At 28.0% G+C, this 57,671-nt stretch carries 44 protein-coding genes, 7 tRNA genes and 1 pseudogene (1 of these 52 cut by a window edge); 17 read left to right on the forward strand and 35 right to left on the reverse strand.

The annotated features are described in order from the left end of the window. The 4 genes from corA to dapF form a co-directional block, all read right to left on the reverse strand. On the reverse strand, window positions 1–528 hold the 5' portion of the coding sequence (gene corA, locus M9400_RS00455; protein ID WP_250232486.1) for a magnesium/cobalt transporter CorA. The gene continues 417 nt to the left of window position 1, outside the view; the window shows 528 of its 945 coding nt (coding positions 1–528); its start codon is at window positions 526–528; its stop codon lies beyond the left edge, outside the window. Between the two features lie 481 nt (window positions 529–1,009). Then, complete coding sequence (locus M9400_RS00460) at window positions 1,010–2,959, reverse strand: UvrD-helicase domain-containing protein (RefSeq protein WP_250232487.1); 1,950 nt, start codon at window positions 2,957–2,959, stop codon at window positions 1,010–1,012. A gap of 64 nt (window positions 2,960–3,023) precedes the next feature. Continuing rightward, window positions 3,024–3,740 (reverse strand): 5-amino-6-(5-phospho-D-ribitylamino)uracil phosphatase YigB, encoded by a 717-nt coding sequence (gene yigB / locus M9400_RS00465; protein WP_250232488.1) that lies wholly within the window; start codon window positions 3,738–3,740, stop codon window positions 3,024–3,026. Between the two features lie 118 nt (window positions 3,741–3,858). After that, window positions 3,859–4,683: a diaminopimelate epimerase gene (gene dapF / locus M9400_RS00470; protein ID WP_250232489.1), complete on the reverse strand. Its 825-nt coding sequence runs from the start codon at window positions 4,681–4,683 to the stop codon at window positions 3,859–3,861. A 731-nt stretch (window positions 4,684–5,414) separates the two neighbouring features. Here dapF and hemC point away from each other — a divergent pair. Then, window positions 5,415–6,320, forward strand: coding sequence for a hydroxymethylbilane synthase (hemC, locus tag M9400_RS00475; RefSeq protein ID WP_420022271.1), 906 nt, complete (start codon window positions 5,415–5,417; stop codon window positions 6,318–6,320). Window positions 6,321–6,367: 47 nt separating this feature from the next. Further along, window positions 6,368–7,117, forward strand: coding sequence for a uroporphyrinogen-III synthase (hemD, locus tag M9400_RS00480; RefSeq protein WP_250232490.1), 750 nt, complete (start codon window positions 6,368–6,370; stop codon window positions 7,115–7,117). Window positions 7,118–7,235: 118 nt separating this feature from the next. Here hemD and M9400_RS00485 read toward each other — a convergent pair. The 19 genes from M9400_RS00485 to rpmE form a co-directional block, all read right to left on the reverse strand. Further along, a tRNA-Pro gene (locus M9400_RS00485) sits at window positions 7,236–7,309 on the reverse strand. 106 nt (window positions 7,310–7,415) lie between these two features. Beyond that, window positions 7,416–7,501, reverse strand: a tRNA-Leu gene (locus M9400_RS00490). Window positions 7,502–7,532: 31 nt separating this feature from the next. Beyond that, window positions 7,533–7,605, reverse strand: a tRNA-His gene (locus tag M9400_RS00495). 44 nt (window positions 7,606–7,649) lie between these two features. Further along, a tRNA-Arg gene (locus M9400_RS00500) sits at window positions 7,650–7,723 on the reverse strand. A gap of 555 nt (window positions 7,724–8,278) precedes the next feature. Next, on the reverse strand, window positions 8,279–9,538 hold the full coding sequence (gene rho, locus M9400_RS00505; RefSeq protein WP_250232491.1) for a transcription termination factor Rho: 1,260 nt from the start codon (window positions 9,536–9,538) through the stop codon (window positions 8,279–8,281). Window positions 9,539–9,989: 451 nt separating this feature from the next. Then, complete coding sequence (gene trxA / locus M9400_RS00510; protein ID WP_250232492.1) at window positions 9,990–10,325, reverse strand: thioredoxin; 336 nt, start codon at window positions 10,323–10,325, stop codon at window positions 9,990–9,992. A gap of 241 nt (window positions 10,326–10,566) precedes the next feature. Continuing rightward, a complete protein-coding gene (gene ilvC, locus M9400_RS00515; protein WP_250232493.1) occupies window positions 10,567–12,048 on the reverse strand; it encodes a ketol-acid reductoisomerase in 1,482 nt (493 codons plus the stop codon). A gap of 59 nt (window positions 12,049–12,107) precedes the next feature. Beyond that, window positions 12,108–13,655 carry a threonine ammonia-lyase, biosynthetic gene (ilvA, locus tag M9400_RS00520; protein WP_250232494.1) on the reverse strand — a complete coding sequence of 516 codons (1,548 nt, stop codon included), beginning with the start codon at window positions 13,653–13,655 and terminating at the stop codon, window positions 12,108–12,110. A gap of 8 nt (window positions 13,656–13,663) precedes the next feature. Then, on the reverse strand, window positions 13,664–15,514 hold the full coding sequence (gene ilvD, locus M9400_RS00525; RefSeq protein ID WP_250232495.1) for a dihydroxy-acid dehydratase: 1,851 nt from the start codon (window positions 15,512–15,514) through the stop codon (window positions 13,664–13,666). A gap of 47 nt (window positions 15,515–15,561) precedes the next feature. After that, a complete protein-coding gene (locus M9400_RS00530; RefSeq protein WP_250232496.1) occupies window positions 15,562–16,482 on the reverse strand; it encodes a branched-chain amino acid transaminase in 921 nt (306 codons plus the stop codon). A 57-nt stretch (window positions 16,483–16,539) separates the two neighbouring features. Next, a complete protein-coding gene (ilvM, locus tag M9400_RS00535; protein ID WP_420022272.1) occupies window positions 16,540–16,800 on the reverse strand; it encodes an acetolactate synthase 2 small subunit in 261 nt (86 codons plus the stop codon). Beyond that, a complete protein-coding gene (ilvG, locus tag M9400_RS00540; RefSeq protein ID WP_250232497.1) occupies window positions 16,778–18,421 on the reverse strand; it encodes an acetolactate synthase 2 catalytic subunit in 1,644 nt (547 codons plus the stop codon). The genes ilvM and ilvG overlap by 23 nt, the downstream gene beginning before the upstream one ends. Window positions 18,422–19,523: 1,102 nt before the next feature. Beyond that, a tRNA-Trp gene (locus M9400_RS00545) sits at window positions 19,524–19,597 on the reverse strand. Window positions 19,598–19,625: 28 nt separating this feature from the next. Beyond that, window positions 19,626–19,699 (reverse strand) — tRNA-Asp (locus M9400_RS00550). 157 nt (window positions 19,700–19,856) lie between these two features. After that, a tRNA-Ala gene (locus tag M9400_RS00555) sits at window positions 19,857–19,929 on the reverse strand. A 484-nt stretch (window positions 19,930–20,413) separates the two neighbouring features. Beyond that, a complete protein-coding gene (gene murI, locus M9400_RS00560) occupies window positions 20,414–21,268 on the reverse strand; it encodes a glutamate racemase (protein ID WP_250232498.1) in 855 nt (284 codons plus the stop codon). A 428-nt stretch (window positions 21,269–21,696) separates the two neighbouring features. Then, a complete protein-coding gene (metF, locus tag M9400_RS00565) occupies window positions 21,697–22,587 on the reverse strand; it encodes a methylenetetrahydrofolate reductase (protein ID WP_250232499.1) in 891 nt (296 codons plus the stop codon). Between the two features lie 445 nt (window positions 22,588–23,032). Continuing rightward, complete coding sequence (gene metB / locus M9400_RS00570; RefSeq protein ID WP_250232500.1) at window positions 23,033–24,181, reverse strand: cystathionine gamma-synthase; 1,149 nt, start codon at window positions 24,179–24,181, stop codon at window positions 23,033–23,035. A 260-nt stretch (window positions 24,182–24,441) separates the two neighbouring features. After that, complete coding sequence (rpmE, locus tag M9400_RS00575) at window positions 24,442–24,690, reverse strand: 50S ribosomal protein L31 (protein ID WP_250232501.1); 249 nt, start codon at window positions 24,688–24,690, stop codon at window positions 24,442–24,444. A 1,455-nt stretch (window positions 24,691–26,145) separates the two neighbouring features. Between rpmE and M9400_RS00580 the strand changes: the two genes are divergently transcribed. Both M9400_RS00580 and tpiA read left to right on the forward strand, forming a co-directional pair. Beyond that, window positions 26,146–26,895, forward strand: coding sequence for a ferredoxin--NADP(+) reductase (locus tag M9400_RS00580; protein WP_250232502.1), 750 nt, complete (start codon window positions 26,146–26,148; stop codon window positions 26,893–26,895). Between the two features lie 249 nt (window positions 26,896–27,144). Further along, window positions 27,145–27,927 (forward strand): triose-phosphate isomerase, encoded by a 783-nt coding sequence (gene tpiA, locus M9400_RS00585; RefSeq protein ID WP_250232503.1) that lies wholly within the window; start codon window positions 27,145–27,147, stop codon window positions 27,925–27,927. A 185-nt stretch (window positions 27,928–28,112) separates the two neighbouring features. On the opposite strand, the gene pfkA is transcribed toward tpiA, so the two are convergent. From pfkA to M9400_RS00615, 6 genes are all read right to left on the reverse strand, one after another. Next, on the reverse strand, window positions 28,113–29,075 hold the full coding sequence (gene pfkA, locus M9400_RS00590) for a 6-phosphofructokinase (protein WP_250232504.1): 963 nt from the start codon (window positions 29,073–29,075) through the stop codon (window positions 28,113–28,115). Window positions 29,076–29,674: 599 nt separating this feature from the next. Continuing rightward, on the reverse strand, window positions 29,675–30,457 hold the full coding sequence (cysE, locus tag M9400_RS00595) for a serine O-acetyltransferase (protein WP_250232505.1): 783 nt from the start codon (window positions 30,455–30,457) through the stop codon (window positions 29,675–29,677). Window positions 30,458–30,523: 66 nt separating this feature from the next. Beyond that, a complete protein-coding gene (gene gpsA, locus M9400_RS00600; RefSeq protein ID WP_250232506.1) occupies window positions 30,524–31,540 on the reverse strand; it encodes an NAD(P)H-dependent glycerol-3-phosphate dehydrogenase in 1,017 nt (338 codons plus the stop codon). Between the two features lie 36 nt (window positions 31,541–31,576). Continuing rightward, window positions 31,577–32,023 carry a protein-export chaperone SecB gene (gene secB / locus M9400_RS00605; protein WP_250232507.1) on the reverse strand — a complete coding sequence of 149 codons (447 nt, stop codon included), beginning with the start codon at window positions 32,021–32,023 and terminating at the stop codon, window positions 31,577–31,579. A gap of 63 nt (window positions 32,024–32,086) precedes the next feature. Further along, window positions 32,087–32,338, reverse strand: a complete 252-nt coding sequence (gene grxC / locus M9400_RS00610) for a glutaredoxin 3 (RefSeq protein ID WP_250232508.1) — start codon at window positions 32,336–32,338, stop codon at window positions 32,087–32,089. 11 nt (window positions 32,339–32,349) lie between these two features. Beyond that, window positions 32,350–32,799: a rhodanese-like domain-containing protein gene (locus tag M9400_RS00615; RefSeq protein WP_250232509.1), complete on the reverse strand. Its 450-nt coding sequence runs from the start codon at window positions 32,797–32,799 to the stop codon at window positions 32,350–32,352. Between the two features lie 481 nt (window positions 32,800–33,280). On the opposite strand from M9400_RS00615, the gene rfaD reads away from it, so the two are divergent. The 5 genes from rfaD (at window position 33,281) to coaD (ending at window position 39,626) form a co-directional block, all read left to right on the forward strand. Then, window positions 33,281–34,246: an ADP-glyceromanno-heptose 6-epimerase gene (rfaD, locus tag M9400_RS00620; RefSeq protein ID WP_250232510.1), complete on the forward strand. Its 966-nt coding sequence runs from the start codon at window positions 33,281–33,283 to the stop codon at window positions 34,244–34,246. Between the two features lie 19 nt (window positions 34,247–34,265). Further along, window positions 34,266–35,309 (forward strand): lipopolysaccharide heptosyltransferase II, encoded by a 1,044-nt coding sequence (gene waaF, locus M9400_RS00625; RefSeq protein WP_250232511.1) that lies wholly within the window; start codon window positions 34,266–34,268, stop codon window positions 35,307–35,309. 16 nt (window positions 35,310–35,325) lie between these two features. Next, window positions 35,326–36,300 (forward strand): lipopolysaccharide heptosyltransferase I, encoded by a 975-nt coding sequence (gene waaC, locus M9400_RS00630; protein WP_250232512.1) that lies wholly within the window; start codon window positions 35,326–35,328, stop codon window positions 36,298–36,300. 774 nt (window positions 36,301–37,074) lie between these two features. Continuing rightward, window positions 37,075–38,358 carry a lipid IV(A) 3-deoxy-D-manno-octulosonic acid transferase gene (gene waaA, locus M9400_RS00635; RefSeq protein ID WP_250232513.1) on the forward strand — a complete coding sequence of 428 codons (1,284 nt, stop codon included), beginning with the start codon at window positions 37,075–37,077 and terminating at the stop codon, window positions 38,356–38,358. Window positions 38,359–39,119: 761 nt separating this feature from the next. Further along, window positions 39,120–39,626 carry a pantetheine-phosphate adenylyltransferase gene (coaD, locus tag M9400_RS00640; protein ID WP_250232677.1) on the forward strand — a complete coding sequence of 169 codons (507 nt, stop codon included), beginning with the start codon at window positions 39,120–39,122 and terminating at the stop codon, window positions 39,624–39,626. A 237-nt stretch (window positions 39,627–39,863) separates the two neighbouring features. Here coaD and rpmG read toward each other — a convergent pair whose 3' ends face one another. Further along, window positions 39,864–40,031, reverse strand: a complete 168-nt coding sequence (rpmG, locus tag M9400_RS00645; protein ID WP_250232514.1) for a 50S ribosomal protein L33 — start codon at window positions 40,029–40,031, stop codon at window positions 39,864–39,866. Window positions 40,032–40,045: 14 nt separating this feature from the next. Then, on the reverse strand, window positions 40,046–40,282 hold the full coding sequence (rpmB, locus tag M9400_RS00650) for a 50S ribosomal protein L28 (RefSeq protein WP_250232515.1): 237 nt from the start codon (window positions 40,280–40,282) through the stop codon (window positions 40,046–40,048). Between the two features lie 485 nt (window positions 40,283–40,767). Between rpmB and coaBC the strand changes: the two genes are divergently transcribed. The 8 genes and pseudogenes from coaBC (at window position 40,768) to yihA (ending at window position 49,610) form a co-directional block, all read left to right on the forward strand. Continuing rightward, on the forward strand, window positions 40,768–41,976 hold the full coding sequence (gene coaBC, locus M9400_RS00655) for a bifunctional phosphopantothenoylcysteine decarboxylase/phosphopantothenate--cysteine ligase CoaBC (protein ID WP_250232516.1): 1,209 nt from the start codon (window positions 40,768–40,770) through the stop codon (window positions 41,974–41,976). Further along, on the forward strand, window positions 41,963–42,412 hold the full coding sequence (gene dut / locus M9400_RS00660; protein WP_250232517.1) for a dUTP diphosphatase: 450 nt from the start codon (window positions 41,963–41,965) through the stop codon (window positions 42,410–42,412). The genes coaBC and dut overlap by 14 nt, the downstream gene beginning before the upstream one ends. A gap of 793 nt (window positions 42,413–43,205) precedes the next feature. Further along, the gene (locus tag M9400_RS00665) at window positions 43,206–44,066 is read left to right on the forward strand and encodes a YicC/YloC family endoribonuclease (RefSeq protein WP_250232518.1); all 861 of its coding nucleotides are present in this window, start codon (window positions 43,206–43,208) and stop codon (window positions 44,064–44,066) included. A 986-nt stretch (window positions 44,067–45,052) separates the two neighbouring features. Next, window positions 45,053–45,493 (forward strand): MarR family winged helix-turn-helix transcriptional regulator, encoded by a 441-nt coding sequence (locus M9400_RS00670; RefSeq protein ID WP_250232519.1) that lies wholly within the window; start codon window positions 45,053–45,055, stop codon window positions 45,491–45,493. 314 nt (window positions 45,494–45,807) lie between these two features. Then, window positions 45,808–46,446 carry a guanylate kinase gene (gene gmk / locus M9400_RS00675; protein ID WP_250232520.1) on the forward strand — a complete coding sequence of 213 codons (639 nt, stop codon included), beginning with the start codon at window positions 45,808–45,810 and terminating at the stop codon, window positions 46,444–46,446. 71 nt (window positions 46,447–46,517) lie between these two features. After that, window positions 46,518–46,697 (forward strand): annotated as a pseudogene (rpoZ, locus tag M9400_RS00680) (DNA-directed RNA polymerase subunit omega); the annotation flags it as partial. A 709-nt stretch (window positions 46,698–47,406) separates the two neighbouring features. Beyond that, window positions 47,407–48,831: a type I glutamate--ammonia ligase gene (glnA, locus tag M9400_RS00685; RefSeq protein WP_250232521.1), complete on the forward strand. Its 1,425-nt coding sequence runs from the start codon at window positions 47,407–47,409 to the stop codon at window positions 48,829–48,831. 176 nt (window positions 48,832–49,007) lie between these two features. After that, complete coding sequence (gene yihA / locus M9400_RS00690; protein ID WP_250232522.1) at window positions 49,008–49,610, forward strand: ribosome biogenesis GTP-binding protein YihA/YsxC; 603 nt, start codon at window positions 49,008–49,010, stop codon at window positions 49,608–49,610. Between the two features lie 157 nt (window positions 49,611–49,767). Here yihA and polA read toward each other — a convergent pair whose 3' ends face one another. The 4 genes from polA to ubiB form a co-directional block, all read right to left on the reverse strand. Next, the gene (gene polA, locus M9400_RS00695) at window positions 49,768–52,563 is read right to left on the reverse strand and encodes a DNA polymerase I (RefSeq protein WP_250232523.1); all 2,796 of its coding nucleotides are present in this window, start codon (window positions 52,561–52,563) and stop codon (window positions 49,768–49,770) included. Between the two features lie 184 nt (window positions 52,564–52,747). Further along, window positions 52,748–53,377 carry a thiol:disulfide interchange protein DsbA gene (gene dsbA, locus M9400_RS00700; protein WP_250232524.1) on the reverse strand — a complete coding sequence of 210 codons (630 nt, stop codon included), beginning with the start codon at window positions 53,375–53,377 and terminating at the stop codon, window positions 52,748–52,750. A 542-nt stretch (window positions 53,378–53,919) separates the two neighbouring features. Then, window positions 53,920–55,398 (reverse strand): 4-hydroxy-3-polyprenylbenzoate decarboxylase, encoded by a 1,479-nt coding sequence (gene ubiD / locus M9400_RS00705; protein WP_250232525.1) that lies wholly within the window; start codon window positions 55,396–55,398, stop codon window positions 53,920–53,922. A 307-nt stretch (window positions 55,399–55,705) separates the two neighbouring features. After that, window positions 55,706–57,346, reverse strand: coding sequence for a ubiquinone biosynthesis regulatory protein kinase UbiB (gene ubiB, locus M9400_RS00710; RefSeq protein ID WP_250232526.1), 1,641 nt, complete (start codon window positions 57,344–57,346; stop codon window positions 55,706–55,708). Window positions 57,347–57,671: the final 325 nt, after the last annotated feature.

The raw sequence follows: 57,671 nt of genomic DNA on the forward strand, positions 1-57,671 counted from the left end.
AAGCGCATGATCATATTCATCAATTTGTTGTCCATTCATGATGACAAAACTTAATGTTTCTAAAGTGGAGTAAATATGCTCTATTTTGTTTGCTAGATCATCAATTTTTACTTCAAATAAATTTAATAATAATTCATAGGCATTTCCATCTATTAATAAATGGTTATGCAAATATTGTTGATATGTATAAAATACTGGAAATTCTTCTTTGCGTGAAGTGAATAGACATCCATTATATATGGTAAAGGATACAATAGAGTTATTTATTTGTTCTCTTTCATTATATGAAAAGAAAAAAGAACGGATATGCAGCCCATTTTTATCTTTAAAAAAACGTATAGTTTTGTTGATATCTTTTAGTTTAAAAAAATTTATTTTTTGGTGCAACAATATATTTTGTATATAATTGTATTCATCGTTATTTGGATTTATTATATCTACCCAAATAATATTGTTTAAAAATGATATTTTTTCTTTTTCATTAACACGGAGTAAATGATTATTTTTTAATTGAAATATGTTAAACATATATCATTTTTTCCTTAACGGATATAACACTCGAATACATTAGATCACAATAATTAAAATTAGATAATAAATAGTTATTCTCCCTATATAATTTTTGTAATGATCTATTGCAACATAGAACAATTACAAGAACTGTGGCTAGGTATTAAGTATCAAATATCTATAACGATTCAAATAACTTGTAGGAACTTATCTATTTGATTACATAATATAATTATTATGATAGTGCATTAAATTTTCAGTAAATATTCTTCATAATGAAAGTATTATAAATCAAATTTACAGAGATTGTATGCGTGCACAATCATTCCTAAGTATAAAAGGACTGTCAATATTTTTAGTTTTTAATGAAAATAAAGCGTATAGATATATTTGTATTATATAATAATTCAACAGAATTAGGATATTAACTTTCAGAAAATTTAATACGACAGAAACATAAATTTATAAAAATAGTAACACGTATTTTTAATAAGAAATACTAAGACACTTCTAAACAATCTGTTGGTAATTCGTTAACAAATCTAGATGGTGATTGGATTATTATCTCTTTTCCATAGATATGACGAGTTTCTGAATAACTAATTGTTAATTTATGCATAGCGCGTGTGATACCGACATAAATTAATCTACGTTCTTCTTCTAATAGTTCTTTGTTAGTTAAAGCAATGTAACTTGGGCAAATGCCTTCTTCTAGACCTACAATAAATACTTGAGAAAATTCCAATCCTTTTGAAGCATGTAGCGTCATTAATTGCACTGCATCTACATGTGAATTAGATAAATTTTCTTCAAATTCTAAGGAAATATATGATAAAAATTGTTGTAATGGAGATTCATATGTTGTTGATTCTAATAAAACATCATATTGTTTGCTCATTGTAATTAACTCTTGAATATTGTGTATATTATCATGATACGTTGGTATCAATGTTTTTTCTTCATATGCACTCCATAATCCGACTTGCTTAATAATATAATAGATTTGTTCGTGTAAAGGTGATATGGTTAAAATTTGTTTTTTTAATGAATCTATTAACGTAATAAATTTTTTTAGAGCAATAGCAGATTTTCCTTTGATAATCTCTTTGTGTAAAATAAATAAGCTACTTTCCCATAAACTTAAGTGATTTAAATTAGCGTGTTTATTTATATTTTCTAAAGTACGTGGTCCAATTCCTCTATTAGGTGTATTAATTATTCGCATATAAGCAATATTATTATTTTGATTAGTAACAAATTTTAAATAAGCTATGATGTCTTTAATTTCTTTGCGCTCAAAAAACTTTATTCCTCCATATATTTGATGAGGCACATTTTTTTTCAATAGAATTTCTTCCAGTAAACGAGATTGAAAATTGTTTCGATATAATATAGCGCACTCATTGAGTGAACCATGTTTTTTTTTCCAATTTATTAGATTGTTTGCCACAAATAAAGCTTCATCTGCTGCGTTAAAAGCACAGTAAACAGAAATTGCATCTCCTTTGTTTTCTTGTGTCCATAGTTTTTTTTTTAGACGTGTGTTATTTTTACAAATAAGAGCGTTAGCAGCTTTCAAAATATTATTAGTAGAACGATAATTTTGTTCTAATGTAATAATTCGTACATTTTTAAAATCTTCTAAAAATCTTTGAAAATTTTTTACTTGCGCTCCTCTCCAACCATAAATAGATTGATCATCATCACCAACAATCATTAAATTATTGTTTTCTCCTGATAATAGACATAACCAATCATATTGTATTTTATTAGTATCTTGAAATTCATCTACTAAAATATTAATAAATCGTTGTTGATAATAATGTAAAATATTTGGATAATTTAAACATAGCATATATGCGCGTTCTAATAATTCATTAAAATCTACTAATCCAGAACGGTGACATATATCACGATAAGACCGATAAAGTCGTATCCATGTCATTTTTATTGAATTATTATTGATATTAGTATTTTGAATTTCTGAAATTTTATTTTTTTCTGTATTAATATAATGCATAGCCTGATGCACGTTGTATTTTTTTTCATTTAAATTAAGCGAACGTATTAATTGTTTTAAAAGTCGAATTTGATCATTCTTATCAAGAATTTGAAAATCTTTTGGTAAATTTGCATGTATATAATGAGTTCGTAACAAATGATTTGCTAATCCATGAAAAGTACTGATCCACATATCACTTTTTTTTTGAACACCAATTAAGGATTGAACCCGATTACGCATGACCAAAGCAGATTTATTGGTAAAAGTTACCGCCATTATTGACCATGGTGTGCATTTTTTTACTAATTGCAGCCAGGCAATGCGATTCACTAATACTCGAGTTTTTCCGCTTCCGGCTCCAGATAATACCAATATATTTTTGTCGTTAGAAGTAACTGCTTCTTTTTGTTTATCATTTAGTTGGTTAAGAATATTAGAAATATTCATAAAATATTGAAATATATGCTTATAATAATTATTATAAAATATGTTATTAATACAACTATTAATGTTATAGTAAGTATGTTAATGATATTAACTTGGAAATTTTTAAATGTGGCAACAATTTTATATCTATTGAGTAAAATTGATCTGTGTTGTATTGATTGACCCAACAGGCTTGCATTCCAGAGAGCATCGCTCCTTTTATATCTGTTTGCAAGTCATCTCCTACATGTAGAATATTTTTACAAGGCAATCCAAAATGTTTTGAAGCTAAATAATACATATCTGCATATGGTTTAGCTCGACCATTAATCCCAGCACGTAGTATATATTGAAAATATGGTTGTAACCCACAGGTAATAGGATTTGCATTGCCATTAGTAATTGCAATTAATGGCCACTTAGTATTTAATGCAGATAATGTGTTATGAGTACTAAGAGGTATATTAATTTTATTGCGCCAACGTATAATAATTTCCATAGCATAATCAGCTCCTGCTTGTGCTTCATTTTTATTTAATCCTGCCTGAAGCAAAGTTATTTTTAAAGATTTCCAACGCCAATAATTTACATCATGATAAATGTCTGGTTCTATAATTTTAAGTATTTTACGTGCCCGGCAATAGTCGGTTTTTTTTATTTTAGACAACGCGGGATGATATTGTTGTAAAAATAATACTGATTGTTCTTCAGCTTGATTCATGATCGAATAATTGTTGTACAATGTATTATCTAAATCTAAAGTTATAGCATGAAAAGGGCGTAACACGCGATAAAAATGCATAAATTATACCTTTAATATAAATTAAAGTATTAATTGATATAGTATTTGTATTTTTATCAATTAATAAGTACATATATTTAATTATACAAACAATATAGTTCTGTACATCATTCTGAGTTTATACATCAATATATCCATCATATACGTATGATGTTGATCCAGTCATATATAATGGATTTCCTATACCTGTCCAATTTATTGACAAAGTACCCCCGGGCAATACTACGTTTACTGTTTCACATAACAGCTTTTGTTGAATGCCTATAGCTACAGCTGCACAGGCGGCAGTTCCACAGGCCTGAGTTTCTCCTACCCCTCGTTCGTATACTCGTAATCGGATCTTGTTACGATCAATAATCTGCATAAAACTTACATTGACTTGTTCTGGAAAACAATGATGATTTTTTAATGTTGATCCTAATAAATTAACTTGGACGGTTTCTATGTTTTCAACTAAAATAACACAATGAGGATTGCCCATAGATACTATACCACATAATATTGTTTGTGTAGGCAAAAATAAAATGTAAGTTTTTTGATATTGTGATGCATAAAATGGGACAAGCTTTGGATCAAATATTGGTGGACCCATGTTGACAGATATATGATTGTCATCCATTATAGATAGGACTATATGATGAGTGCGAGTGCTAATGTGAATATTTCGTTTGTTAGTTAATTTTTTTAAGTAAACAAATTGCGCAAAACAACGAATACCGTTTCCGCATTGATTGACTTCTGTTCCATCTGCGTTATAAATTCTGCAATGGAAATCTATTGCTGGATCATAAGGGGGTTCTACTATTAGCAATTGATCAAATCCAATTCCGTAATATCGGTTTGATAGATATTTTATATTTTTAGTAGTGAGATATATATTTTGTGTTATAGCATCTATAATAACAAAATCATTACCCAATCCATTCATTTTTGCAAATCTCATATTTGCCTCATATAATATCAACGAATAAAATTAAATATGTATCGTTAACTTTTCAAAATAAGTTTATTAAACTAAATTGTTTATATATTTTCATAATAGTGAATATATTAATTTAATTTCTATTAAATAAAAATTAAATTAATGTCATTGTATCTTAATAATTGATAAAAATATATGTTTATTAAAAACATTACGATTAATTTATAAAAATATGATGTTTATTTAAAACAGAGTATCTTTTATGTTTTAAAAATAAGACTAATAATATTTTAAATAATTTAAAAAATTAATTTTATTTTTAAAGTAATGCAAATGATACTATCAATTTATATTGATAATTAATGTATTAAAAATATTTAAATGTTATTTTTATTCTTAATTAATAATTAAGGTATTATAATATAAATAGATAAATTAGTTTTGTACTAAATACCATTAATAATGGTATAGCATGCTTTTTTATTATAAATCTTTGTAAAAAGAGATATGAATATAAAATTCATAATGTAAATATAGTAATATTGCAATATTTTAGATAATAATCTGAAGAAAGAATTTGTTTTATACAATTAATTATATTAATTCTTCTAATTCATCTATCTTAAAATATTAAGATTACATAGAATTAAAATTTAAGATTAGCATATTATTTTTGTTATTTAGTTTATAAAATAATTACAAGTATATTAATTAATTAAAAGATTATATGTTTTATTTTTAACATAATTAAAATGATAAATACTAGAGTTTTAAGGATTGCTACGCGAAAAAGTCGATTGGCTATTTGTCAAGCTCAATATGTTTGTAATGAATTGAAGCGCTATCATCCAGATATACAAATAGAGCTAATGCCTATTGTAACAACAGGAGACAAATTTTTAAATAATGTTTCAAAGAAAAAAATTAAAAAAGGTGCATTTATTAAAGAATTAGAATATGCATTAGTAGATTTTCGTGCTGATATTGCCGTGCATTCTATGAAAGATGTTACAGCACCTTTACCAGCTGAGTTAATTCTTCCAATTCTATGTGAACGAAATGATCCGCGTGATGCTTTTGTTAGTTTAAAATATTCTAATATAGATATGTTGCCTATTGGCGGTACAATAGGAACATCAAGTTTACGTAGACAATGTCAAATACGCGCTCAACGTCCAGATTTGATAATAAATAACTTACGAGGCAATATAGATACTAGATTAAAAAAATTACAGTATGATCAATATGATGCAATCATTTTAGCTGTAGCTGGATTGAATCGATTAAAATTAAATGAGTATATTCGTGTTCATATTGATCCATCTGATCTATTGCCAGCTATGGGGCAGGGCACTATAGCTATAGAATGTCGTTCAGATGACACTGATGTTTTATCGTTGTTATTACCTTTATATCATAGGGAAACGTCATTACGTATTAAAGCAGAACGTGCTGTTACTACTTATTTAGAAAGTTATTGTCAATTACCAATTGCTAGTTATGCTGAAATTGAAGGAGATCAAATATGGTTGCGTGCACTTATTGGATTGCCTGATGGAAGTAAAATTACTCGTACTGAAGGGCGAGCGCCTTTAGATCAAGCAGAAAACCTGGGATTCATTCTTGCTGAAGATTTATTAATTCAATTTACAAAGTAATATATTTTACAATTAATGTTTATTAATGAAATTTAATGTAGTTAAGTATGAGCATTTTAATCACTCGACCGTCTCCATATGGGGAGAAGTTAGTAAATAAATTACTTTCTATTGGAAAAATCGCACATCATTTGCCATTAATTTGTTTTTCTACGGGAAGAACGCTGTCTTTTTTGGAACAACGATTAAATCTACTTTCTGCAGGTGATTTATTGTGTATTGTATCGCAGAATGCAATTAAATATGCCCACGATCAGTTACTTAGTATGGGAATACCTTGGCCTACTAAATTAGTATATTATTCTATTGGTCGCGCAACTAGCATAAAGATGTATGAATTGTCAGGAATTACTTCAAAATATCCTAAAGATAAAGAAACAAGTGAAAATTTATTACAATTACCTGAATTAATTTATAGTTATGGAAAACGTGTTCTTATTTTGAGAGGTAATAATGGACGTACTGTTTTAGACGATACTCTTCAGAAAAGAGGAGCGTTAGTTTTATCTTGTGAATGTTATCGTAGACAATCGTTGCAATATAATGGAGAGGAGCAATCATGTAGGTTGTTAGAACTGAATATTAAAACGGTAGTAGTTACTTCTGGAGATATACTAAAACAGTTGTATTATTTAATTCCTAAATTTTATCGCACATCTTGGCTAATACGATGTAGGCTTATAGTGGCAAGTTTGCGTTTGGCTAAATTAGCTAAAAATTTGGGTTGGACAGATATTATTGTTGCATATTCAGCAAACAATGATGTACTGACTCATATTTTAATTAAAAACTCTTAATATTATGGTATGGAATATTAAATTCAGATTAAAATAATATGCTTTAATTAAAAAATATAAATTTTAGGAAATATAACAGAGAAATATTTAAAAATTCTCATATAGTTTATTATGAGAGTCGGCGAGAGAGGATTCGAACCTCCGACTTCCTGGTCCCAAACCAGGAGCGCTACCAAGCTGCGCCACTCGCCGATAATTTATTAAATTTTATGTAGGTTTTTTGTGTATTTTATATTCTGTCTACTAATATCTGAGTCTGATAATTAACTGATTTATTGTGCATAGTGGTAATTATTTTTGCGAAGGAAGGGGTTTGAACCCTCACGTCTCTGTAAAGACACTAACTCCTGAAGTTAATGCGTCTGCCAATTCCGCCACCTTCGCTTAGTGTTGGTTTTATTTTATTTTTTAAATGGGTGATTGATGGGATTCGAACCCACGACTACTGGAACCACAATCCAGAGCTCTACCGACTGAGCTACAATCACCACAGATCAATCCTAATTTTTTTATATAAATTTCAATAGATCAATGCGTCCGACAGGATTTGAACCTGAAACCTTTGTCTTCGGAGGACAATACTCTATCCAATTGAGTTACGGACGCACTGATTCAGCGTATATATATTTTAATTTATCTTTGCGCTAAATAAGATACGTTTAATTAGTTAAATGTAGTTTATTTTATATAAAAAACAATATTTAATTCAATATTACTACTTAAAATAACATAAAAATAAGTATTTTATAAAAACGAAAAGTCTATTTTATAGTTTTGGGTGCTCCTTTAAAATCATTTATGCGATATAGTTAAAATTTTATTTAAAAATCTGAATAGAATAAATTAAAAAACATAACAGTATCCACATATCCTATATTAGTTTAAAAATTAATTAATTATCATTTATATGTAAATATATTATTAATATTATAATTTTTTATATTATTTTTTATGCTACTTTAATACTTTTTTAAAATGAGTGATTGCATAAGATTCATGCATCTACCAATACTATATTCATAGTGTATAATATAAAAACGCAAATAGCTCTTAAATAAGTTTTATAGTTAAATTTGGCCAAACAGATTAACATAAAAATATTGCGGGTAGTCAATTTCTCAAAACGCATTTTAATATAGAAATTACAATTGTTATAATAAATTAACATCGTTTCATCATATCAAAAAACTCATCGTTAGTTTTTGTCATAGATAGTTTGTTCATCATAAATTCCATTGCGTCAATTTCGCTCATTGGATGAATAATTTTACGTAAAATCCATATTTTTTGCAGTTCATCTTGAGTGGTTAACAATTCTTCTTTTCTAGTTCCAGATCGATTATAGTCAATTGCTGGGAAAACACGTTTTTCAGCTATTTTTCTTGATAAATGTAGCTCCATATTTCCAGTTCCTTTAAATTCTTCATAAATTACTTCATCCATTTTTGATCCGGTATCGATTAAAGCAGTGGCTATAATAGTTAAACTCCCTCCTTCTTCCATATTACGAGCAGCTCCAAAAAACCGCTTTGGACGATGCAAAGCATTAGCATCAACTCCTCCTGTTAATACTTTTCCAGATGAAGGTACAATAGTATTATAGGCTCTAGCTAATCGTGTGATGGAATCTAATAAAATAATGACATCTTTTTTATGTTCTACTAATCGTTTAGCTTTTTCAATTACCATTTCGGACACTTGTACATGACGAGAAGCTGGTTCATCAAAAGTAGATGCAATTACTTCTCCATGCACTAAGCGTTGCATTTCAGTTACTTCTTCTGGGCGTTCATCTATCAAAAGCACTATCAGTACACAGTCTGGATAGTTGTGACTAATACTTTGCGCAATATTTTGTAACAGTATGGTTTTACCCGCTTTAGGAGGTGCTACGATTAAACCTCGTTGACCACGTCCAATTGGTGATGCTAAATCTAATACTCTTGCGGTTAGATCTTCTGTAGAACCGTTCCCTCGCTCCATACGTAATCGTGAGTTTGCATGTAATGGGGTGAGATTTTCAAATAAAATTTTATTACGGGCATTTTCTGGTTTGTCATAATTTACATCACTTACCTTAAGTAATGCAAAATAACGTTCACCTTCTTTTGGGGGTCTAATTTTCCCAGAAATAGTATCTCCAGTACGTAAATTAAAACGACGAATTTGGCTAGGAGATACATAAATATCATCTGGACCTGCAAGATAGGAGCTATCACTAGACCTAAGAAACCCAAAACCATCTTGTAAGATCTCTAATACGCCATCCCCAAAAATATCTTCTCCAGTTTTAGCATGTTGTTTAAAAATAGCAAAAATAATATCTTGTTTACGCATACGTGCTAAATTTTCTAGACCCATACTTTCTCCAAGGTGTACTAACTCAGAAACTGGTATATTTTTTAACTTTGTAAGATTCATAATTATGGATTCTTAAATTGGAGGTATACAATACCGTTGGTATTAAAGAGATATGGTTTATTGCACAACACAATATAATTATTCCCTTTATAGTATGATGGTGCTTAAATTATATACCCAATCCCAAATATTATCGAGAACAGGTATATAATTAAATGCTACTTATTTTATTATCGGATTATCATATAGAAATAGATTTTTAAAAATTCACCAATAATCTCATAACTATATTAGAAAACATGTCTACATTTAATTTATCTTATTTATATTATACAATCGTAATCGCTATTATTACAATGGTTATTGTGCGTCTAATCGTTACTGAAAAATTATATATTTATGGTTAATTACGAAGCAACAGGCTGTCATTCTACTATAATCCTAAAGAAACGTCTACTAACATATAAGATAAATTTTTGAAAATTACAAATATTAAAAATAAGCGTGAAATTTATATATATGTTTTTAAAAATTCTTGTAATTTTTGTTTAGACAACAATCCTATTTTAGTAGATAATACTGTTCCATGGTGAATCAACAATAATGTTGGAATACTTCTAATGCCATATTTTTTAGTAGTTATTGGATTGTCATCTATATTTAATTTTGCTATTTTTAGTTTATCATGAAATTCAACAGCTATATCTTCTAAGATAGGTGTCATTGCTTTACAAGGATTACACCACTCAGCCCAAAAATCAATTAAAAATGGTTTATTGTCTTGATTGATAGAGTTTAATACCTTTTCTTTAAAATCAGAATCTGTCAAATGTAGTATATGATTCAATTTATTCTCCTCTTATAACCTGTTTCTGTTAATTGTCATATGCGTATATAACAATTTGTTAATTTCAGTAAATATCGTAAATTAATTAGTGTTTATTGTTATCTACATAATTAGTCATGGATATCAAATTTTTATTAATTTTATTTAAATAAAATATGTAATTTTCACTTATATCATCGGCTAAATGATCCTTCCTGATAACAAGATACCTTAAAATCAGTGTATGATCACAGTTTGGGTTTTAATTATTAATACATGATAAATTTTTCATGTTTTGCATATGATTTCTTAATTTAATTCCAACTTTTTCTATTGCATGATTTCTAATCATTTCATTAGTATTACGTAAAATAATATTATCTATTTTAATTTCTTCGGGCGATATACCTAAATCTCCTTTTTTTAAATCAGGTATTATAGTTTTTTGTAATAAAGGCACTACTGTATTACAAAACAAATAATTTCCGTATTCTGCAGTGTCGGAAATTACCGTATTCATTTCATATAATTTTTTTCGAGCTATAGTATTTGCAATTAAAGGTAATTCATGTAATGATTCATAGTATGCTGATTCTGGCGTTATACCAGCTTTTGTCATTGTGTCGAAAGATAGCTCTACTCCTGCTTTTATTATAGCTACCATTAATATTCCGTGATCAAAATATGTTTGATCCAAAATCTCTTGTTGATAGTTTGGCGCTTGTTCTAACGGAAGTTGACTGGTTTTTTTTCTCCAAATAAGTAATTTAGAATCATTATTCTTCCAATCTGACATCATTTCTTCAGAAAATATCCCGTTAAGTATATTTTCCATATGTCTTTCAAAAATTGGTTTTAATATATTTTTTAATTTTTCAGATAATATAAAAGCGCGTATTTTAGCAACATTAGACAATCGGTCCATCATTAATGTGATACCCCCGTGTTTTAATGCTTCGGTTATGGCTTCCCAACCATATTGAATAAATTTTCCCGAATATCCAGAATCAACACCATTGTTAATCATATAGTCAAAACAAATAATTGATCCTGCTTGCAACATTCCACATAAAATAGTTTGTTCTCCCATAAGATCTGATTTAACTTCTGCCACGAATGAAGATTCTAATACTCCAGCATGATGACTACCGAGTGCAAATGCCCAAGATTTTGCCAATTCTATTCCTATATTATATACATCGTTTTCTTTATGCACAGCAATTAAGGTAGGTACACCAAATCCTCGTTGATACTCTTGACGAACCTCCGTGCCAGGACATTTTGGAGCAACCATTATGACAGTGATATCTTGTCGAATTTTTTCTCCAACTTCCACAATATGAAATCCATGTGAATAGCCTAATACAGATCCATGTTTCATTAAAGGTTCTATTTTTTTTACCACTTCTGTGTGATTTTTATCTGGAGTTAAGTTAATAACAATATCTGATTTTGGAATAATTTCTTCATAAGTTCCTATAGTAAATCCATTCTGTGTCGCCCTTGACCAAGATTCTTGTTTGTTAATAATGGATTCTCGACGCAAGGCATATGAAATATTTACCCCTGAGTCTCTCATATTTAAACCTTGATTTAATCCTTGAGATCCACAACCTATTATAGCTATTTTTTTAGATAGTAAGGCTTGGATTCCTTTAGAAAATTCATCACGACTCATAAATCGGCATTTTTTTAAATGTTTTAATTTTTGCATAAAAGTTAATGTATTAAAATAATTGGTCATAACATACCTTTTTAAATAATGTTAAAATAATTCAATAATTTTGTATAAAAAATAATTTTTTAATTTAAAAATACTCTAAAAACTGGATTAGTTGTGACATCATGCCATTCATATCCTAATTTAGATAGGTATTGTTCAAATTTTTCTTCTTCTTTTTGGTTAGATAATTCAAATCCAGCTAGAACACGCCCGTAATCAGTGCCATGGTTTCTATAATGGAACAGAGAAATATTCCAATTAGCGCCTAAAGTATAAAGAAATTTTAATAATGCTCCTGGAGCTTCTGGAAATTCAAAACTGAAAATTCGTTCCTGTAAAGACTGGAATAAATGCGCCCCTACCATATATCTAACATGCAATTTTGCCATTTCATCATCAGACAAATCTACGACGTGAAAACCATTAGCGAGTATTTCTTGTATTATTACTTTTCTTTCAGAATATCCATTTTTTAAACGTATACCAATAAATATGCAAACTTTTTTGGATCCATTATAACGATAATTAAATTCCGTTACCGATCTGTTTCCCAATATTTTATAAAATTCTAAAAAACTACCTTTCTTTTCTGGAATAGTAATTGCCATTAATGCTTCTCGTTGTTCTCCTAGCTCACAACGTTCTGAAATATAACGTAATTCATGAAAATTTATATTAGCACCTGAAAGAATATGAGCTAATCTTTCACCCCGTATTGCATATTGTTGAATGTATTTTTTCATTCCAGCTAATGCTAAAGCACCTGAAGGCTCAGCTATAGCGCGTACGTCTTCAAATAAATCCTTTATTGCAGCACAAATTGCATCATTATCTACTGTAATTACGTCATCTAGATATTTTTTACATAAACGAAACGTTTCATTTCCAACACATCGTACAGCTACTCCTTCCGCAAATAAACCTACTTTATGTAGCCATACTGGCATTCCAGCTGATAATGCGGCGCATAAAGAAGCTGATTCTGCTGATTCAACTCCTATAACTTTTATCTGGGGCATAAGATGTTTAATTAACACAGAAATACCTGCAGCTAACCCACCTCCTCCTACTGGAACAAAAATACGATCTAAATGAGCATCTTGTTGTAACAATTCCATCGCTAATGTTCCTTGACCTGCTATAACCGTTGGATGGTCGAACGGAGGAATGAAAGTTAATTGGTGTTGATCAGCTAGAGACATAGCTTTAATTTTAGCTTCATCAAAATTAGCTCCACATAATAATGGTTTTCCTCCAAAATTACGTACTGCGTCTATTTTTATATCTGCAGTGTTTGTAGGCATTACAATCAAAGATGTTATACCAAGATGAGCGGCAGACAAAGCTACTCCTTGAGCATGATTGCCTGCTGATGCTGTAACAACTCCAGAAGATTTTTGTGCTTCATTGAGACTGGAAATCATAGCATAAGCGCCTCGTAGCTTAAAGCTATGTACTGGTTGTCTATCTTCACGTTTTACTAATACTATATTTTTGAAACGTTGTGATAATTTGCGCATAATTTGCAATGGTGTTATTTGAGCTACTTCATATACATGAGAACGTAAGGCAGTTCGTAGATATTCTGCGGGACAGGGTGCATTAGGAAAATAATTAAATTTTTTCATGTATAATGTTATCCCAATAACTTGGATTTATCACGAACAGCGCCCTTGTCCGCACTTGTTACTAAATGGGCATACGCTTTTAAAGAAGTGGATATATTTCTATTTCTGTTTATTGGAGTCCATGCTTTAGTGCCTCGAGCAATTTCTAATTTATATCTTGTTGTCAGTATATATTCAGGCACTTCTAAGACAATACTACGTGCACTGATATCAATATTAATTATATCTCCGTCATATACTAAGCCGATTAATCCTTTATTAGCTGCTTCTGGAGATATATGTCCGATAGATAAACCGGATGTTCCACCTGAAAACCTACCATCTGTAATTAAAGCACAGCATAAATCTAAGCTCATAGATTTAAGAAAAGATGTTGGATATAGCATTTCTTGCATACCTGGACCCCCTTTTGGGCCTTCATATCGAATTACAATTACATCTCCAGAATGCACATTTCCTGTTAGAATTGCTTGAACCGCTTCTTCTTGGCTTTCATAGACTTTAGCTGGCCCATAGAATTTTTGAAGCTTTACATGAACTCCAGCTGTTTTTACCAGACAACCATCTGTAGCAAGATTTCCATATAATACTGCTAAACCGCCATCTTGGCTATAAGCATGTTCGCGAGAACGAATACAACCAGAGCAACGATCTATATCTAATGAATCCCATCTGTTTGTTTGAGTGAATGCTTGTGTAGTACGTACTCCTCCTGGCGCTGCAGCGTACATATTTTTTGAATCAATATTATCGCAGGAAACAATATCATATTTTAGTAATGTTTCTGATAAAGATTGATTCAATACATTGCGTGTGTTTTCATGTAATAGACCACAACGATGTAATTCGCCAAGTATACCCATGACTCCTCCAGCTCGATGAAAATCCTCCATATGATATTTTTGAGTGTTTGGAGCTACTCTACACAGATGTGGTACTTTTCGAGATAATCTATCAATATCTGCCATAGTAAAATCTATTTCTCCTTCTTGTGCGGCTGCAAGTAAGTGCAATACGGTATTAGTGGATCCACCCATTGCAATGTCTAACATCATTGCATTTTCAAAAGAAGATTTATTAGCTATATTACGAGGCAAAACAGAATAATTATTCTCTTCATAATAAGATTTTGCTAAGTGGACAATATATTTACCAGCATTCAAAAATAATTTTTTTCGATCAGAATGGGTAGCTAATAATGACCCATTTCCTGGCTGAGCTAATCCTAATGCTTCTGTTAAACAATTCATAGAATTTGCAGTAAACATTCCTGAGCAAGATCCACATGTAGGACACGCTTCTTCTTCGATGTTTTGTTGATCAATATTAGAAATACTAGGATTTGCGGCATAAGTTATTGCATCAATTAAACTAAGTTTAAGATCTTTATTAGATAGAGTTACTGTGCCGGATTCCATTGGACCACCTGATATAAAAATAGCTGGAATATTTAAGCGCAATGCTGCCATTAACATTCCAGGTGTTATTTTATCGCAATTAGAAATACACACCATAGCATCAACACAGTGGGCGTTGATCATATATTCTACTGAATCAGCAATAAGATCTCTAGACGGTAAAGAATATAGCATGCCACTATGTCCCATGGCAATTCCATCATCTATTGCGATAGTATTAAACTCTTTTGCAACTCCTCCATTAATCTTAATTTGTTCAGAAACTAATGTTCCTACATTTCGTAAATGCACGTGACCAGGGACAAATTGGGTAAATGAATTAACTACAGCAATAATTATTTTATCAAAATCTTCGGTGGTCATGCCCGTAGCGCGCCATAGTGCTCGGGCACCAGCCATATTACGACCATACGTAGTAGTAGTAGAGCGATATTGAGGCATATATATTTAAACTCCAGTATTATCTATAAATGTTGAGTGTTCAATGGTTAATTGACTGGATCCAACCAATCCCATAGATCTTCAGTTACTCCAGTAAATAAGTTAAAGAATAAGTCTTGTAATCTTTTAGTAATGGGACCAGGTCTACCAGTACCTACTTGAATTCTATCTACACTACGTACTGGGGTTATTTCTGCAGCAGTACCCGACATAAATATTTCATCAGCTGTATATAAAGATTCACGAGACAACACTTGTTCTTGTACTTCTAAACCGATATTTGTTGCTAATTTAATAATAGAATCTCGCGTAACTCCAGGTAAAATAGAAGAAGCGCGTGGTGGTGTTAAGATAATTTTATTTTTAACTTCGAATAAGTTTTCACCAGCTCCTTCTGAAATATAACCATATATATCTAACCCAATTCCTTCGTGATAACCATTTCTGTAAGCTTCATTACTAATTAACATGGATGATAAGTAATTTCCGCCAGCTTTAGCTGAGCTTGGAAGAGTATTTGCTGGAACTCTGTTCCAAGAAGATATCATCACGTCAATGCCTTGCTCTAAAGAATCTGCTCCTAAATAAGATGACCAGGAGAAAGCTGCTATAGCAACGTCTGTGGTATATTTAGGATCCGGGTTAATTTTTATTCTTACGTCTCCAATGAATACTATAGGACGAATATATGCATTAATTAAATTATTTTTACGAATAATTTTTCTGCATGCTTGCATTAAATTATCGATACTCCAAGAAATGGGTATACGATAAATTTTTGCGGAGTCATGTAATCTTTGTATGTGTTCACGATGACGAAATATAACAGGCCCCTTATATGAATCATAACATCTCATACCTTCAAATACCGATGATCCATAGTGCAGAGAATGAGACATTACATGTATTTTAGCTTCTTGCCATGGTATGATATCTCCATTAAACCAAATAAAATTTGTTCTATTCATTTGATTTCTTCCTCGGTGATATAGTCAAATATAATGTTCATTTAAGAATTATTGAATTTATTGAATTTCAATATGATATATATCTGTCAATTTGTTTAATTGAGCAGATAGTAAGTATATTGCTCTATTACTGGAAACAGTCAAAAAAATATTTATTTTTTTATTATCAAATTTGTTATGTGACGACATATTTAACGTATTTAACTCAAAACCACGATGACGTATGACCCTCAGGATACGTTCAAGTACTTCTGGGCAAAATCTAGCTTTAATGCATAAAGAGTAACATGGCATATTATTGCTCCAACATAGCGTCATTTGAAGCACCAGGTGGAACTAGTGGCCAAACGTTTTCATATTCATTGATTAGTACATGTAACAAAAAAGCCTCTGTGTGCATAAATAATAAATTAATCGCATCTGATATTTGAGATTTATGAGTAATACGTAATCCATGAATGTCAAATGCCTTGGCCAAAATAAGAAAGTTAGGATTATCTGTCAATGTAGTTTCACTATAACGTTTATTAAAAAACAATTGTTGCCACTGACGAACCATTCCTAAACGTTGGTTATCTAATAAAACAATTTTAATGGGTAGACTTTTGCGTTTAATAGTGGCAAGTTCTTGTATATTCATCATGAATGACCCGTCACCAGAAATACATATTACCATATGGTTGGGTCGGCCAATTTGAGCGCCAATAGCTGCTGGTGTTCCAAATCCCATAGTTCCAAGTCCTCCAGAAGTAATAAAATTTTCTGGACGATTAAATTGCATATGCTGGGCAGCCCACATTTGATGTTGTCCAACATCTGTAGTAACGATAGCATCGTAAGGAGCATTTTCACTAATTGCTCGTAATAAAGCTGGCGCACAAATTTTGTCGTCAGTTGATTGATAAGACCAACGGTACTTTAGTTTTAAAGATTTTACTTTTATTCTCCATTCGTCAATAGATAAGGATTGTGTTAATGAAAATAGTAAATCGTTTAAATTCCCTGATAAAGAAACATGAGCTAGACGTAGTTTACCGAATTCTGCAGGATCAATATCTAAATGAATTACTTTTGCTTGTGGAGCAAAAGTATGTAATTGTCCAGTTACTCGATCATCGAAACGAGCTCCAATTGCAATGAGTAAATCACATTTTTGCACTGCTAAATTAGCTGCTTGATTACCGTGCATGCCTAACATTCCTAAATAACAATCTTCTGTATAATCTGGCGCACCAATTCCTTTTAATGTTACTACAGTAGGTATTTTTGTTTTAGAAATGAATGTACGTAGCGATGTTACTGCTTGCGCCATTCCCACGCCTCCACCTATATAAAGTATTGGTTGGTATGATTTAAGCATTAATACACGAGCTTTTTCTATATCACCTTTGATGCTACAAACATGCTTTTTATTATTAATATAGTTTTTAGGTATTATTTTTTCGGTAGATAGTTGAATATCTTTTGGTATATCTATTAATACTGGACCTGGTCTTCCTTTGGAAGCAATATAAAATGCTTCATCAATAATACCAGGTATCATATGTAATGAATGTACTAAAAAACTATGTTTAGTGCAAGCTAAAGATAATCCTAATACATCTACTTCTTGAAATGCGTCAGTACCAATAAATTCTAATCCTACTTGTCCAGTAATTGCTACTATCGGGATAGAGTCTAACAGTGCATCAGCTAGCCCAGTGATAAGATTGGTAGCTCCTGGACCAGAAGTTGCAAAGCATACACCAACTTTTCCAGTGGCTCTAGCATATCCTATAGCAGCTATAATCGCTCCTTGTTCATGTCTACATAATAGATGTTTTACTTCAGAATCAAATAATGCATCGTATATTGGCATGATAGCTCCACCTGGGTAACCAAAAATAATATCTACACCTTTGTCTCTCAGTGCTTTTATTATCCACTGAGCTCCGTTCATATTTATTTCCTCTTGTGATTTGTATGAATTAAATAATAATCAAATTAGATTATTCATAAATAAGTGATCGATTTTTAAAATTAATTGTAAACCATATGGAAATTATATATTTTTATTAGATTTAAATAAATTTGGAATATTTATAAAATATTGTGTATTTTATCAAAAATGGCTTTTTTAGAAAAATCCTCGTAACATTTATATTTACGACATCAATATAAGCTTCCGGTGTATCGACGCAATTGTAAAATATAATAATATTATTAGTTTAAAGCGTAATACTGCTATATATAAATAAAATTTCATTTTTTCTGTATATTTTAAACCAGTAAATAATTATATAAAAATTAATCTTTTGTTACATTAGTGTTGATATTTAATTGTTAAGAATATTATATTCTATAATATGTTTTATTAAAAACTAGCAGTAATTTTTAAAACAGTAATTTCCATGTGCTTTAAATATAATAATTTTTTATGATAAATATAAATTATCATTACGTGAATAAAATATAACGCATTTGATATTCTTAAATATTAATAATGATAAATTTTGTTTTGTTTTAATGCTTTTGTTTTAGTGGATACTTTCAATAAGACACATAATACACATTTGATTATATATGTGTGTTTTATTTATATTTTATATGTTACAGATGCGGTATTTTAAAAAGTGATATTTTTGTAAATAATATGATTTGAATAATCATCAGTATATAGATGATTATTGTAGTTTATTGTTATAAGATTGTATATATTTTAATTATTTTGACAATATAAATAAAAACCATAACCGTTTATTTTTATTAAAAATTTTAATTAGTATCGTTTGTTTATTTTTTGAGAAGAACGATATACGATATTAAGATTTTAACTTTTCTATATTAAATATTTATAGATTTCAGTTAATATAATTAATTTTTATATTAAAAAGTGTATAAAGATCCATAAATATATGGGACGATAGTTATTTTTTAAAAAAATATAAATAACAAACACGTAAAAGATACAATATTATTTGCACATATTAAATATGTGTACTGTGAATTATATAAGAATTAAACAATATATTATTTATTTTAAAATTTTTATAGATAGATCACAGGGGTGAAGAGACTTGAACTCCTAACACTCGGTTTTGGAGACCGACGTTCTACCTATTTGAACTACACCCCTTATATTATTAATAATTAATACGGCGCTGCGGTGCGGACGGGATTTGAACCCGTGACCCTCGGCGTGACAGGCCGATGTTCTAACCATCTGAACTACCGCACCGTTATCAATTAAATAATTATTATAGTTAATGCTTAACTAAAAACATATATAACTTTTATTGATAAATTCTGAGAATTTTGTTCTACTGGATGTATTACTTTTACGGTTTACATGTAAAAATTAATTTAACACAAAATTACTCAATATATTTAATTTATGGAGCTAAGCGGAATCGAACCGCTAACCTTCTGCGTGCAAAACAGATGCTCTCCCAGTTGAGCTATAGCCCCACCAAGCTTATCAAGTGTACTGTAACAAGTTTAAAATAAAGATGCAAATTAAAATAATATAATTATAAATTGTTGCTTTATTAAATGCAAATAATTTCTAACATAATGGTTTTTAATTCTTAATGATATTAATATTAGAGTTAATTAATAATTTAGAATTAGTTTAATTGAGTCAACAATTATTTCTTATAAAAAATCTATTGTAATTTGAGATAAATTAATTTAATAAATCTAGCGGTATTAGATTAAGGTTGATAGATGTTTATAAAAATTTGCATTTTTTGATGTTTTGAGTCTATAAAATATTCATATGCACAGATAAAGTTTGATGTTTAATTTAATAATTAAAAAATAGTTATTACATGTTAAGCTCATATTTGATATATATTTATATCTCTTAATATAATAAGCGCATGTTTATATATGCGATAAAGATTAAATAAATATATGAATTTTATAGTAAGAAGTTCAAATTTTTTATAATTTATATTGATAAGATTTCTGAGGAGAAAAAATTATAATTAGACAATAAAATAGATTTTAGTTTAATAGCTTCTATAGTATCCATAGAGCAATAGATTTTATTTAGTCTGACGGAATAATTAATATTGTTTATAGCCCCTTTAGTTAGGGTCTTATTATGTCGTAGTAAACGTAAACTATATTTAGCGATGGTACGTCTAGAATCTACTAAATAGCTATTTGAAGATAACGTCGTAATTAATTCTTTTTTTAGCAAGGAAAAATGAGTACATCCTAGTACTATAGTATCAGGAGGTTGTTTCAGCTCTAACCAAGGGGCTAGAATACTACGAAGCATTGATAAAGATATTTTTTCACCATATATTTTGGATTCAGCTAAGTTTACCAATTCAGATGTGCCTAATAATAGTACCTTGTATTTATTTGCAAAACGTTTTATAAGATTACAAGTATAGTCATGATTGACAGTACGATGTGTTGCTAATACTCCAATGATGCCGTTTTTAGTTAATTTAGATGCTAACTTGATTGCGGGTATCACTCCAATAATAGGAAATAAAAAATGATTTTGTAATATTTTTAATGAAACTACACTGGCAGTATTACAAGCAATAATTACCAGATCTAATCGATGTTGATTTTGTACAGCTTTAATTATAGAAGTTACGCGATTTGTGATAAATATTTCTGAACGTTCACCATAAGGAAAGGCTTGATTATCAAAAAAATATAAATACCATACGTGTGGTAACAATTTGCGTATTGCAGTGTAAATGGATAAACCACCTACTCCAGAATCTAATATTAAGATTGTTGGTTGTTTGTATTTGTATGTATTTTTACAGAAATATGTCATTTACTTTATTAAATATTTACTTGATATAAGTATCATATAAATTGGTCTGATTAGGTATATATCTATCTACGATTTTATTTATAATTTTTTATCTATTTTGGTGTGAACCTTTTATTGAAAAGTTTTATCTTTTAATCGATGATATTATATTGAATGGTATATCCATAATAGTATTAGTTTTATTAAAATCATATATTTTTTATGATTTTATTTGTAATTGGTTAAATATTATCGGGAATTGGATTGTTATGTATTATGTTGATAATATGTAAGTAAATATGAATATTTTCAATCTTCTAATTAATAATTTTTTTTGCTAGCATAATAAGCATTTTTATGCAGAAACTGAGTTTTAAAATATATGTTTTTGAGTATGTATAGAAAATAAATTTATTAAAAGTTCTTATTTGTATATAAGACATATTATGTTAATTTTTGTTTTTTATTCCTAGACTATGACATATTGCATATGTTAAATCTGATCTATTAAGAGTATAGAAATGAAAATTTCTTACTCCTTCTTTAATAAGAATTCTAATCATATCTATTGCTACAAATGTTCCAATCATTTTTTGTGTTTTTAGATCGTGGTCTAACCCGTTAAAAATTACGTACATCCAATGTGGTATTTTAACTTTAGTAAAAGTAATAAAATTTTGTACTTGACGAAAATTGAAAATAGGTAATATTCCGGGAATAATTTCTATATCAATTCCAACAGATACACAAAGATCTCTAAATCTTAAATATTGTTCTACATCAAAAAAAAATTGAGTGATGGCACGATTAGCACCAGCATCTATTTTTTTTTTCAAATTAATTAAATCTGATTGTGCGTTTTTTGCTTCTGGATGTACTTCTGGGTAAGCGGCTACGGAAATATCAAAATTTCCAACTTTTTTTAATAAATACACCAAATCTGCAGCATACATAGATGATTGATGATTTTTGTTGATTTGATCACCTCTTAGTGCAACAATGTTATGGATACCATTGTTCCAGTATTCTTGAGCAATGATTTGTAATGCTTGGGGGGTTTCATTAATACATGTTAAATGAGGAGCTACTACTAATCTAGTATGTTTTTTTATATCATTAATTGTTTTGTTGGTATAATCTCGTGTTCCGGAATTAACACTATACGTTACAGAAACAAACACAGGATTTAGTTTACTTAATTTTTTTATAGTTTTACATAATATTTTTTTCATTTCATTGGTACGTGGAGGGAAGAATTCAAATGATACATTAATATTGCCGTTTAACTCTGCTAAATGTTGATTTAATATTTTTTGTTGAGCAGCATGGAACATACTCATATTTTCCTCTCGTAAATTTGTAAAATAATATGCATAATATGTTATATATTCCATACTACAAATAAGCATTATTATATTTACTATTTAAAGTTATATTTTTATAAAGAATTTTTTTGTATTTAAGTTATATGAAAGAGTGGTGTCTGCTTATTATAAACAGTATTTTTTAAAGTAATAAGTCAAAACAATGTTATTGTTATTTTGAGTTCTATGTTTATAGCAATTATATGCTCTCTAGTTAGGGCCTACATACCTAAAGTGTGTATTAAATAAATTAATGATGTATATTTTACATCAATTTTTATGTGTTAAATATGTTATTTTTTAAATTTTATAGATGTTTAATTGATTACTAAAGTTTGTAATAATATTTCTATACGTTCATTAATTATTTTGTTTTTATTAATAAGTATACGTATTGATGCGCCATTAATATGGGAATATTTTATCGTATTGATGTAAATGCTTGCGCTAAGTCAGCGATAAGATCATCACTATCTTCTAGTCCTACTGAAACACGAAGCAACATATCATTAATGCCAGCACGTTTTAGAGTGCTTTCCGGCATAGCAGCATGCGTCATAGTAGCTGGATGGGCAATTAGACTTTCTACACCTCCGAAAGATTCTGCTAATGTAAATAATTTTAATGATTGCAAAAACTGTAGCAACATATTTTTAGTTCCTTTTAGTTCGAAACTAAATATCGATCCAAATCCACTTTGTTGTTTACAAGCAATATTATGTCCAGGATGAGTAGATAATCCTGGATAGTATAGCTTATTGATTTGAGATTGTTGTTGACAGAAAGAAATAATGCTTTCAGTATTTTTTTGTTGTTGATAGACTCGAGGCATTAAAGTGCGCATACCACGTAATAATTGATAGCTATCAAAAGCGCTGCTGGTAATTCCAAGTGTGTTGCCCCACCAAGCTAATTTATCGGAAATATATGTATCTTTAGATATTACCGCTCCTGCTATTAAATCTGAATGTCCGTTTAGATATTTACTACAAGAATGTATTACTAAGTCTGCGCCTAGAATTAATGGATTTTGAAAAACTGGAGTCATAAATGTATTGTCTACGACACATAATATATTTTTTTGAAGTTTACAAATATTGTAAATATCTACTATTCGGAGCATAGGATTACTTGGAGTTTCTATAAAAATTAATTTAGGTTTATATACTAACGACTCTAGTAATATTTTTGTGTCATTTTGATCGATAAATAGTACCTTACATATGCCCTTTTTATGTAATGCATCTAATAGTCGGTAAGTTCCTCCATAGCAATCATGAGGCGCTATTAATAAATCATTTGGTTCAAGAAAAGCGGAGCATATCAAATAAATAGCAGACATACCGCTACTTGTCATAATTGTATTTTTTCCATATTCTAAATCTGATAAAGTCTGTTGAGCTACATCTCGAGTAGGATTTTTGCGTCGTGAATAATCATACAGACGTGGCTGATTTAATCCAAAAAAATTATAAGTAGTTGAGAGAGTAATAGGAGGCACAACACATCCATGTTGTTCATCAATATTCAAACCGCTTCTAACACTGATTGTAGATTTTTTAATTTTCATAATAAATAATTAACTTGATCATTTGTACTCCTCAAAATACCATTAATATCATTAATATACTAATGTTATTTATGTATCTGATAATATTTTCTATATATTTATTATTTATGATGACTAAAATAACAAATTTATTTTGATTTTAATTATATGTAGTAGTAATAGTAATGAAATTTGATAATGTATGCTGTTTTTGCTCCGTAATATATTTTGTTAGCTACATACTATGTAGCGTGCAAATTCAGATGTAATAACGTATGTATTTATGTTTTCTTCGTTTTTTTATTAATAGGTAAAAATTTAGAGTTAATAGCAATATTAAAGCGTTTATTAAAAAGATTTACACGGCCTCGTGTATCTACTATACGTTGTGTACCTGTATAAAACGGATGACATAGATTACAAACGTCTAAATTTAAGTTGCGATTTAAAGTTGATTTAGTATTAATAATATTTCCACACGAACAATGTGCAGATATTTCACTATATTTTGGGTGAATATTTTTCTTCATGGTATATTCTCGTATTCAGTAATACTGTATTTTTAATAGTTGATAAAATATTGTAACACATGATAAAAATAATAAATTTTATTCTATGGAATTTAATAAATTCAATGTTAACATGTTCATAGTTAAACAATTAAATCTGTTAATTATGTATGCATGTACATGTGTAAAAATAAATGAAGAAATAAATTAATAACTTTTAAATATCTATTGACAATAGATGTTATTTTTATTTTATATAAAATTTTTATAAAAATTAATAATATTTATGTATTTTTTAGGCGCAATGCATCTAAATTTTAGGAACACTGTTATATACTATAAAAACTATGTTGTACTGTAATAGGATTAAATTAGTTTATAATTTATTATGATTATATTTATCAAATATAATCATATATTTTTGAGTTAAGAATTACTGTTGTTTTGGTTAGAAATAATTACATTTATGTTTAACTAAATATAAAGTTTGTTGTTTGTTTGATGTTGTATATAAATATTTATTTGGTTAATAACTATACTATTATTGAAACAATATTTATACCTACAATTATTCATTAATATTAGGGACATAACCATGTTAGAATATATTATGTATGCAATATTATTGTAATAATTAATAAAACTGTAATTATATTAAACTTTTTAAGTATACTAAAATATCGACTCTTAACAGATAATTATTCGTATAAGTATTTTTATCAGATATATAAAAGCTAATATATAAATTAGAGTAATAATGGTATTCATATTATAGTCTTCTTGATGAAGATTAAATAGACTATTTGTAATTAGGTTATATTAGATATATAAAACTTCAATAAGTTCTAATTTAGTGTGGGTAAAAATATTTATTTCATTTATATTGAAATTTTGTTTCTAATAATTTTTAGAAGTTATTGTGCGCTTTTATTATGTTAGTTTTATTAGGTAAAAATAGTAACGTAAGATCCGTTATGGTCATAATATTTATAAAAAATTATAATTAAATATCTGGGTTTATATTATCGCTAATAGGTTTTTAATGATAATGTCAATCATTAAAAGAACTTTGATTTAATCGTTTAATTTATTACTATAGGTTGTTAACTCGTGAATTTTTGTATATATGATTAGAAATGTCGATACGAATAAATAATGTATATAATTCATTAATTGAATTATGCATAAGCTTATAAACGAGAAAGCTTATGCATGTAGGATATTTACATAATCACAACAACCTTAAAATAATTGCTGGGATGCATAATTTTAGTATAATAAATTGTTGTTGAAGTAAAAAATAAATACTTTTGAAGATGTTATATTGATTTTAGAAAAAGTTTTATATATCAGTACTATATCGTGAATCTTATAAAAATAAGGTAAAAATATATGCATGTTTTAATTTAATATTGATGTTGATCTCTTAATGAATAACTTAAATAAATTTAAATAATTTAAATATAGGTCGACTTTATGTCTACATGGGTTGTTGGAAAAATTATTGAAGTGAAACGCTGGACAGATAAATTATTTAGTCTGATTGTGCAAGCACCAGTGAATACATTTATTGCTGGACAATTTACTAGAATAGGAATATGCGTAAATAGCATGATTATGCAGCGTGCTTATTCATATCTTAATGCTCCTAACAGTCCCAATTTAGAATTTTATATAGCTACTGTCTTAGAAGGTAAATTTACCCCATTGTTGCGTGATTTACGTTCTGGTGATACTATTATGCTTACTAAAGAAGCATATGGACATTTTATACTTGACGAAATTCCAAGTTGTAAAAATTTATGGATGTTGGCTAGTGGGACAGGAATTGGTCCATATCTATCAATACTTGAGGATCATAACGAAAGATTGAATCAATTTTCAAATATTGTGTTGGTACATGCAGTACGGTTTTATAAAAATTTAAACTATTTATCTCGAATGAAAAAATTAAAAAATATTTATTCTAGTAAATTACGTGTGCAAACAATTATAAGTCAAGAAGAATTATCTGGTTCTCTTTTTGGACGTATACCTACTTTAATAGAAAATAATTCTTTAGAAAAAAAAGTGGGATTAAATTTGGATGTTAGCAATAGTCATGTAATGTTATGTGGTAATCCGCAGATGATATCTGATACTAAAGAGGTATTGAAAAAAAAATACGGAATGAAAGATCATATGCGACGCAATCCAGGCCATATTACTCAAGAACGTTATTGGTGATAACAAATAATAATATATACATTATTATATAATGAATATTATGTATTATAACTTATAGCGTATTTTAAATTAATTATTCAAACCATCGCAATTTTTAGCATTAACATGCTGTAATGCATGTCTTATTATGTTTGCAAATATGTGAATTTATCATCGTACAATATATGTTTGATCTATTTTTTGTTTATGTTGTTAATATTGATGTAGATGATTATCATATAGAGGGATTGTAATAATAGGAGAGACGATATGAGACGCCTATTAGTAATAGGAAACTGGAAATTAAATGGTAACAAAAATACCATAACTAATCTAATTGTTAGATTAGTTATGGCGTGCGCTAGTATTTCCAAATGTAGTGTGGCTGTTGCTCCTCCTGTGATGTATTTAGATTTAGTTATGCGTTATTTAACAAATAGTAATATTTGGATGTGTGCGCAAGATGTTGATATTCATATATCTGGAGCATTTACCGGCGATGTTTCTGCAGCAATGTTGCAAGACCTAAATACCCGATATGTTTTGATCGGTCATTCTGAACGAAGAATACATCATAAAGAAAACGATGCATATATTGCTAAAAAGTTTTTTATCTTAAAAAAGATTGGATTAATTCCTATCCTATGTATAGGAGAAAATAAAAGAGAATATGATGCTGGTCAGACTCAATCAGTATGTCTTAATCAGATTAAGTCAGTCATTAAATTACTTGGTGTAGAGGCGTTTAAAGATTCAGTTATTGCGTATGAGCCTATATGGGCAATAGGCAGCGGTATGAGTGCGTCCCCAGAAAGTGTACAAATAGTTCATAAATTAATTCGAAATTATATTGCAAATTATAATGTATCTATAGCCAATAAAATAGTAATCCAATACGGAGGGTCTGTGACACCAGAAAATGTTACTCAATTTCTTAATCAAAAAGACATTGATGGTGTGCTAGTAGGATCTGCTTCTTTAAATGCAGATAGTTTTTCTATGATTGTGCGAGCAGCTGAAAATCATGATAAATCTCATTCATTACTTAAATGATAAATAATATATATTGAAAATAAGTTGATTCTATTTGTACAACAGACGGATTGTATTTTTCAGAAACTAATAAATAACAATAGATACAACTTTGTATATGGGTTTATATAGCATATAAAATTGAAATGTATACTACATTGTAATTTTAATATAGCATAGAGTTGAGTGATAGTGATTATTTAAATTTAAAATAGTTTTTTAGCTGTTTTTAGTAAATCTTGACGAAATGGACGTTGCATATGTTGTATTGCATCGTTAATGTCATGGTGTACTAGTTTTTCGTTTTGTACCCCAATGCAACGTCCTTTATACCCTTGCAATAATAGTTCAATAGAATATGCTCCCATTCTGGATGCTAGAATACGATCGTAAGCTACTGGTTTTCCTCCGCGTTGAATATATCCTAAAACGGTAGCACGAGTTTCTCTACCAGTTTTTTCTTCAATGTATTGTGCTAAGTAAAATATATTACAAATACGTTCGGTAATAGTTACTATTGCATGTTTTTTTCCTTTAGAAATACCAGATTTAATTTCATTTACTAAATCTTGTGCGTTAAATTCTACTTCGGGGACTACAATAAACTCGCAACCTCCAGCGATTGCTGCTGCCATAGTTAAATCGCCACAACAACGCCCCATTACTTCTACAATAGAAATACGTTGATGTGAAGATGATGTGTCACGTAATCTATCAATTGCATCAACAATTGTTTCTAAAGCTGTGAAATAACCAATAGTATAATCTGTTCCAGCGACATCGTTATCGATGGTACCAGGTAATCCTATACAGGGGAATCCTATATCACTTAATCTTTTGGCTCCTAAATAAGATCCGTCTCCTCCAATTATTATGAGGGCATCAAGTTTGCGTTTATATATATTATTAATAATTACTGTTCTAACGGCATCTTTTTTAAATTCAGGAAAACGTGCAGAACCAAGAAAGGTACCCCCCCGGTTTATTATTTCTGAAACGCTGCGACGACTCAATTGTATCATTCGATTTTGAAATAATCCTAAATAACCATCATATACCCCATAAACTTCTAATCCTTCAGAAAGACCTGCTCGTACTACACCTCGAATAGCTGCATTCATTCCTGGAGAGTCACCACCGCTTGTTAGTACTCCTATTTTTTTTATCATATATACAGAACTCTATTATGTTGTTTATTAGCAGAGCAGATCATAACCAAATTCTTATGTAATTTATATAATTAATAATAAAATATACTTGTTATGTGAAATATATAAAAATAAAAACCACATTTAATATATATAATTATATATTAAATTATAAGATATTTGGGTAATAGTATTTTTAGAATTGAATACTGAAATATTATTTTTATATATTTGGTTTATATTGATATTAAATATATTAATTGTATCATATTATATTTATTTGTAATGAAATAGATTAGTGTTATATCTTTATAAGATTTAACTATATACATAGATAATCATATTAGTACAATAATTTCAATTGTGTTAACAATATAATTAAATTGTTTTCAAGACTAAAAATATAAGAAGAAACATATATTTTTTAATTATATAGCTAATATTTTAGCTATATAATTATTTTAATTTCTGATAAATAAAGTATTTAATTTTATTGTATATGTTATGTGGAAATAAATTACGTACAGATTATATCATATCTTTATTTGCAGTGAATATTATTAATTTTTGTTTATCAAAATATTTTTATTGCGCTATGTAGTTAATACTTGCTCAAAAAATTATGTATTTTCATTTTTATGCAGTAAATTATTGTGATTTTTTAATTTTCTTACAAGTCTGGCAGGTTTTCCTGTCACTGTAGCATAAGGTGGTACGGAATGTAGTACAACAGATCCAGCCCCAACTTTAGCTCCGTATCCTATTTCAATATTACCTAAAATAATGGCACTGGCCCCAATCATCACTCTTTGCCTAACTTTAGGATGACGATCGCCATTTATTTTACCAGTTCCTCCTAAAGTAACAGATTGCATTATAGATACATTATTTTCTATAATTGATGTTTCTCCTATTACTACTCCAGTGGCATGATCTATCATAACACCGCATCCAATACTTGCAGCGGGATGAATATCGACATTAAAAGCAGCGGAGATATGATTATAAAAATACATAGACAATTCTTGACGATTATTATGCCATAACCAATGAGAAATACGATGTGCTTGCAATGCATGAAATCCTTTAAAGTATAGAAAAGGAGTAAAATACTTAGTTACAGATGGATCGTTCAAATGTATTGCATAAATATCTCGTGCTGCAGCAGTAATTATGTTTTCGTCAGAATTATATATGTCTTCTAATATTTTGATTATATCAGTTATAGGTATATCTACATTATTCAATTTTTTAGATAGTATATGAATTAGCGCATTCTTAAAATTTTTATGTTTTAATATAGTAGTATATATAAAATTAGCCAATATAGGTTCGGATTCGGTTAATAATTTCGCTTCAACCTTAATATTATTCCAAACTATTTCTAATATATTTAAAGGCATAAGCTTACCTTATTTTCATAACATGAAGAATAACTAAAATAGATATATTATTAATTATTTTAGTTATTAAATTTTTTTTCTTTTTTGTGTACGTTGTAATAAAGAATAAGCCGCATCATGAACATTTTTATTTTGATATAATATTTGATATATTTGTTCAGTAATGGGCATATCTATTTTATATTTAATAGATAACTCATATACTTCTTTTGTGTTTAAGAATCCTTCTATTATTTGCCCAATATTTTTTTGGGCATGATGTATATTTAAACCCTGTCCCAAAAATATTCCAAATCGACGATTTCGTGATTGATCATCAGTGCAAGTCAATACTAAATCTCCTAACCCGGCCAATCCCATGAAAGTTTCTGGTATTGCTCCAATTGCTGTTCCGAGACGCGACATTTCTGCTAAACCTCGTGTAATTAGTGCTGTTCGTGCGTTGGATCCAAATCCTATTCCATCAGAAATACCTGCTCCAATAGCAATAATATTCTTTACTGCTCCCGCTATTTGAGTACCAATAGTATCAGTATTAACATATATTCTAAAATTTTTGTTGCAATGCAGTATATTTTGTAAATCATAATTTAATATTGCATCGGTGGAAGATAATGTTATTGCAGTAGGCAATCCTATAGCGAGTTCCTTAGCAAAAGTTGGACCAGAAATAATTGCAATAGGCACATTATTTCCTAAAATGTCACGTGTCACGTCTTTTAGAAAACGGCCAGTTTTGGGTTCTAATCCTTTAGATGCTATGATAATACGAGTATTTTTTTTTAACTTTGGTTTTATTTGCATTAACACATGACTAAATATATGACTTGGTACTGCAATTAATAAATTTAAGCAGGTAGCTAAGGTTACTGATAGAGATGTTTCTAAATATAACGATGGCGGAAAGGGTATATTTGGTAAATAGGCTTGATTGCATCGATGAGTTTTAAGCGTTTGAATGTGAGAGGCATTATGGCCCCATAATAATACTATATGACCATTTCTAGATAACGCAATAGCCATGGCCGTACCATAGGATCCAGCCCCAATTATTGTAACAGTAGGATGTACAATAGTAGACATAGTCATGAAAACTCAACTATTTTATAATACTAATTTTTAGGGTGTATTATCATGTTTTTTTAGAGACTTAATAAATAACATATCGAAATTGATTGGGTCTAAATTAAATTGAGGAAAAGTTCCTCTAGACACTTGGCTACTTATGCATTCACTAGCGTAAGGGAACAAAATACCTGGACAATATGCACTGAGACAATGTCTCATTTGTGTTTGATTAAGTCCTAAAATATTAAAAATTCCAGCTTGTTTTACTTGACACAAAAAAGCTGTATTTTCCCCAATTTTTGCAGTAACAGTGATGTATAATACTACTTCATATGCGTTAGTATGGATATTAGCCGAATTGCAAGATAAATCTACCGTAATTTTTGGATTCCAGGTTGTTTGAAAAACTTCAGGAGTATTCGGAGCTTCAAACGAAACATCTTTTGTATATATCCTTTTTATGTGAAACAATGTATTACTTTTATTACTTTCTAGCACATAAACACCTTACAACCTTCGATGTTAATAAGCAATTATTATTTTTTATGTTTTTAGTTTAAATTATTTTAATTTCCCCTGGTTATTTAATGATACCAAATCATCCGACCCTCCAATATGTAAACCATCTATAAAAATCTGTGGTACTGTGGTGCATCCATTAGATCGTTGTTTCATTTCTATATACATATTATTTAGTAAGTTATTATCATCTATGGTAATTTCTTTAAAATCTAATGATTTTTTTATTAATAATGATTTAGCGCGATCACAATAAGGACAGTTTTTTTTTGTGTAAATTTCAATGTAAGCCATTTTTACTCTCATTATTTTAATATTTTGTTTGTTAATAGCAGAGGAAAGTTATCAGATTTCCAACCAACTATACCGCCATGAAGTACATATACCTCTTCGAATTTTAATTTATACAAGTGCTGTTTAATTGAGTGAGCTAGCGAATTATTATCATGTACTACAATTAATGGATATTTTTTAAATCTTTTTAGCTTATAAATATTATTATTTTTAATGTCTTTTATTGGTACATTAATGCTATTTGTTATGTGTCCTGAGCAATAGTCATCTTGACTACGAATATCTATTACTATTGCTTTTTTTTTATTTATTAATAAAATAGCTTGATCACGTAATATTTCGGAAGATTTGAATAAACAACTGCTAATTGTAGTATATAAAGTTGCAATTAACAAGAGCACCCATATGATACTCAGTATTGGATGTTGTTGTAAAAATATTGTTATTTCCTGTATATACATGGATTGTAAACCTTATTAAAACAATACTATATTAATCAATATATTTATGATTGTGAAAAAGTATAATACAGTTTTTATTAAACTAACAGTACTATTAATAATTGTAATAAAATTGTAAGAATATACGTTTTAGTTTTGATAATATTTGTATAAACGAATCAAAATAATATGTAATTAATCGTAATGCATAAGTGTACTAAATTTTATTAATAGCTATATTATATGTAGCATATATTTTGTTTTAACAAAATCTAGCGCATTCTATCATGAATATATTAATAAATGAATATTATTCATGATACATTGTAATTTTCAGTTTTTATTAATCAAATCATAATTGATGATTGTTCTGCATCAGTATTTGTTTTCTATAATAATATAATCATATAACAATATATAATTATATTGTTATATGATTATATTAAAACGAATTTAAGTTGTTGTGTTCATTATACCTAATATGTATTTATGTGAGTAATGTATGATTATAGTTACTGGTGGAGCGGGGTTTATAGGTTGTAATATTATTAAAGCATTAAACAATATTTCATACAAAAATATCTTGGTAGTAGATAATTTAAAGAATGGAATGAAATATAAAAATTTAACAAATGTATATATTTCAGACTATATAGATAAGAGTCGTTTTATTAAAAATATAGTTGACAGTCCTGTTGACTCTTATATTAAAAATATAGATGTAGTGTTTCATGAAGGGGCTTGCTCTTCCACTACTGAATGGGACGGTAAATATATGATGGAAAATAATTATCAATATTCTAAAGATCTATTGTTGTATTGTATTAAAAGTAACATTCCTTTTATATATGCTTCTTCTGCATCAGTGTACGGGAAAGATACTAACATCCTGGTTAACTCTCAGAAATATGAACGACCTATTAATATATATAGTTATTCTAAATTTTTGTTTGATCAATATGTACGTGCTATGTTGCCAAAAGTTACATCTCAAGTTTGTGGATTAAGATATTTTAATGTTTATGGGCCCTATGAAGAACATAAAGGTAGTATGGCGAGTATAATATTGCAATTATATAGACAAATCAAAAGCAAAAAACATCCAACATTATTTGTTGGAAGTAAGGAATTAAAACGAGATTTTATACATGTTGAAGATATAGTTGATATAAATCTTTGGGCTTGGAGTAATAATATGTCTGGAATTTTCGATTGTGGGATTGGTAAGGCTGCATCATTTGAGATCATCGCTAATATTATATTAAGTTTTTTTCGTAAGAATATGACTATTAAATATATTTCGATGCCAAATAAAATCCGTGATCACTATCAGATTTTTACCCAAGCAAATATTTATCAGTTAAGAGAAGCAGGATATAGTAAGAAATTTATTGATATTAATAAAGGTATATACCAGTATTTAAAGTGGTTGTCATATAACGATATTGATCGTTATCATATGAAATAAGTAAAGTGTAGTGTTGGTTATGAAAATATTAGTGGTTAGTCCTTCATGGATCGGTGATACTGTGATGTCACATAGTATGTATCGTTTACTTACTAATCAGTATTGTTCTAATATAAAGATTGATGTTATTACGTCAATATGGTGCAAAGATCTTTTTAATTATATGCCTGAAGTCAATCGCACATTATTTATTCCTTACAGACATGGAGCATTAGAGCTTGCAAAATGTTTTCGTCTGGGAAAAATTTTAAAAAACGAAAAATATCAACAGGCAATAATATTACCTAATTCGTTTAAATCAGCTTTAATACCATTTTTTGCAGATGTTCCAATTCGTACTGGATGGCGTGGGGAGATGAGGTATGGTGTAATAAATGATTTAAGGAGGCTTAAACCCGCATCGCTACCATTAATGGTGCAACGTTATGCTGCTTTAGCATATGACAGCAATGTTATAAAACATTTTTGTGATTTACCTTATCCGCTACCATGGCCTTATTTAAATATAAGCAAAAAAGAAATTGAAGATGTATTATGTAAATTTAATTTAGATAATCATAAAAAACTATTAATTGGATTGTGCCCAGGTTCAGAATTTGGATTAGCCAAGAATTGGCCACACTATCATTATGCAACGTTAGCTATTCAATTAATTTATTGCGGATACCATGTGGTTATATTAGGATCATCTAAAGATCAATTAATTGATAAATTTATTGAATATAGTATTCTAAAAAATTTGAAACAACATTATAACAATCTTATAGGGATTACATCTTTAAGTGAAGCTATTGCAATTATAGCGGCGTGTAAGGGAATTGTTAGTAATGATTCTGGTCTGATGCATATAGCTTGTGCGTTGAAATGTCCTGTAGTAGGATTGTACGGTCCTAGTAATCCTAATTTTACTCCTCCTTTATTTCATCAATCTATTGTAATGCGTTGTATTCAAAGATGTTATACTATGCGCAGAGATAGTACTCTATATGATGGTTATCATAGTAGTTTAGTAAATATTACTCCAGATCAAGTTTTAAAAGCATTAAAGAAATTATTAAATTAATTAATAAAATATATTCATGAAGGTTTTAATTATAAAAGTTTCTTCTATGGGAGATATTATACATACTTTGCCTGCGATTACTGATGCATCGGTTTCTGTGCCAAAAATATCATTTAATTGGGTCGTAGAAGAAACTTTTTCTGAGATTCTTAGATGGCATCCAGCCATACATCAAATTATCCCTATAAATCTTAGATTTTGGATAAAAAATTGGTATGACACTTCTTCATGGAAGAAATATTATGAGTGTATTCAAGAATTAAAAAAAAAAGAATACGATGTAATTATTGATGCACAGGGTCTATTGAAGACATCGTTGTTAATAACATGTAGTTCACGTGGTGAAAAACATGGAATGGATTATATAAGCACACGAGAACCCATTAGTTCTTTGTTTTATCACAAACGACATTACGTAAACAAGAGCCAACATGCTGTAGAACGCATTCGTCAGCTTTTTTCGTTGAGTTTAAAATATCCTGTACCGTCTTGTATAGGAAAATATAATATTGAGCATTTATTTCCACCTCAAAAAAATAACGTTCCTTATTTAATATTTTTTCATGCTACTACTAAAATAAAAAAACATTGGCCAGAACTTAACTGGAGTGTCATTGCGCGATGTGCTATTAATGCAGGTTATCATATTAAATTACCTTTTTGGACAAAAAGTGAAGAATCACGTATTAATCGGTTGGTAAAATTATCTTATAACCAAATAATAGTCTTACCAAAATTAACATTGCAAGAAATTGCCATGCAAATATCTGGAGCAACGGCGATAATATCTGTTGATACTGGACTTAGTCATTTAGCAGCAGCACTTAGTTGTCCTAATTTAACATTATATGGACCAACTAATCCTGAATTAATTGGAACATATGGACAAAATCAAATTATTTTATATTCTTCAACTAAAAAAATGGAACACTTAAATCCTATGTATGTTTGGGAAGTATTTCAAAAGGTTTTAGCTTTGACATCTATTTAAGAATATTTTTTAAATAAACCCATTTATTATTAATGTTATAATGGTGCTATTGTTGCTGAGTATAGATTATTTTAAGTTTAAAAAATATTACTATTATTTATAGTTTTAGTGTTTATATATTTCTAATAATTTTTAGAGTTGTTTTATTTTAAAAATAGTTAATATTTAGAGCGCATATGTTATTTATGTAACATGTGTTACTTTTAAAAATTAAAATTATATAATATTCCGGCACTAACTATTTATAATTAGCGAATCTGGTATATAAATTCCAGACATTTATTTTCAATAAAAGTTATTATGAGTAAATTTAATATTGCTGACTCATACTCTTATATCTATACAATCATAATGATTGTATAGAGTTATGTTGTAATCTTAGAATATTAAATATTTTTGAGCATTATTAATTTTTGCGTATATTCGATTATTTGAATTACTTAATACTATTTAAGTAAAATTAAAAATTTTATGTAATAACATATGTTACTTTTTAAGTAATTAATGATTTTATTTATATAAATATTTAGTAAAATTTCAAATTTAATTATTTTTATTAGCATGAAAAACATCAAAATAAAATGGGTGTTGTTTTTTATTATTGATATTTTATTAGATTTATATGTTTTTAAATAATTTATTTTAATTCACATAAGAATGGATCGTTAAATCGTATCTTATGAAATATATCAGTATTGATATATTATTAAATTTCACATACACTCCTAAAAGTGGTAATTATAAATATATTAACTGATTATTTTGAGATATCATATGTTTGTACTATATATTGGAATATATAGTATTATTATGTATATCGCTCAACCTATAATATGGATACGGTTATTATGGCGTAGTAGGAAATCACCATCATATCGTAAACGTTGGTTAGAGCGTTATGGGTTCTATCATAAACCTATTAAATCTGATGGTATTATTTTGCATGCTGTATCTCTTGGGGAAACATTAGCAGCGATTCCGCTGATACGTGCTTTACAGAAACGTTATCCGAAAATAACTATTACATTAACTGCAATGACCCCAACAGGAATAGAACTAGCGCAGTCTAGGTTTCATGGTAACACACATTGTAGTTACTTGCCATATGATTTACCTGGTTCTATGAAACGATTTATTGATCAAGTTAGACCTAAATTAGTTATTGCTATGGAAACTGAGTTATGGCCGAATCTTATTAATATATTATATCGACGCAATATCCCTTTTGTTATTGTTAATGCTCGTCTTTCATTTCGTTCTTTTATTGGGTATAAGAAGTTTCGTTATTTTATTTCATTAATTATGGAACGTATAACTTTTATTGCTGCCCAAAATAAAGGAGATGCTGTTCGATTCCTTAAGTTAGGATTAAAAAAAAATAAATTATTTGTTACAGGTAATTTAAAGTTTGATATTGAAATATCTCAGGATTTGTTAAATAAAATTTCATTTTTAAAAAAAACCTGGATTAAAGAACGACAGGTATGGATTGCTAGTAGTACTCATGAAGGAGAGGAAACATTATTACTACAAGTACATAAACATCTTTTGACAATATTTCCTGATTTATTGATGATTTTAGCTCCGCGCCATCCAGAACGTTTTATTAATGTTAGAAGTATTACTGAGCAAGCTGGCTTTTCCTGTATTATGAGAAGTGGCGGCGTTGCGCCATCTTCAAAAACGCAGGTAATTATTAACGATACTATAGGAGAGTTGATGTTACTGTATGGTGTTTCGGATATAGCTTTTATTGGAGGTAGTTTAGTAAAACACGGAGGACATAATCCATTAGAGCCAGCAGCACATTCTATTCCGTTGATTATGGGCCCATATACTTTCAATTTTCATGATATTTGTATTAAATTATATAAATCAGGTGGATTAATTACTGTAACTGATACTGAATCTTTAATAACTACTATTGCTATGTTACTTACAAATAAACAGTGTCGTTTAAATTATGGTTATAGAGCTATTAAAGTTCTAAAACATAATCGAGGAGCGTTGCAACAATTATTATATTTATTAGATAATTATTTATTAATTAGAAAATAATTTTTTACAATTAAAAATTATTGATTGTTGACTTAATTATGTAGCACTTAAAAGTTATCGTTGTTTTGTTATTATTTAAAAATATAGTAATACTTATGCGTAATATGAAATATTAAAATCATCTTTATACAATGCAGTTAAATTATAAAATTAAATTAAGAAACACAGTAATTGGAAGATTATAGTATGATTTGATGTTTTTATTTTCATTGTCAATAGACCGTGATTTTAAACAAATAATTTTATGTATTATAATCTAGCATAGACAAAGGGTGTTGTTTTAATTTTTATAGATTCATGTATAACTGTTATATAAATATATGTATAATATTAAAGTTTGTTTGTGTTGGAATTTATAATTATATGTAGATATATATGATATCTGATACAAATGATTATATCTTAAAAAATTTTAATAATATTTTTTAAAGTATATATATGTTTAAATAGTAATTAGGATTAATTAAGATTTGTGGTATAAGAGTGATTATTTTATCTTTGATAAATATTTGTTAAATTTTAATACGAATAGTTTAAATATGTGGAAATATAGGAACTAAAACTATTTTTTAAACATATTTAATAGTTATTACGCGATCCTGTATTTTTTGAGACATATTTATGTTTTAATTAGATATTTAAATCTTTAAATATAGGCAGTATTACAATACTGATAAAAAATCAGTTTAGTTTATTTATATAGATAAATGTGTTTTATAGTTTTTACTTTAATTGTAAAAAAGTATAATTTCTAATATATGATGATAACTCATGCAATGTATCCAGGAACTTTTGATCCATTAACTTATGGGCATTTAGATATAATTGTTAGAGCCCATAAAATTTTTGATGAAGTATTTTTAGCAGTAGCTGAAAATCCACAAAAAAATCCTCTGTTTAGTCTTAAAGAGCGTGTAATATTTGCAGAACAAGCGACTGCAACATTGTCTAATGTAACAGTATTTGGGTTTAATGATTTAACGATAAACGTTATGAAAAAAAAACAAGTAAATATTTTAATTCGGGGTTTAAGAACTAGATCAGATTTTGAATATGAAATACAACTTGCAAAAATTAATAATTATTTTGAAAAAGAGATAGAAACGATATTTATGATATCTACGGGGATTTGGACATATCTTTCTTCTAAATTAGTGAAAGAGATTGCCCAATATGGAGGGAGCATAGACCAATTGATCCCTAATTTTATTGCTGAAAAAGTTATAGAAAAATTAAGAAATACTTCGAAAGATATAAAGACTTTATGATTATAAAAATACCATATATACTTATATTTCAAGCTTATGTATTTAATATTATAAGAAGTTATTATTTATTAGTAGATTATTGGAATAATTAAATATACCCTGGTTAATTCTGCTAATTTTTAATTAAATACATGTTTTTAAAAGTACAATGTATACCACCAGTATATTTAGCTGAAGCTGGATCTCTCAAAGTTATTTTTTAATAAGTTATCGTAGGACGTTTAGTTCTTCGTTTATTTAATTGCTTTTTCTTTCTGTATATATTACATGTTTTTGTATAAAAGGGTCAAACTTTTTTAATTTTATTTTTTCAGGGTTAGTGCGTTTGTTTTTAGTAGTGCTGTAATAATGTCCATTATTAGAAGAGGAAAATAAACGGATTATTTCTCGTATTTCTTTAGCCATTATATAATTCCTTTTTAATATTGTTTATTTTTAGAATGTAAATTAGATAAAAAGTATTCAATGCCTAATTTATCAATCAATCGCATACCTTTTGCAGATATCCGTAACGTAAAGTAGCGTTGTTTACTTTCGATCCAAAAACGATGAGAATGGATATTAGGTATAAACCAACGTTTGGTCGCATTCATCGCGTGAGAACGTTTATTTCCATTCATAGGGCGTTTACCAGTAATTTGGCATACTCGTGCCACAGTTATTCTCCTAATTGTTATTATTATTAATAATAATTTAAAAAATAATAATAATAAAATTATTTTGTTTATATTTCCTGCAAATTTGTGAATATTTTTATTTATTTAGACTCAGTTAAATATCTAACATAAGATATATATATTATATAACAATTATTTATTTATGTCCTTCATATCTTGTTTTTAACTATAATTAATAAAAAATTTTTTAAAAATTTATATAGATATATCTAAATTACAATAGATTCAATATCGTGATATTAGTTTTATTATTGTTTGAACATATATTACACAAATATTCATATTTTATATGGAGTTATCGGGATATATTGTATAGGAATTTGTATGTTGTGCGCAAGATTATTATTTTATTGAAACGTTCAATTAATAAAAATTCATTAATTTTATCTATATTAATAAAAACTATTAATTTTGTGATATAACACATAAAACAAATAATCATTAAAATCATGTGAATATATAATATGACGGGATTAATTGATAAACATATCATATTAGGAGTAAGCGGTGGTATTGCTGCATATAAAACTATAGACTTAGTACGATGTCTAAAAGAAAGAGGTTCAACAGTTAGAGTGATTATGACAAAATCTGCAAAAAAATTCGTTACTCCTTTAAGTTTACAAACAATATCTTGTTATCCAGTTTTGGATAACTTTTTTTCCCCTCAAATAGAAATGACAATGCCTCATATAAAATTAGCTAAATGGGCTGATTTAGTTTTACTTGCTCCAGCTACGGCTAATTTATTAGCTAGATTATCTGTGGGATTATCTAATGATTTATTATGTAGTTTGTGTTTAGCTACAACAGCTCCAATTGCTGTTGCACCCTCCATGAATCAACAAATGTATAAAGCTATCGTAACTCAAGCTAATTTGGATGTTCTACGGAAAAGAGGGGTGTTAGTCTGGGGCCCAGATTATGGATATCAAGCTTGTAATGATATTGGCTATGGACGTATGACGGATCCAAAAATACTTGCTGAGTATGTAGAGCATTATTTTTCTCATGACAGTTCTTTAAGCCATCTTAATATTATGATTACTGCTGGGCCTACCCATGAAGCTTTAGATCCAGTTCGGTTTTTTACTAATTACAGTTCAGGAAAAATGGGCTTTGCTATTGCACAAGCTGCTGCAGATAAAGGAGCAAAAGTTACATTAATTACAGGACCAGTACATTTACATACTCCTACTCGAGTGAGACGAATTAATGTTATCTCTGCATTAGATATGAAAAAAGCGGTGATGCAAGATATTAAAAATCAGCAAATTTTTATTAGTTGTGCAGCGGTATCAGATTATCGTTTTTATCATTCTTCTTCTGAAAAAATTAAAAAGGATGAAGATACTTTAAAAATAGTTATGATTAAAAATCCTGATATTGTATCAGAAGTAGGATCATTAATTGATAACCGTCCTTATGTTGTTGGATTTGCTGCTGAAACTAAGAATATAGAAAAATATGCTCAAGATAAACGTGTTAGTAAACGTTTAGATTTAATTTGTGCTAATAATATTTCTTATGTGAATCAAGGATTTAATAGTGATAATAATTCTTTGTATCTGTTTTGGAATAAAGGTAGCATCATATTGCCTTTAAGAAGAAAAAATTTATTGGCGCAACAACTTATTAATGAAATTATTAAGCGTTACAATGAAAACCATTAATATTAAAATTATTGACAATCGCGTGTCTAACTATTTTTGTTTTCCGAGATATGTTACAGCAGGATCTGCTGGATTAGATTTGCCAGCTTGCTTGAGTAAACCTTTGACTATTTATCCTGGAGAAACTCATCTAATTTATACTGGTATCGCAATACATATTTCTGACGCAAAGATAGCGGGTGTTATTTTACCTCGCTCAGGGTTGGGGCACAAATATGGTATTGTTTTAGGAAATTTGGTTGGACTTATAGATTCAGATTATCAAGGAGAATTAATAGTATCTTTATGGAATCGTGGATCAAAAAAATATGTTGTACGTCCTGGAAAGAGGGTAGCACAGTTGGTTTTTATACCGATCATTCAAGTTAAGTTTTCTGTAGTTAAATCATTTATTCCTACCGAACGTGGGTCTAATGGTTTTGGTCATTCGATGTAAAATATTATCAATGATAATAATGAAAATTAAGTTTTATTTATTAAGATTATAATATATGTATTTTAAATAATTATATAAATAAAATATATTATTAATTTGTTGAAATAAGGTTGTGAAATAAAATAGTATGTTTAATAAATTGTTATATTTGTAAATAATATATAAATATTCTAATCAGAATTTATATATAGCAATGATCTTTATTATTAATAATAATATATTTATATTGATTTTTTGTATTAATTTTGGGCCAAAAAATTATTTACTACAATATATACGTACATATGTGTATGTATATCTATAGTATAGATATACAATGATATTACATAAGGTTTAATAAAATTAAAATCTTTAATATAATTTTGTACTTATTAATTGATTTTATTTGTTACAATAACCTATATAAAAAATACCATTTTTATATAGGTTATTGTATTTAATTTTCGATAAATTTTATGTGATTTATGTATAAATAATATTACATACAGTGGTATTTATATGCGAATCATATAATTTTCTAAACTGGTAGATTATATTTAAAATAAATAAGAGTTTTATAAATTATTATTAGTTATCGTATTAGTGTTTTGTTATTACTGAATTAAATAATATGATTTTTATAAGTACTAAATTAATCCTACAAATTTTTAATGAATTACACTTATATATATAAGTATATGATTAAAATTATGATTTTTATATGAATGATGGAATTAAATTATTTTATTGGTTTAAATTTTAAAATTTATTTTTTATATTTTGACAAAATTTAGGTACTGTTATGGTTTATAGTATGACCGCTTTTTCAAGACATGAAGTGAAGTATACGTGGGGTAATGTTATTTGGGAAATTTGTTCCTTAAATCAACGTTATTTAGATATTCATATTGATTTACCCAAATATCTTTATGATTTATCGTGGATGGTTCGTAAACAAATTAAAGATTCTCTTATTAGAGGAAAAATAGAATGTTTTTTACGAGTTAAAATGAATAATAACTGTGATAATAATACAAATATGCTTATTATCAACAAACAGTTAGTTTACAATCTTATTTCACATGCAAAATGGGTAAAAACATTAATTAACGAAGGTGATATTAATCCGATAGATGTTTTATCTTGGCCAGGAGTAATAACATATGAACAAAATAATATGAATAATGTTAGTACTGAGTTATTAACATGTTTTAAAGAGACATTATATAATTTAGTGCAAAATAGGGAAAGAGAAGGTATTTTTTTAAAAAATAAAATTATTGAACGTTTACGTTTGATGTATAAGGAAGTTAATGAAATACGTCAATATATTCCCAACGTATTAGAGTGGAAGCGAAAAAAACTTTTGGAGCAAATGAAGGATGTTTGTGTTTATGTTAATCCAATACGATTGGAACAAGAGTTATTAATAGTAGCGCAGAAAATTGATATTTCAGAAGAAGTAGATCGGTTAACGGGTCACATAAAAGAAATGCATCGTGTTCTTGATCAAAAAGGATCTATTGGTAGACGATTGGATTTTATAATACAGGAACTGTATAGAGAAGCTAATACATTAACTTCAAAATCTATAAACTCTCATATTACTCAATCAGCAATTTCTTTAAAAATATTCATTGAACAAGTGCGAGAACAAGCTCAAAATATTGAATAAAATATAGTTATTAAGTAAATAATTTTCTATTTAACTTAAATTAGATTATTTGGTTAGAACTATATTTATTTGTCAACAGTCAATTTCGATAGTTTTTTAAATTACACAAAATATTTTCATTAGTTATGTTAGAGCTGAGATTTTAATATTCAAATTCTACATTTGTATATGTAAATATTGTTATTTACTATCTTCAATTGCAATTACATCATTAATTATTAAATACGTTTACTAGCTTAGTAACTCTCTTTAATTAAAACGATATATATATGATAGTATTTATAGATGTAACGTTATCATATATAGAATAAATTATATTACTTAAAAATATATAAATTTGTAAACCAAATATTTTACTATAAATTAAATGATATATATCATTTAATTTCATTATTTTTATAATTTTATATAAACTTAAATGTATTATATATTATTTTTAAAAATATTATTTATTATTAAATGTAAATTTAAATAATATTCTTATAAAAAAATAAATTAGATTTTTATTTTTTATAAGAATATTATTTAAAGATCGTAATTTATATCTGTTTAATTGTATATATATAAATTTAAATTAAAAATAAATCATAAAAAATAAAAAAATTATTTTTCTGAAAATCTATCAGAAATTTTCTTTTTCCTACAGTAATATTTCAAATTTAAAAAAACTCCGATAAAATAAAAACAGTAAACAATATAAAGTTAAATATCAGAATATATGCATTTTAGAGTAACAATGTCTGATTATTTCAAATATAACTGAGAATATTAATTTAGTAGAATTACAATAATTTAGGAGGCATAAACTGAAATAATTGATTAAATAAGTATTGTTAATTGCCAGGTTTAAATAATTATACTGAAAGTTATTATTTTAATAAAAAATATACTGCAGATGATTTATTTTATAATTTAGCCTGATATTAATTGAAACTGTCAAATACAGTCCTATTATCATTATTGATTTAATATAGAGACACATAATTATGAATAGATTAACAGATATTTCAAATATGGTAGAATCTTTATCCCGTATTTATCATCGTTTACGCAAAGAAATAAATGGTCAATTAGTTAATGAAGGACTTTCGATGTCTAAAATGAAAATATTACATCTTATTACTACCGGTAAAACTAGTGCAACAGACATCAAGAATTATATGGGATTTTCTTCAAGAACCGTGGTAACAGTACTTGATGCATTAGAAAAAGATGAAATGTTACGTCGACAACAAAGTTTGACAGATCGTAGAGTAAAGTATGTTCATATTACAGAAAAAGGACGTGATAAATTACGTATTGCTAAAGATACACATAATATTATTTTAGATCGTATGTTTTCTCCTTTGTCTGATATACAACTTAAAAATTTTAGAGAAGTATGTAATTTGCTTGAAATACGACAGAAAAATAATATATTAAACTAATATGATGTTTTGTTATAGTATAATACATTATAGACATTTGGGAACATAAATAAGATCCCCAGTAAGACTTGATAGTTATTAGATAATTTAATAGTAATTATACATGCTTACACACTAAATCTATAAAATATGTCTTACTGGGGATCTTCCATAGAAGACCATTGACAGCTAAATATGTTAATGTAGATAGCAATTTTTAGTATCAACTAGAACTACTTGTAGGTTGTTGCACTTAATTTAATTATGTACGAATAAAAAATATATTTTTATAGATTTGTTTATTTATGTAATCAAAGATTGTATGTTCTTTTGCTATGAAGAATCCAGGGACATTATGTATTATATCTGCTCCAAGTGGCACGGGCAAGTCTACGTTAATTCAAACCTTGATGCAGTATAATGGTTTCATTTATAAAATTAAATTATCTATTTCTTATACTACACGTATTAAAAGATCTGGGGAAATTCATGGAAAAGATTATTATTTTATTTCAAGAAAAAAATTTAAATATATGATTAATAAGAATAAGTTTTTTGAACATGCGAAAGTTTTTAATCATTATTATGGTACTTTGAAAAATGATATTAAAACCATGCTAAATGCCGGCATACATGTTGTGCTCAACATTGACTGGAAAGGAGCGCAACAAATTCGAAATAAAATACCAAATAACGTTTACACTATTTTTATTTTACCTCCATCAAAGAAAGAATTATCACGTCGATTATATCTTAGAGGACAAGATGCAGCAAAAATTATTGCTGAACGTATGAAACATGCAATGGATGAAATTAGTCATTTTAAAGAATATGATTATGTCGTGATAAATGATAATTTTAATATTGCTCTAATACATTTACAATCAATTATATTATCTGAACAATTGCGTATAGCACATCAAAAAATACGCTATGCAGCGTTAATAAATAACTTGTTGTTATCAGATGTATAGCAATAATATGAGATTTACATAATAATGCTTTACTGCAGTAGTAATTTAAAAATTAACAAGGATAAAACAAAATGGCACGTATTACTGTACAGGATGCTGTAGAAAAAGTTGGCAACAGATTTGATTTAATATTAGTTGCTGCACGGCGTGCACGGCAAATGCAAATTGGTGGAAAAGAAACGTTAGTTAAAAAAAATAATAATGACAAATATACTGTGCTTGCTCTTAGAGAAATAGAAGAAGATTTGATTGCTAAGTAAATTTTAATATTTGTGTACAATGAAAATTAATGTTGTTTAAGTTAAAAAATTATTTTTATAAGTTGGAGTTCATGTATATGGTGAATATAAAAAATAGTTGAAATAGAAATACTCGGTTGTTCTATTATGTAAGTTTCAATGTTTCAATAGAATATTGCAATATTTACATTTTTGAGATTAACAATGTAACCATTAATAATAGTTACATTTATTGATACAAAAAATTATTTTTAATTACTAGCATTGATATTTATATGATAAAATTGTGTATATATTACATATTTTGTTAAAGATAGTAAATTTATTACAAAAATTAATTTTTTTAATCGATAAAAAATATACTAATTGTTATACTTTATGGTGTGTATTGTTTGTGACAATAGAATATTGTATTGAGATGTAAGTAATTAAAAAAATAATTATGCGTATAAATATTCATTTCGTTAAATTATATTGCCTTGAAATTACAGTGAGTAACATTATAATTCCAGATTAAGAGCTTTAAAGTTAGGTAAATATCAATAGCATTTGCTAAATATATCAAATACTAATAGTATCAATGATCATTCCAACGTGGATATATTTAAATTAAATAAATTTTTAAAAGGCATTGGTAGCAATAATTTTTATACGTAATGACTTTAAGGTGTTATTTTATGACCTTGCTATCGTAAGATTTACAGTGGCTGAGAGAACAAATATGACAGATATCGAAAAAATTTTTTCTGTTCTTAATGAAAATCAAATAAAATTCGTTGATTTGCGTTTTACCGATACAAAAGGGAAAGAACAACATATTACTATTCCTAAAATGCAAGTTGATGATCATTTATTTAATAATGGCAAGATTTTCGACGGATCTTCTATTAAAGGCTGGAAAAATATTAATGAGTCAGATATGATTTTAATGCCTGATCCCACTAGTTTTGCGATAGATCCATTTTATGAAAATGCCACAATAATTATTCGTTGTGATATATTTGACCCTAGTACTATGAAAAATTATGATAGGGATCCACGATCTATAGCTAAACGGGCAGAAATGTTTTTATATAACTCTGGTATTGCTGATATTGCAATGTTTGGGCCTGAACCAGAATTTTTCTTATTTGATGACATTCGTTTTGAAACGACAAAATCAGGGTCTTATGTAATAGTTGATGACCGAGAATCGGCATGGAATAGCGGCAAAATATATAAAGACGGAAATAAAGGTCATCGCCCTAGAATAAAAAGTGGATACGCCCCAGTACCTCCAATTGATTCCTCGCAGAATTTGCGCTCTATTATGTCTTTAATAATGGAAAAGATGGGGTTAATTATAGAGGCTCATCATCATGAAGTCGCAACATCTGGACAAAATGAAATAGCAACTCGATTCAATACCCTTACTAAAAAAGCTGATGAAATACAAATATATAAGTATGTAGTACACAATGTTGCTCATAATTCTGGTAAAACTGCGACTTTTATGCCAAAACCCATTATAAATGATAACGGATCAGGTATGCACTGTCATATATCTTTACATAGAAAAGATACTAATTTATTTTCAGGCAAACAATATGGATATCTGTCTGATATAGCTTTATTTTATATTGGAGGGATTTTGCGTCATGCTAAAGCATTAAATGCTATAACTAATCCAACTACTAATTCATATAAGCGTTTAGTTCCAAATTACGAGGCTCCAGTAATGTTGACTTATTCTGCTGGTAATCGTTCCAGCGCTATTAGGATTCCATCGATTATTAATAAATCAAAAAACAATGCATCAAGTCGAGTTGAAGTCCGTTTTCCTGATCCAGCCGCTAACCCTTATTTAGCTTTTTCTGCGTTGCTTATGGCGGGATTAGATGGAATTATTAATAAAATCCATCCCGGAGAACCTATAGATAAAAATTTATATACTATTTCTAAAAAAGAAGCATTATCTATACCACGCATGGCCTCATCTTTTGATGAGGCCTTGAATTCTTTGGCAGAAGATCATACATTTTTAATGCGAGGCGATGTCTTTAGTGAAGATTATATCAATACCTATATTCTGTTATGTCAGGAAGAAAGTAGGTTAGTGCATATTACTCCGCATCCTGTGGAATTTGATTTATATTATAGTGTTTAAAATTTTCTATAATTTATAAGATAAAATCATGTAATTAATGACTATAACAGGATAATTATGAAAAAATTATATTAATAAATTAAATAATATTTAATATCTTTATATATCTAAGCAATTAAATATATAAACTTAAGCGTTCGCTTTTATGTTACTATGATTATAAATAATATATATGTATGAAATATAATTATCATGTTACTTATTTCTTAGTAAGTGTGCCTGAAATTTGTAAATTACCTGATGGAAAGATGGGTATGGAGGTAGCTTTTGTTGGTTATTCTAATAGCGGAAAATCTAGTGTTATTAATGCTTTAACTTATCAAAAAAAACTTACTAAAGTTAGTAAAACACCAGGATGTACGAAACTCATTAATTTATTTGAAGTAAAACCGGGTATTCGTCTTATTGATTTTCCTGGTTATGGTTATGCTAAAGGTATCAACATAAGAAAAAATTATTGGCATGATGTAGTATGCGAATACTTGAAGAAAAGAGAAAATTTAAAAGGATTGATTTTAATCATGGATATTAGACATCCTATAAAAGATCTAGATCAAAAAATGGTTGAAAGCGCGATTTCTATGAAAGTTCCGGTTTTTACTCTATTAAGTAAATCAGATAAAATTTCTAGAAATATTTTGAAAGTTACAACTAAAAAAATGATACAGGACATGAATATAAAGTTCGCAACGTGCATACAAGTTGCACCTTTTTCTGCTGTTAAAAAACATGGAATAGAATTGTTAAAAATTACTCTTAATCATTGGTTAAAACATTAAATGAATAAAATCATACATGTTTATAAAATTAAGCATAATATTTCTTCTATATTTATAGGAACTATAAAGATTTGTATCGCAAAAATAAATTATTTGAATTGGTATTTAATAATTTTATGTATATTATTTGTATGACATTTGCATTAAATTAATGGTTTTAATGTGCTTGCTCCCAATTTTTTCCAATACCGATATCTACTTTTAATGGTACATCAATAATAAAGCATGCTTCCATTAATTTTTTAATTTGTTTCACAACTGGATCTATGATTTCATGGTGCACTTCAAATACTAATTCATCATGAACCTGCATGATTATACGTGCTGGAATTTCATTTTTTTGCAACCAATTATCAACAGATATCATTGCTTTTTTAATAATATCAGCAGCACTGCCTTGCATGGGAGCATTGATTGCCGCTCTTTCAGCACTTTTTTTTTGGTAAATATTAGAAGAAAAAATATTTGGCAAATACAATTTTCGACCATCTAATGTAGATACATAGCCATATTTATTGGCATATTCCCGAACATGTTTCATATATCTCATGACTCCAGGATACCGTTTAAAATAACGATCTACATACTTTTGCGCCTCTTTACATGTTACTGATAATTGACGTGCTAATCCAAATGCACTCATTCCATAAATTAATCCAAAATTGATAGTTTTAGCTTGATGTCTTTGTTCATTGGTTACTAAATGTAATGCAGTTACAAATATTTCAGAAGCTGTTGCAGTATGAATATCTTTTTCAGAAAGAAAATCGTTGATTAATGTGATATCTTGAGATAGGTGCGCCATTATTCTTAATTCTATTTGTGAATAATCTGCAGCTACAATTAAAAAATTTGTTGGAGCAATAAAAGCTTGACGTATTTTTCTACCGTCATAATTTCTATTCGGAATATTTTGTAAATTTGGGTTAGTAGAAGAAAGACGTCCCGTAGCAGTTCTAGTTTGATTATACGAGGTATGTACTCGATTTGATTTTTCGTTAATCATAGCGATTAATTTATTGGTATAAGTAGATTTTAATTTAGCTAAACTACGATACTGTAAAATAATTTTTGGCATTGGATATTTTTTTGATAATTTTTTTAATACTTCTTCATTGGTTGAAGGAGCGCCGGTAGGTGTTTTTTTTAAAATTGGCAATTTTTGTTGACTATATAATATTTCCTGTAATTGCTTGGTTGAAGAAAGATTAAAAGAAGTATGTACTAATTGATACGCTTCTAGTTTTAATGCATCAAGTCGAGAATCTAATTCTACTGAATGAGCATTAAGTAGTTTTTTATCTATTAATACGCCATAATTTTCGATACGAGTTAATATGGATATTAAAGGCATTTCTATTTCTTCAAATATTTTTTTTAGCTTATCGTTTGTGTTTATCTTTGGCCATAAAGTATAATGCAGATTGAACAAGGATTTGCTAAATTTAGCAGCATGTAGAGATTGTGATTGTATATTATGTACGTCTGAGACAATATCATTTTTATGATAATTATTTTTGAAATCTATAACAGCTTTGAATGTATCTTGATCTAAAAATTTTTTTATATCTTGATAATCGGAAGTACCATACAATATGTATAATTCTAATATAACGTCAAATGCCATACCAACTAAATTTATATTGTAACGTTTAAATATAGCGTAACTAAACTTTAAATGTTGTCCAATTTTTTTTATTTCTGAATTTTCTAAAATTGGCTGCAGCGTTGATAGTACTTCTTCAAGACATAAAAAATCCTGATGATTATTAATTGAATTAGTTTTTATAGGAATATATGCGCTTTCATTAGGATTTATAGATAAACATATGCTTATGATATTAGCTGTAGCAGCGTTAAATATATCTGTATGTATGTTAAATATAAATAATTTAGATATTTTAATTTTTTCAATCCAATGATACAGCATGCCAATATCATGTATTATTTTGACAACTATTTTTTCTTTGACATAATCTAATAATAAATTATTTTTTTGATATAAAAACGTATTTTTTAAGTGTTGATTTGATAATGGCTTATTTAAATATTGATATTTATGTAACCATTTTTTTGATTTTAAATCTATTAACCAATTTTTGAATTCATATCGTTTAAATAATGACGATAAAGCATCAATATTTGCTTGTTGTATTGATAGTTGATAGACAGATGTGTCCAAAGACACATCTGTTTTGATAGTTGTTAATTTATAAGAAAGAAATGCTATTTCTTTGTTAATCTGTAATATATTTTGTATTGATTTAGCGCCTCGTACCTTCAATAGACTAATTCTGTTCAAATTATTATATAATGTTTTTAAATTTCCTATTTTTTTTAACAATATTTGTGCAGTTTTTTTTCCCACTCCAGGAACTCCAGGAACATTATCAGAGCGATCTCCTATTAACGCTAAATAATCAGCTATCAACGCTGGCGGTATTCCAAATTTTCTTTCTACTTCTTTAGGAGTAAATATAATATTTGACATAGTGTTAATAAGAGTTATCGTAGGTGATACTATTTGGGCCATATCTTTATCTCCTGTACTAATTAATACGGGATTTCCTGATTGCGCGTAAAACATGGCTAGCGTACCTATAACATCGTCTGCTTCTACATTAGGCACCTGAAGCGTTGGCAATCCCATGGCTTGTATTATTTTGCGTAATGGATCTATTTGAGTAGATAGATCTTTAGGGGTTTTGATGCGATTAGCTTTATATTTTTCAAATAAGTTATTACGAAATGTTTTTCCAATTGTATCAAAAACAATTACCATATGAACAGGTTGATATCGCGCTAATAGACTTTTTATCATGTTGATTACTCCATATATTACCCATACTGGTTCTCCATTACTGGTTTTTAATGGTGGTAACGCATGATATGCGCGATGTATATAAAAAGAACCATCCACTAAAATTATTGGATGATTTATAATTGCAATCATAATGATGTTTTATATATGATTTAATCTTATAGAAAAGATTAAAGGACGCTGGATACTTATTTAGTAAATTCATCAAGTAACAATATTATCATAGATAATAAAATAATAAAAATTAAATGAAGTTGCGTTATAATCACTTAGGTGAGAGTATGTATAGTATTATAATTATAAAAATATATGAATTTTATGTTTTATTTATGAGTAAATTTAATAATTCACAAAATTGTCGTATATAGGCATTTACTGATGATATATCCAACTTGTCGTTTTTTATCATATATTTACCATTGATAAATATTGATGGAACCCCTCTCAGATGAAAATTTATTGCTGCCTGTTCTTGATCTAAGACTAAGGATTTTACTAATATACTATCCCAAGTAGTATCAAATTCTTTTGCATTAACGCCAGATTTAATAAATATTGCACGAATATCGTCTATGGTATGGATAGATTGTTGTTTTTGTATTGCTATAAATAATATGGGACTAATTTTATTTTCTATTCCTAATACTATCGCCACAGCCCAAGCGTGCGTTAATTGTTTGCCTAAATTACCTAAAAAATTTACATGATATTTATAAAAATTTACGTTTTTAGGTAGTGTTTGTTTTATATTGTTCGAAATATGATAAATTTGTTCAAACTGATAACAATGTGGACAATAAAAAGAAAAAAACTCTAGTAGTTTAGGAGCATTATGAATAGGTTTATTTAATCGAATATATTGTTTTCCTTCAACAATTGAAGACGAAATGCTTTTGCATGAAAATATTAAAAAAATTATTATCAAAATAAGATGTAATTTTTTCATACAACCTCCTAATAATCCCACAAATATTGATTATTAAAATATAGAATATTATTATTAATTAAAATAAAAATATCATTTTTATTTTAATTAATAATAATATTCTATATGACTTGTTTGATATGTGATTTTAATTATCATACTAATATTATTTGATATGTATGAGAATTTGTGTGTTTATTATAGATTAATAGATTTAATAATTATTATATTAATTAAATGTAATAATAAATAAAAAATATTTTTATAATAATGACTTAATCTTATTAAGACGTTCTCATTATTTATATAGGAACTTTAAAAAGTTGAGATTATTTTAGTATTTATATAAATGGTTATAATAGAATAAATACGGGGATAATTTTTAAGGCAGTAATCATCAATTACAAAGATATTGTCATATAGGCAATAGAAAGATGTCTATTGAGTATAGAGTAATTTATATTTTATGTATATATGCTATCTTTAATTAAAGAACAGAGTAATAGTAATTTTTTGTTATCATAAAGATATGATAGTTCCTACGTTTGTAAAATTATGTTATATTATTGTTTTTTATTAAATATGTTTAATTTATCCCAAATACTATCAATATAATGTCGTACTGTATTGTGCATCTTAATTGGGATGCCCCATTCTCTTTCAGTTTCTCCAGGCCATTTGTTTGTAGCATCCATACCTATTTTAGCGCCTAATCCAGAAATTGGACTAGAAAAATCAAGGTAATCAATTGGAGTATTTTCTACTATTATAGTATCTCGAGCAGGATCCATGCGTGTAGTAATTGCCCATATAACATCATTCCAATCCCGTGCATTAATATCGTCATCACATATAATAATAAATTTAGTATACATAAATTGTTTTAGAAAGGACCATATTCCAAAGATAACACGCTTGGCATGTCCAATATATTGTTTTTTTATAGTTACGACAGCCAGTCTATATGAACAACCTTCAGGAGGTAAATAAAAATCTATAATTTCTGGGAATTGTTTTTGTATGATAGGAATAAATACTTCATTCATTGCCATTCCAAGAATCGCAGGTTCGTCTGGTGGGCGTCCAGTATAAGTAGAGTGATAAATTGGATTATTTCTTTGAGTAATGTGGGTAATAGTACACACTGGAAATTGAGCAGTAGTATTATAGTATCCTGTGTGATCTCCAAAAGGCCCTTCCATTGCTGTTTTACCGCGCTCTAAATATCCTTCCAATATGATTTCAGAATTAGCTGGAACATCCAAGTCACATGAAATACATTTAATTACTTCAGTTTTATAACCTCTTAATAGTCCGGAAAACGCATACTCTGATAATGTATCAGGGATAGGGATTACTGCTCCTAGTAAAGTAGCTGGATCAGCCCCTAGTGCTACAGTGATGGGAAATCTTTTTTCTGAAGTATATTTATTCCATTCCTGAAAATCTAATGCTCCGCCACGATGAGATAGCCATCTTATAAGAATTTTGTTTTTAGATAGCACTTGTTGGCGATAAATTCCAAGATTTTGCCGTTTTTTTTTAGGTCCGCGAGTTATCGTGATCCCCCAAGTAATTATAGGAGATATATCTTTAGGCCAACAACGCATTATTGGCATATGTGTAATATCTACGTCTGTATTACACCAAATATTTTCTTGACATGGAGCTGTACTTACTCGCTTGATAGGCATATGTAAAATATGGCGAAAATGAGGCATTTTAGAAAAAAAATCACGTATTCCTGTTGGAAGCTCAGGTTCTTTTAAAAATGCTAGCAATTTTCCAACATCACGTAATGATAGGAAATTTTCTTTTCCCATACCTAAAGCTATTCTATTAGTAGTACCAAACAAATTACAAAGAACAGGTATTGTGTATCCTTTAGGGTTTTCAAAAAAGAGTGCTGGTCCTCCAGATTTAATGGTACGATCAGCAATTTCTGTTATCTCCAAATCAGGATTAATAGGAAGAGTAATTCTTTTTAAGTCTCCTCTATACTCTAAAATTTTAATAAAATCACGCAAATCTTTGTATTTCATAACATTTGATAGGCATTAAATTTATATTTATTGTTCCTAATTTGCATTACTTTGACAATAATATTCATTATATACAACATATATTATATATTGCAATTAATAGATTATTTTTAAAACAGTTTAAATTTTAATTATGTTGATATCGTTTATATAGTATACACACTATATTAGTTATTTTACTTATATTAAAGTAATTATATTGAATATAAAATATTTTTATTTTTATAATGCAAATATGAAGATATTTCTTTGAATTGTTAAAATAATTCTTTATTAGAAATAAAATTAAACGTGAAGTTAATAATAATTACTGCATGATACGTTTCCAGCCAATTGTCCAAATGAGTATTCCAGTTACAAATAAAAAAATAGAAAAATTTTCAAAATATTTGTCCTGTATACATAAGAAAATACTGCTGGTAATTAATGTTGCTCCAACACCAAATAAAAATAATGCTTGACTTTGTCTAGTTCGTTGCGTTTTTAACTCTGTTATCAAAATTTCTATTTTTTTTTGTAGCATACAAGAACGTTTAAATTCATTAGATAGTAAAGTGGGTAATTCTGGTATTTTATTTATCCAATGAGGTATTTTGTCTTTTAAAACACATATTGTCGTTGAAAATTTTAATTGATCTTGCATCCACTTTTCTAAAAAAGGCCTAGCAGATTTCCAAAGATTTAAATGAGGATACAGTTGTCTCACTATTCCTTCAACGTATAATAAAGTTTTTTGTAAGAGGATTAATTGAGGTTGTATTTCCATATTAAAACATCGTGCAGTATTAAATAAATATAGTAATATTTTACTGAAAGGAATATTTTCTAGAGGTTGTTCAAAAATTGGCTCAAATACTGTTCTCATCGCGCATTCAAAGTCTCCAATGTTAGTATTAAAGGGTATCCAACCTGAGTCAAGATGTAATTCAGCTATCTTACGATAGTCACGATTAAAAAATGCGATAAAATTTGCTGCTAAATAGTATTTATCTTTTTTATTTAAAGATCCAATAATACCACAATCAATACTAATATATTTTGGATTTTCTGGATGTTTATAGCTAATGAATATATTACCAGGATGCATGTCTCCATGAAAAAAACTATCTCGAAATACTTGAGTAAAGAATACTTCTATTCCGCGTTCTGCTAATAATTTCATATTGGTTCTTTGTTTTTTTAATGCAACTACATCGTATACGGGTATACCATAAATACGCTCCATAACCATAACTTTTTCGCTGCAAAAATCTACATATACTTTAGGTATGTATAATATCTGACTTTTTTTAAAATTTCTTCGTAATTGAATAGTATTAGCTGCTTCTTTTAATAGATTAAGTTCGTTAAAAAGGGTTTTTTCATATTCTGAAACCACTTCTGAAAATTTAAATTTCCGTCCTTCTGGTAGAAATTTATAAATCCAATTAGCTAATCTGTGCATTAAACGTATATCTGTTTTAATAATAGGCAGGAGACCTGGACGAATAACTTTGATTACTATAGCTTTATTGTTTTTTTTAAATCTGGCAGAGTGTACTTGTGAGATAGATGCCGATGCCAATGGTATTTCTTGAAAATCTTTAAACCATGTTTCTAATGAATTACCAATAGCACGTTCTATATATGTTTTAGCAAGGATACCATCAAAAGGAGTCACGCGATCTTGCAGCATTGATAATTGATCTGCAATAGAATCTGAGAAAATATCTCGTCGAGTAGAAAGTATCTGACCCAATTTAATCCATATTGGACCTAATTCTTGTAATGCTAAACGAAATCGCTCTCCTAAAGTTAATTGATAATGCTTATTTAAAATACGCAAAACAAATCTATTGCCTATTCTTAATGGAAAAATTAATCGATGGGTAGGAACGAAATCACTTAATCCATAATTTAGTATTGTTTTAATTATGTAATAAAATCGATATAATTCATCAACAAACATTAAATTTCCTATTATTTATTTAAATAATTAGATAAATATTTTAGTTATATTTTTAAATAGTGTATTTAAGGAAACTATAATAATTCTAGTGTACTTTTAGTACAAGTGCTTATTTATCATTAATAATTTTTTTAATCTAATACTTTTGAACATGAACAATATTTATTTTTAAATGGAACTTAGAAATATTGGATCATATGATTCGTTTTTAATAAGGCATGGTTAATGTAAATAAAATAAAATTAGTAATATATAACTAGATATCATCTAAATATTTTATTAAATATATTATTTTAATTATAAACTACTGTTATTTATTAAAATA

The organism is Blochmannia endosymbiont of Camponotus sp. (assembly GCF_023586085.1).
Taxonomy (GTDB): Bacteria; Pseudomonadota; Gammaproteobacteria; order Enterobacterales; family Enterobacteriaceae; genus Blochmanniella.

Excerpts from the sequence above, each read along its gene's own strand:
- M9400_RS00460 (WP_250232487.1), bottom strand. The coding sequence starts at position 2,959 with ATGAATATTTCTAATATTCTTAACCAACTAAATGATAAACAAAAAGAA.
- yigB (WP_250232488.1), bottom strand. The coding sequence starts at position 3,740 with ATGCATTTTTATCGCGTGTTACGCCCTTTTCATGCTATAACTTTAGAT.
- dapF (WP_250232489.1), bottom strand. The coding sequence starts at position 4,683 with ATGAGATTTGCAAAAATGAATGGATTGGGTAATGATTTTGTTATTATA.
- hemC (WP_420022271.1), top strand. The coding sequence starts at position 5,415 with ATGATAAATACTAGAGTTTTAAGGATTGCTACGCGAAAAAGTCGATTG.
- hemD (WP_250232490.1), top strand. The coding sequence starts at position 6,368 with ATGAGCATTTTAATCACTCGACCGTCTCCATATGGGGAGAAGTTAGTA.
- rho (WP_250232491.1), bottom strand. The coding sequence starts at position 9,538 with ATGAATCTTACAAAGTTAAAAAATATACCAGTTTCTGAGTTAGTACAC.
- ilvC (WP_250232493.1), bottom strand. The coding sequence starts at position 12,048 with ATGACCAATTATTTTAATACATTAACTTTTATGCAAAAATTAAAACAT.
- ilvA (WP_250232494.1), bottom strand. The coding sequence starts at position 13,655 with ATGAAAAAATTTAATTATTTTCCTAATGCACCCTGTCCCGCAGAATAT.
- ilvD (WP_250232495.1), bottom strand. The coding sequence starts at position 15,514 with ATGCCTCAATATCGCTCTACTACTACTACGTATGGTCGTAATATGGCT.
- M9400_RS00530 (WP_250232496.1), bottom strand. The coding sequence starts at position 16,482 with ATGAATAGAACAAATTTTATTTGGTTTAATGGAGATATCATACCATGG.
- ilvM (WP_420022272.1), bottom strand. The coding sequence starts at position 16,800 with ATGACGCTATGTTGGAGCAATAATATGCCATGTTACTCTTTATGCATT.
- ilvG (WP_250232497.1), bottom strand. The coding sequence starts at position 18,421 with ATGAACGGAGCTCAGTGGATAATAAAAGCACTGAGAGACAAAGGTGTA.
- murI (WP_250232498.1), bottom strand. The coding sequence starts at position 21,268 with ATGACATATTTCTGTAAAAATACATACAAATACAAACAACCAACAATC.
- metF (WP_250232499.1), bottom strand. The coding sequence starts at position 22,587 with ATGAGTATGTTCCATGCTGCTCAACAAAAAATATTAAATCAACATTTA.
- metB (WP_250232500.1), bottom strand. The coding sequence starts at position 24,181 with ATGAAAATTAAAAAATCTACAATCAGTGTTAGAAGCGGTTTGAATATT.
- rpmE (WP_250232501.1), bottom strand. The coding sequence starts at position 24,690 with ATGAAGAAAAATATTCACCCAAAATATAGTGAAATATCTGCACATTGT.
- M9400_RS00580 (WP_250232502.1), top strand. The coding sequence starts at position 26,146 with ATGTCTACATGGGTTGTTGGAAAAATTATTGAAGTGAAACGCTGGACA.
- tpiA (WP_250232503.1), top strand. The coding sequence starts at position 27,145 with ATGAGACGCCTATTAGTAATAGGAAACTGGAAATTAAATGGTAACAAA.
- pfkA (WP_250232504.1), bottom strand. The coding sequence starts at position 29,075 with ATGATAAAAAAAATAGGAGTACTAACAAGCGGTGGTGACTCTCCAGGA.
- cysE (WP_250232505.1), bottom strand. The coding sequence starts at position 30,457 with ATGCCTTTAAATATATTAGAAATAGTTTGGAATAATATTAAGGTTGAA.
- gpsA (WP_250232506.1), bottom strand. The coding sequence starts at position 31,540 with ATGTCTACTATTGTACATCCTACTGTTACAATAATTGGGGCTGGATCC.
- grxC (WP_250232508.1), bottom strand. The coding sequence starts at position 32,338 with ATGGCTTACATTGAAATTTACACAAAAAAAAACTGTCCTTATTGTGAT.
- M9400_RS00615 (WP_250232509.1), bottom strand. The coding sequence starts at position 32,799 with ATGTATATACAGGAAATAACAATATTTTTACAACAACATCCAATACTG.
- rfaD (WP_250232510.1), top strand. The coding sequence starts at position 33,281 with ATGATTATAGTTACTGGTGGAGCGGGGTTTATAGGTTGTAATATTATT.
- waaF (WP_250232511.1), top strand. The coding sequence starts at position 34,266 with ATGAAAATATTAGTGGTTAGTCCTTCATGGATCGGTGATACTGTGATG.
- waaC (WP_250232512.1), top strand. The coding sequence starts at position 35,326 with ATGAAGGTTTTAATTATAAAAGTTTCTTCTATGGGAGATATTATACAT.
- waaA (WP_250232513.1), top strand. The coding sequence starts at position 37,075 with ATGTTTGTACTATATATTGGAATATATAGTATTATTATGTATATCGCT.
- coaD (WP_250232677.1), top strand. The coding sequence starts at position 39,120 with ATGATAACTCATGCAATGTATCCAGGAACTTTTGATCCATTAACTTAT.
- rpmG (WP_250232514.1), bottom strand. The coding sequence starts at position 40,031 with ATGGCTAAAGAAATACGAGAAATAATCCGTTTATTTTCCTCTTCTAAT.
- coaBC (WP_250232516.1), top strand. The coding sequence starts at position 40,768 with ATGACGGGATTAATTGATAAACATATCATATTAGGAGTAAGCGGTGGT.
- dut (WP_250232517.1), top strand. The coding sequence starts at position 41,963 with ATGAAAACCATTAATATTAAAATTATTGACAATCGCGTGTCTAACTAT.
- M9400_RS00665 (WP_250232518.1), top strand. The coding sequence starts at position 43,206 with ATGACCGCTTTTTCAAGACATGAAGTGAAGTATACGTGGGGTAATGTT.
- M9400_RS00670 (WP_250232519.1), top strand. The coding sequence starts at position 45,053 with ATGAATAGATTAACAGATATTTCAAATATGGTAGAATCTTTATCCCGT.
- gmk (WP_250232520.1), top strand. The coding sequence starts at position 45,808 with ATGAAGAATCCAGGGACATTATGTATTATATCTGCTCCAAGTGGCACG.
- glnA (WP_250232521.1), top strand. The coding sequence starts at position 47,407 with ATGACAGATATCGAAAAAATTTTTTCTGTTCTTAATGAAAATCAAATA.
- yihA (WP_250232522.1), top strand. The coding sequence starts at position 49,008 with ATGAAATATAATTATCATGTTACTTATTTCTTAGTAAGTGTGCCTGAA.
- polA (WP_250232523.1), bottom strand. The coding sequence starts at position 52,563 with ATGATTGCAATTATAAATCATCCAATAATTTTAGTGGATGGTTCTTTT.
- dsbA (WP_250232524.1), bottom strand. The coding sequence starts at position 53,377 with ATGAAAAAATTACATCTTATTTTGATAATAATTTTTTTAATATTTTCA.
- ubiD (WP_250232525.1), bottom strand. The coding sequence starts at position 55,398 with ATGAAATACAAAGATTTGCGTGATTTTATTAAAATTTTAGAGTATAGA.
- ubiB (WP_250232526.1), bottom strand. The coding sequence starts at position 57,346 with ATGTTTGTTGATGAATTATATCGATTTTATTACATAATTAAAACAATA.